Origin of the sequence: Paraflavitalea devenefica, from assembly GCF_011759375.1 — a bacterium.
Lineage (GTDB): Bacteria > Bacteroidota > Bacteroidia > Chitinophagales > Chitinophagaceae > Paraflavitalea > Paraflavitalea devenefica.
Genome location: NZ_JAARML010000001.1, coordinates 692,057 through 749,727, shown reverse-complemented (window position 1 = coordinate 749,727; position 57,671 = coordinate 692,057). Strand labels below are relative to the sequence as shown.

Genomic DNA, 57,671 nt, shown 5'->3' with positions numbered 1-57,671 from the left:
GCGTCGGCATTGCCTACCTCTACAACATCACCTATATAAGTGACACCATTAATAATCTCGTCCTTTGTCAACAGCTCATTCCGGATGCCTACCAGCATCCTGTTTTCCAGGTGCTCCAGCTTCTTCTTCAGTTCACTGTTCTCTGCCGAAAGACCCTCCACGGCTTTAACCACATCCTTGGGGTTCTTCAACGATTCACGGATACCGCGTACCAGCGTGAACTGCTCATTAATAAATGCTTCTGCAGCAGCGCCGCATACGGCTTCTATCCGGCGTACGCCGGCAGCCACGGCTGCTTCTGACTGTATCTTCAAAATACCCAGCTCACCGGTGGCGCCCACGTGGGTGCCGCCGCACAGCTCTACAGAATAATGCGGGTCAATCGTAACCACCCGCACGATATCAGCATACTTCTCGCCAAACAGGGCCATCGCGCCCGACTGCATCGCTTCTTCCTTTGGCATCTCCCTGATCACCACGGGGATATTCTCCCGGATCTTTTCATTCACCAGCGCTTCTACCTGAGCGATCTCTTCTTCTGTGATCTTGGCAAAATGCGAAATATCAAAACGCAGGTATTCATCATTCACCAGCGATCCTTTCTGTGCTACATGGGTGCCCAGCACCTTGCGCAGGGCAGCATGCAGCAGGTGGGTGGCCGAATGGTGCACCATGATCTTACGGCGGCGCTCAACATCTACCTTGGCATCAACGGGGGTGGTAATATTTACCGGGAGCTTATCGGCAAAATGAACGATCAGGTCGTTCTCTTTCTTCGTATCAGTGACCAGCACTACTTCGCCGTCAAAATAAAGCTGACCGGTATCGCCTACCTGTCCGCCGCTTTCGGCGTAAAAGGGTGTCGTGTCCAGCACCAGTTGGAAGGATTCTTTGCCCTTGGCTTTGATCTTACGGTACTTCACCACCTTGGTCTGTATTTCCAACTGGTCATAACCTACAAACTTTTGCCCCTTGCTCTCATACAGGTTTACCCAGTCTTCTGTATCCAGTGTGGTGGCGGCCCGGCTGCGTTGCTTTTGCTGCTGCATCTCCTTTTCAAAGCCGGCCTCATCTACCGACAATTGCTGCTCACCGGCGATCAACCTGGTCAGGTCTACCGGGAAACCGTACGTATCGTACAGCTCGAAAGCGGCAGCGCCGTCAATCGTTTTATGTTGCGCCTGGGCTATCAGCTCATCTATCTTCTTCAGTCCTTTATCCAGGGTGCGCAGGAAAGCTTCTTCTTCTTCCTTCACCACCTTGCTCACAAAATCCACCTGTTGCTGCAGTTCAGGGAATACCGTTTTGAACTGTTCTGCCAGTACCGGCACCAGTTGGTACAACAAAGGCTGCTTATAATCCAGGTAACTATAATAATAACGCACGGCCCGGCGCAATATCCGGCGGATCACATAGCCCGCGCCTGTATTGGAAGGCAACTGCCCGTCAGCGATCGTAAAACTGATCGCCCTGATATGGTCGGCAATCACCCGGAAGGCAATGGCTTCCTTGCTGTCGGTGGCGTCATAAGTTTTATTAACCAGCCTACCGGTGGCGGCAATCGTGCCGGTAAAAATATCGGTATCGTAATTCGATTGTTTGCCATGCAGTACCCGCACCAGCCGTTCAAAGCCCATACCGGTATCCACGTGTTTGGCCGGTAAAGCTTCCAGGCTGCCATCTTTCAGGCGGTTGAACTGGATAAACACATTATTCCAGATCTCGATCACCTGCGGGTGGTCATTATTCACCAGCGCTTTACCGTCCTGCTTGTTACGTTCGGCATCCGTGCGGCAGTCCACATGGATCTCGGTACACGGACCGCAGGGGCCCGTATCGCCCATCTCCCAGAAATTATCTTTCTTATTGCCCAGCAGGATCCGGTCTTCCCCGATCCATTGTTTCCATTCATGAATCGCTTCCTCATCTTTGGGCAGTTGCTCTTTGGCGTCGCCTTCAAATACCGTCACATACAGCCTGTCTTTCGGCAGCTTGTACACCTCGGTCAGCAATTCCCAGCTCCAGGCAATCGCTTCTTTCTTGAAATAGCCGGCAGCAGGGTTGGCGGGATCGCCAAAGCTCCAGTTGCCCAGCATCTCAAACATTGTATGGTGATACGTATCTACGCCCACCTCTTCCAGGTCATTGTGCTTGCCGCTTACCCGTAAACACTTCTGGGTATCGGCTACCCGGGGATGGGGCGCCTTCTTATTACCAAGAAAATAATCCTTGAACTGGTTCATCCCCGCATTCGTGAACAGCAGGGTAGGGTCATTCTTTACTACAATGGGGGCGGAGGGAACAATACTATGGCCTTTCGAACGGAAAAACTCCAGGAAATGCTGCCTGATTTCTGCACTGGTCATCGTTGTCATATTATTCGGAACAATCTTTGTTATGTCGGTACCGGAAATTTGAAAGAGTAAATTAAAGACAGAGGGTAAAGAGCGAAGAAGTAGGTACTTGCTACTCGCCATTTACCACTTGCCCCTTATAGCTAATCAGAACCCGAAACACTAAACCCGGAACCCGGAACGTTAATGCATCACTGACGTAATCAACAAAAAATCAACATTTTCGTGTACGTTTGTAACCTTAGGGCTGATTAACGTGGTGCAAAGGTAATTCAATTAGGACTGTTTTAATGATGGAAACCAACCCCCTGGTTCGTGTACTGCCCTGGTTTGTGTCCTCACGAACCGGCAATGTCCCCACGAACCAGCACAGTGGTACGCTCCCATGAAAAAGATCAAATACTTCTATAACACCAACACCCTCCGCTACGAAAAGCTGGAGACACCGCTACGGGTAAAACTCTTGCGGGTATTGGGTTTCATATCAGCCGCCATCGTTACGGCAATCATCATCGTATCCATAGCTTACCGGTACTTTCCTTCCGCCACTGAAAAAAGGCTCATGCAGGACAACATGGAGCTCCAGCAGCAGTTTGAAGTGCTCGAAGAGCGTACCAAAAAACTGTCCCAGCAGGTTACTGATCTGGAAAAAAGGGACAATGAGGTCTACCGCACCATCTTTGAAGCCGATCCCATCCCGGATAGCGTACGGGCCAAAGAAATAGCCCAACAGAAAGAAACACAATTGGTTATGAAGATGGCCAACTTCCAGTTGGAAAGCTCCATTGTGGAAACCATCAACAACCTTTCCAATCGCATCTATTCCCAGGAAAGGTCCTACAACGAAATAGCCGAATTCATAAAAAACAAGGAAGAGCTGCTGGCCTGTACCCCGGCCATCCAGCCCGTCAGCAATACCGACCTCAAACGCATCGCTTCCGGTTTTGGTTACCGCATTGACCCGGTATACAAAACCGTCAAACTGCACAATGGCCTTGATTTCTCCGCCCCCCAGGGAACGCCCATCTATGCTACCGCCAATGGGGTCATCCGTACGGCGGCCAACCTTGGTACAGGCTATGGTAATCACGTAGTTATCAACCATGGCTATGGCTATGAGACCCTCTATGGCCACATGTTCCGCCTCAAAGTAAAGTCGGGCCAGAAAGTAAAAAGGGGGGAGATCATTGGCTGGGTGGGTAATACCGGTAAATCCACCGGCCCGCACTGTCATTACGAAGTACACAAAAATGGCCGGCACCTCGATCCGGTTTACTTCTTCTACAACGACCTGACGCCGGAGCAATATGACCGCCTCCTCAAACTGGCCGCCTCCAGCAACCAAAGCTTTGATTAAACTTCCCATTCCCCACTGGCTCTTTTGTCATTTTGCATGACTCTTTGTCTTACAACACGCTATGACATAATTATGACCTATCTCCCGGCAAACCTTTTAGGAACTTTAACGTTGTACCTGTAATTTTGCACACCATCATGCTACAACCGCCTGATATATTATCTTTTGCATATAAGCAACCCATGATGCAGGGACAACTGGACCTCTTGTTCGAAAAAGAGCAACAGATCCCTGGATCCGTACAGTATGTGATCAGCCGTTACCGCAAACATTCCCAGTGGGCGGTAGATGATGCAGGTATGATGGTATACCATTACAAGAAAAATGATCCGGTAAAGAACTATGTGGAGCTGCGGTTCTGTGTATCAGGTAACGTCTATTGCCACCAGAAAGATACCGAGTGCGACCAATGTAAATTGGGCGCTTCCCGCAACTGCAGTGACCGGGTGGATAGCGTAGATGTGCTCAGCTTCCGTTTTACACCGGTACACCTGTCCCAGTTTGTGAAGCAGAAGCGGCAGGATGACGACTATGTGGTTACCGACAACATCCTCCAGTTCACGCATCCTTCTTCTTTCTCCAAAATATTACCGCTTTGTGGCCGCACACGTATGGTATTGGAAGCCCTGCTTAACCATACCTATACCGGCAGCCTCGAAAACATCTACATCAACGCCCAGGTACAAATGCTCTTGTTGTATAGCCTGGAGTGTATGTTGGGGGATGATAAGAGCGATAAGGCCATTGAGACCTTTCAATGTAAATTCCTGGCCAATGATGCCGACCGCGAAAAGATCGTCCGCGCCAGGGAAATACTGCTCCAGCACATTGGCGAGCCCATCACCATCAAGGAGCTTAGCCGTAAAGTGGCCATCAATGAATGTTACCTCAAAAAAGGTTTTAAGGAGCTTTTCGGCACTACCGTATTCGACTTCTACCAAAGTCAGCGTATGGAACATGCCCGTTACCTGCTCTATGAAAAGGGGCTCAGCGTAACGGAAGTGTCCATGATGCTTGGGTACTCTTCCATCTCCCACTTCTCCACCGCCTTCAAAAAACACACCGGCCTCAAGCCTTGTGAACTACTCTTACATTAATGCCAGAGCTTGTCCCGTCTGCAGGACTGAGCTTGTCGAAGCCTCTTTGTTAACGTCGCTTTTCGGAGCTTGCAGCTCCGAAGCCCTATTCCGTTGCCTTTGACAACCATTCCATTAAAGTGGCTACAAATTAATCCACAAGTTCAAATCGCGGTAGCACTACCAAACCGGAATTTTCAGAGAAATCTTGAAAATTCCGGTTTTTGTTTTCCGTGTAGCCCCCTGCGATACAATGCGTTAAGCGTAAAAATTCATTCTCTTGTGTGGTTAGATAAATGTGTTTTTCAACATCGTAATAAATCCCGTCAGGGAAAAGTGTTTTATGCATCCATCTTTTACGCTCTAAATCGTGCGAAGCCCATTGAATACTGAGGTTTTGAAGCTTTTCCAATGCCGAAGTAATGAGCGAATTTAGGTTAGATAACTTAGGCGTTAGGATGTTCATTTCTTTGGTGATATTCTTTACTTGTTCGGTAATGTGGCCTAACGTCAATTCAAAGGTTTCTTTGTCGATCTTACCCATCCCATGACGAATTTGCAGTTGTTTGCGCTTCTGCTCCAAACCTGCAAGCTGCGATTTTAAAACACTATCCTGTTTCGATTGACCATTATTATAATGATCGAATATCTGTGTCAGTTGCCATTTAACTATAGGTTCCAAACCGTCCGGCAAGCGGTATCTATTCAGGAAATCCATAAACAACTCATTCGCGCCTTTCCGTTGGGCTTTCTGATGCACAATGGAATTGTATACGAGCTAAAGCCGTTGGTTTGCCCCATGATAGAGAAAGACTTTATTTCGTTGATAAAATTCTGAAGCAAAATGGCCTATACAATATTATCGAAGAAGATAATGGATACACTCTTGAGTTTTGGTTTAATGATGATCCTGAACGTTTTTATAAGATTTTAAAAGGACGTGATGGCGGCAAGTTTAAGTTTATGGCAGGTCATGAGCCCAGTATCATGTATCTTGAAGAAGGCGATGTTCTCCTGTTTAAATTTGAGGAAGAAGGTAAAGTATGGTTTACGTGTCCAAAAATACTTATCGGCGTCAACACAATGGACGCAGAAGACGCTGTTGGTTTTACCCAATATGCCAGTTTATCACAGATGGCGCAGGAAGGGTTAATAACAAATACGCTTATTACAGGTGACACAGGTCAGGCACCTGCAGAAGCGCCACCACCGAAAGTATCGCCATTATCTAAAGAAGTGCCGACATTACCGGAATTAGAGGAAATGGATATTGAATACGGCTCATTTACTTCGGTAAGGGATTTATTTGATCTGCTTAGGCATCTCATACAGTCCTTAGGCCTGAGCCGCACCTTAAGTAATATTGCGCATATTACCCGGTATAGGAGCAAGCAGAATGAAGCCGGTATCAGGATGCTCAAAGTCACAAGAGGCTGTTATCCGCCGTCCAATAACGGAATGGATACTGATCCGGCATTTATAAAGCTGTGCGGGCGTTGGCTGGAAAAAGCAGGATTTGAACGCGGCCAGTTCGTACAGGTTATCACGATAAAAGGCATGATGCTTATTGTGCCAGTGCACCCCCCTGTATTTGATCAAGATTTGGGCGAAATAACGAACGACTATACATCAGATGAAATATAAGTGTTGCTGATCGTTACAGCGATTAATGCCTTGCTATTCCACGTCCCTATACTGTATTAATTTAAATAGTGTTCCCGAATTGCCTTATACATGTTGGTTGATGATCGTTTTATTTTCTGTATGAATACGAAAAAGAGGGACTGTGCCTTCTTTGGTTCCATCGCCAAGAAAACCGGTATGCGCGGCTTCAAATTCAACTCGCTATCCTTTGAATGTAGTATAAACCTGAACTCGGTTATAATGTAAGTTTACCATATAATAAATATAACATTTATTGTTTATGTAAACTTTCAAAGTAAATTTCTACACCATTTGATAGTAACTTGTGGTTGAGATTCCCATGACATTCCAGATCATAATCGATTATCACAGGAAACCGATCCGGTTATCGGTGGAGCGACCGGCTCACCGCTCAATTACTCAACCCATCCAACACATTCGATCCGCAGGAATACATTCAACAGATCAATGACCTGCAGGCATTTTTAACCGATACGCCAGGAAGCGGTAATGCGCAAGGCAAGATTCGCGCCATTCCACGCATCGATACCGCCCCTGCTTTATGGATGCTTACCAGCAGTGGCGAAAGTGCTTACCTGGCAGCACATGCCGGTATGGCTTTAAGTTATGCGCAGTTTATTAACCCGGTAGGCGGTGCGGAGGCTATCGCTACTTACCGCCAGCGGTTTAAGCCATCTCCTCAATTGACAAAGCCGGCAGCCAATGTAGGGGTATTTGTATTTTGTTCAACCAGCGAAAAAAAGTAGTTGAAACACAGACCGTGATGGATTATCGGTTCCTGAGTTTTGAAAAAGGGAAGTTTGATGAAATGCCTACGTACGAAATAGCCAGCCAATATAACTATTCGCCAGACGAATGGAGAAGGGTATTGTTCAACCGGCAACGGACCATTATCGGTACGCCGGATGTAGTAAAAGAAAAAATGCTGGCACTGGCTGCAGCGTTAGATGTTGAGGAAGTGGCGGCTGCAACATTTGCCGAAACGCGTGAAGACCGTTTCAAGAGTTATGAATTGCTGGCAGCGCTATTTTTATTAACCGCAGAGGCGCCGGGGCGCAGAGAAATTGTTGAATGATCGGCGACAATTTCTCTGCACGCTCTCTGCGCCTCCCTGCCTCTGCGGTTATATATTACTTCTGCACTACCATTTTCTCTACACGTATCGTTTTGCCTTTGGCATCGGTGACCTTCAATATGTACAGTCCATTCGACAAATCATCCAATGATACGCGGGTAGCCAGATTGGTCGCTACCTGTCTTTTCACGACACGTCCATTCAGGTCGATCAGCTCTATCCGGCGGCCCTGCTCTGGCACATAGTTGTACACAACGATAAACTGGCTGGCCGGGTTGGGATAGATGTCAATGCTCTTATCGCGTACATCCTCTTCCACCCCGTTTTGCGTCAGCAATTGATTGATGCTCCTCAAACCACTTGCAGGTTGATAAGTAAATTCCAGGATACTTCCGGGATTGGCAGGCGTACTGGTTACATTACCGGTAGGCCCCGATGTAGAGCCACTTGAATCGCAAGCTACATAGATCTTCATTCCATCCGGAGAAACCACTACATCTCTGAACCTTCCTCTGCCACGGAAGTAATGGATCGTATCGGATATGATGCTCATGCCATCATTGCTTAACTTAAACCGGCTAACTGTGCCTTTCTTTAACTGCGCTACCAGCAGCGAATTTTGCCAGCCGGGTATGGCTGTGCTGCCATAAAACTCCGTACCGGAAGGTGCGGTAGAAGGCCAGGTTGAACTGTTCGTGGCATCGTCTGGTGGATTGCTGACAGGGAATAAAGAACGGATCGGCTCTCTTGCATTCAATGCGGTACAGTTGTTTTGTTCGCTCGAAATAGCAAAACCGCCAATGGTCCTTCCATTATAATTACCATCGCAGAAGCCTGCTACCTGCGGCCATCCATAGTTGCGGCTTGCTTCAATAATATTTAATTCATCGTCGCTGTACGGACCATGTTCGCTGCTGTATAAGATATTTGTTCCGTTTACATTGCCCCATACAAGTCCTTGTGGGTTACGATGTCCACGGGTATATACCGCTGTTCTTTGTCCGCTGGAATTGGTGAAAGGGTTATCGGCCGGTATCCATGAACTATTGACCAGCTCGGTATTTAACCGCAATACTTTTCCTTCCAGTATATCCAGGTTTTGTGCATTATTGGCACGGCTGGCGTTGTCAAACTGGCCGGCGCCCATATCGCCAATGGTAAAGTATAATTTAAGATCGGGCCCAATAGCCAGCCTGCATGAATTATGATCGTTACTGCCCGGTATATCCTGTAATATGGTTACCGCTTGTCCCAATGTCTTGGCAACGGAATCATATGTATACCGTGCAATTCTTATTCTTCGTACAGTGCTGCTTACTACCTGGTAGGTATAGGAAATATAGGCATAAGGCTTACCCTGTCTGAATTGCGGATGTAAAGCCAGTCCCATCAACCCATCCTGTCCGCCACTGCGTTGCATGGTGGATCCGAGTGACAGTACCACTGTCTTAACACCGGTGGCAGGAACAACATAGCTGACTGTACCACCAAACCGTTCTGTGTACCATATGTTGTTGTCTGGCCCATACACCAGGTCGTGCGGCATGCGCTGATTGCCGATCACCGTACGTTGTGTAAATGTTTCTGAGCCTGGAGTAGGTTGCAGGGTGGTTACCGATACGGCTGTGCTGGCTGCACTGGCATTGCCTGCGGCATCTTGCGCTACTACAGTAAATGAATAAGTAGTACTGGCTGCAAGGCCTGTTACAGCATAGGAAGTACCGCTTACCAGAGATGTGTTGATCTTAGTGCCATTGCGATATACATCATAACCGGCCACACCAATATTGTCTGTTGCCGCATTCCAGGTTATGGTAACGCCTGATGCCGTAATGTTAATGGCTGCCACATTGGTTGGTGCGGCAGGCGCCTGCGTATCTGTAATGTTGGCTACCAGTTGGGCGCCCGGTATTACTTCGTTCGGTGTAGTAGTAGACTGACCCGGTTTGGCCCAGCCTACGGCCATATTGTCGCCCTGCGAACCTTCTTTCACCAGCGCTTCCACATAGTACAACTGACCGGCTGTTAATGTGATGGCGGCAGACTTTTGTGTAGTGAATTTATTCCACTCTCTTGAGTTGGTCCATGAAGTATGGTAGGCGATCCGTTGTTTGCTGCCCGAACTGCTATTGGTGCTTAACCACAGTTCTGCATTGTCATCGGCCGCAATCCAGAAAGTATAGCTACCGGTAGCGGGCGGACAAATATAACCAAACACCTTCATGCCATAATTATCATTGCTGTTGGTTGGTATCTCGAAGCTGGTATAGGTGCCTGAGGTACTGGGTGTATTGGGATAATTGGCATTGGATGTTAAATTGGAAATAGATGTGCCGCTGATATTATTCCATTTCTGAAAACGGATACTGCCCGTGCCGGTGCAAGCTGTAGAAGCCGGTGTGGTTAGTGAAATGGTGTTGCTGTTGCCAGAAAGATTGCCTGCTACATCTTTTGCCTGAACATAAAAGGTATACGCGGTTGAGCCGGTAAGTCCTGTTACATTATAGGTAGTAGCGGCAACAGTAGCTGGATTGATCCTGACGCCATTTTGATATACATCATAACCGGCTACACCTATGTTATCGGTGGATGCCGTCCAGTTCAAGGTTACCGTAGTGGCCAACAGGTTAGCGCTTGTCAATCCTGCAGGAGCCGTAGGCGCCTGTGTATCGAGCGTATTAACCGTTACGGTACTGCTATTGGCCGATACATTACCCGCGGCATCCAGTGCTCTTACATAATAAGTATAGGTGGTTCCCTGTGTAAGGCCTGTTACATCGTAGCTGGTAGTGTTTATTAATACTGCGTTGATCTTGCTTCCATTCTGGTATACATCATAGCCTGCTACGCCTATGTTATCCGTAGACGCCGTCCAGCTAAGCGTGAAAGACGTGTCAGTTACAGCCGAGGTGCCTACGTTGACTGGTACAGATGGTGCTTGTGTATCGGGTGTAGTAATACCTACCGTATTACTATTGTCCGATGCATTGCCTGCCGCATCAACGGCTCTTACGAAAAAGGCATAGTTGTTCAATGCTGTCAGACCGGTCACAGTATAGGTGGTAGTGGTAACAAGCGCCGTGTTGATCTTTACACTGTCCTGGTAAATATCATAACCGGCTACACCCACATTATCTGTTGCTGTATCCCAGCTAAGTGTTACCGAACTTTGTGTTACAGCAGATGCTGCCAGGTTGGCCGGTGTTGTTGGCGCTTCTGTATCCGGTCGTCCTGCTGTGGTTACAGTCAGAGAGCCGCTGTCGCTGGTATTGCCTGCTGCATCAATGGCCTGCACATAAAATGTATACGTTGTGCTGGTTGTTAACCCACTGATATCATAAAAAGTGGCGGTAACCGGCGTGCTATTGATCTTAACAATGCCCTGGTATACATCATACCCGGTAACCCCTACGTTATCAGTAGCTGCCGTCCAACTGAGGGTTAAGGATGTTTGGGTCAGGTTGGTGGCTGTAAGATCAGCAGGTGCTGTAGGAGCCTGTGTATCGGGCGTTGTGACGGCGAGCACTGCGCTGTTAGCCGATGTATTGCCTGCTGCATCTTTGGCCTGTATATAAAACTGGTAAGCAGTGGCGGCGGTTAACCCGGTAACAGCATAGGTTGTAGCGGTTACCAATGATCCGTTGAGCTTGATACCATTCCTGTATACATCATAACCGGTTACGCCTACATTGTCGGTAGAAGCTGTCCAGTTCAACGTTAGGGACGATTGTGTAAGGTTGGATGCCGACAGGTCGGCTGGCGCTGTAGGAGCCTGTGTATCGCCGGAAACGAGCACCAGGTCGCCAAAATAGCGCGGGTATTGCCAGTTGTTGCCATCGCCGGACCACATCAGCTGACTTTCGCGTGCGCCGCCATTGTCATCATCATTACAGGCCGCATCAAAGCCGATCGTAAAACCCGGCGTCGGGTTGGTGACGCCCATACTGCTCCAGGGAACGCGCATTTCAATGGTATATCCATTGGCTGTATTGGCCCACGCATGCAATACATTGGTGGTTTGGTTAACCCTTTCCCAGAGTGTAGTGCTGTTCCATTCTTTTATGAACTGCCGGTCATTGGCGCCATAGGATGTGCCACCGTTATTATCGCCATCCAGATAAAGTTCTATGGCATCATCATCCCAGGGGTTGGTTGACTCATTGTACTTGTTTGCATCGATCACAGAAAATGCTACATACAGGTACAGGCTGTCCCACAACACGCCAAAATTAACCGTGTTATTGGGCGTACCAATAATGGTCTTGGTTACATTGTTCGTCACCTCCCAATTGCTTTCATTGACATTGCCATCAATGGTAATGGCGGCGGTCCTTTTTTTTGCGTTAATGACGGGGGTTTGTGCAAAGAGGGTGTGTGTTACTGCCATGAAGAGGCAGGCCAGCAAGAGTAGCTTTGGCATCATTTAAAGGGTGTTAGGGTGATAAAAGGTTTAACTGATAAAGTCTAACTAAAGATAGTGTTATTGGTTAAACATCAAAGTTTCCCGGATAATAAATCTGTGGAAGAAATATGCGGTATAAAGTAAGATGTAGCGATAACGGCCATTGTGGTGTATACAACGAAGAAATGAATAATATAAAATTAACAAGGAGGTCAGTAAAGAGTAGCAGTTTGTACGCGTGTGATAAGGGTAACTAATTAGGTGGTCAATTCATCCGGAGAAATTTTTGCCCTACAGGGTTATCGGGCGGGGCTGTTTTAATTATTGATACAAGGAACGGCCATCAGGAGCAACGCGCGCCTGATGGCCGAATGGACTATTGAAAAGCGTATTAACCGGTTAATAAATAAAATACACTTCGCTATCCGGCTGCTGGGGCCCGCCGGCAATTTCCAGCGATGAAACCGTTTTGTCCAGTTGTTTCCCCTGTATGGTAAACTGGGTTAACTGTATGCTTTCTGCCACAGGGGTTCCATTTCCGGTATATTTAATGATCTTTTTGGGTAACCTGTCCATGGTACTTAAAACGGGCCAGTTGTAAATATCATACAGTGGCAACAGGGATGTAAGATTAATGAATGACCAGGGATTAAAATAGCAGGGTTCAGCGTATGCCGCTATTTCATAAATGATCCGGTTGTTATTGTGATCCGTAGCTGTTACTTTACTTAACAATCCCTGCGCATCGTATTCGTATACCGAGGTCCATTGTAATTTCGGTCCGGCCTCATTGGTCAGAAACAGTTTCAGCTCCGCTACTTTTCCGTTGGTTTTGTAACTATATTCAAATGTGTGATAACTATTGGTGTGGGCGCTTTTCATGATCATGCTGGCAATTTGATTGGATGCATTGTAATAGAATTCGCTGGTGCGGGCAGACCGGGTACTTTTAATCCGGATCAGTTTGTTGCCACCATAGCCAAAACGAACAGTATCGGGCCCTGTTGGTGAAGAATAAACGATTTCCCGTTGCGTGCTGTCGGGATTATAATAAAAATCAGCAAGGCTATTAAAGGTCTGGTAATTCATTTTTTGTAACAAAGGCAGCTGTTCATTGACGACCGTGCAGAACGGTATATGATCAAGGCCCGTAACGGAACCATTGTCCTTGAATCCAACCGCCCGTTATTTCGGGCAAAAGGGCTTAAACATCGCCTGCCCAACTGGAAGCAGATTGAGGGCCAAAACCTCAGTTCCCATATCCTTGAACTGATCACTAAAGCAATCCAAAGTCATGTTGAAAAGGACAATCTATAACCCATTTTTTCGTCCCAAATTCCATGTCAATAAGTCACTCCGGCAGGCTCGCAAAAGCCTGTAAATCATACCATATTTGGTTAGATAATTGTCCGGTTAGGACTGCCGATTGCCGACTCACGACTGTCGCTCCACCTTTTCCCCTTCGCGCAACTGCCTTTTCCCAATACGGTAACCGCGGTTTGCGGGCCTGCTATACTTTTGACGCATAGTAAAAAATCCATCATCATGTGTCAATATCAAACCTTGTTCTATGACGATAAAGTAGGTTACGTCATCCGCTGCCTTCATTGTGAAAACTTCCAGATAGGGTATGGCAATGTGCTCATCAACCTCTATACGGCCGACTTTTGCGACTTCGTACAATGGATCAAAGACTGCCATATAGATAAATATGGCGCTACCGATCCGGGCATCAAATCCATCATCATTCCTACGCCCTGCGAGGGGTTAAAACTATTCCTCAGCCAGCGTGAATTGCAGGAACTGCATGACATGCTCGATACCGCCGACTCCGAATGGCGCTCCCAGCAAATGCTACGTCTTTTTACCAATAAACCAGTATAAATATCCCTTAACAGGCTGTCACTCCCGCAGCCTGTTTTTTACCGCCCTGCAAGGTCATTGCTTCAGAGGCCGGCTGCTTACTGTCCCATCGGGACAGCCGCTTTGTAGAAAAACACCGCCCCAATGCTGTTTGCCCCATAGGGGCAATCCTCTCCCGCCTTCCTACAGCCACCAAATCTCTTTTCCTCCAAATCCCGTACATTAATAAAGTTCAATAAAGGCAACATTAATATTGTGCATCTGTAAAAGCCTGGTTAGTAGTTAGTTTCGATTTAATATTATTATATTTGCTAAAGAGTTTGAGACCGGCCATCAAACCTTGAACGCTTTTACCTGTATTAATATGAATGCGTTTACCATTAAAGACCTGGAAAACCTGTCAGGCATCAAAGCCCATACCATACGGATTTGGGAACAGCGCTATTCTTTTCTCAAACCGCAGCGCACGCAAACCAACATCAGGTACTATAACAAGGATGAGCTCAAGGCCATCCTCGACATTGCACTCCTCAACAAATATGGATACAAGATCTCGATCATTGATAAAATGAATGCCGCCGAAGTGCAGCAGAAAATTGGCTCCCTCTCTCATATCGAAGCGCAACAGGAACGGCTTATCAATGACATGCTGCAATGCATGGTCGACCTCAACATGGCTAAATTCGAGGCCCTACTCAATGAATCCATCCAGTTACGGGGCATTGACAAAACCATCACCTTCCTCATATTTCCTTTCCTCGATAAGATCGGCATCCTCTGGCTTGCCAATCACATCAATCCGGCACAGGAACACCTCGTCTCCAATGTCATCAGGCAAAAACTCATCGTTGGCATTGAGAATACAACGTCACACATAATAGTTCATAAAACAGTCCTGCTCTTTCTGCCCGAAGGAGAGCACCATGAATTGGGATTGCTCTACGTATACTACCTCTTAAAGAGCCGGGGTGCACAGGTCATCTACCTTGGTGCAAATGTACCTGTACGTGATCTTGAATTCATCACTCATCTCAAACTGCCTGATTACCTCTACACGCACCTTACCTGCATGACAGGCAATAGTAACCTGGATAAATTCTTTCAGCAGTTACACCACAAAATGCCCCAGGTCCCCCTGGTTATTTCCGGGTATACAAAATTCAAAAAAATGCCTCCCGGCATCCTCCTCAAAAGGTCGCTCACAGAGGTCCTGGACTACGTCGCTACATTATAACCGCACTTCCCGTATCCGGTAAGACCAGTATAACTGATTGTATTACTACATGTTAAGATTTTAACATATCTTAATCAACCTGGGTTGCTCCAGAATTAAACAAATGTTTAAATTTGGGGTGGATTTATTCTAAACGATAAAAATTAGAAGCCATGTCGACGATAGAATTTAATCAAATGCTGGTGAACAATGCGGAGTTTTTAAAACCCTTTGCTATCACGCTCACACGGGATACAGAAGCTGCGAAAGATCTGTTCCAGGAAACTTTATTCAGGGCCTTAGCCAATAAGGATAAATACAATGTTGGTACCAACATCAAAGCGTGGTTGTATACCATCATGCGGAATATCTTTATCAATAACTACAGGAGAAAAGCTAAGCAAAATACCATCTTTGATAGTACGCCCAACGATTTCCTGCTCAATCATAACCAGGCCGTAACAGCCAACGAAGCAGAGAGTAATCTGAGGTTAAAGGATATTCAGCATGCTATTCACAACCTGCCCGAAATATTCAGGAACCCTTTCCTGTTATACTTCGATGGGTTCAAATACCATGAGATCGCTGAAATGCTCGATGAGCCCCTCGGTACCATCAAAAGCCGCATACACTTTGCGCGGAAACTCTTGAAAACGCAAATGCATCGGTTCTAACAGCATACTGTAAAACACTTTTAAACAAAAGGGTGGGTTGTCCCGTACTTCAGTCGGGATGGCTCACCCTTCTTGCTTAAATTACAGCGTGGGAAAAAAAGTCATCGTCATTGGAAGCGGCTTTGCCGGCATGGCTGCTGCATCATTCATGGCCAAAGCAGGATGGCAGGTCACCGTATTGGAAAAACAGGCCACGCCCGGTGGCCGGGCCGGACAATTAATACAGGATGGCTTCACCTTCGATAAAGGTCCCAGTTGGTACTGGATGCCCGACATCTTTGAACGTTACTTCGCCGCCTTTGGAAAGCTGGTGCAGCAATACTACACCCTTCACCGGCTCGATCCTTCTTACCGCATCTGGTGGGAACAGGGATTTACCGACGTACCGGCTGGTCTGGATGCTTTCAAAAGCATGCTCGATCAGTGGGAACCCGGCGCTGCCATCCGCCTCGATAAATTTCTGCAGGAAGCCGCTTTCAAATACAGAACAGGCATGCACAAACTGGTCTTCAAACCAGGCCAGTCGCTGACAGAGTTCCTCGATAGGGATGTCATAAAAGGCATCTTCCGGCTCGACATCTTTACGTCGGTGCAAAAGCACATCCATAAATACTTCAAACATCCACGCATCCGGCAAATGCTGGAATTCCCGGTCCTCTTCCTCGGCGCTTTGCCCGAAAATACCCCCGCCCTGTACAGCCTTATGAACTATGCCGACATCGTAGGCGGCACCTGGTATCCCGAAGGAGGAATATACAGCGTCGTATCAGCCATGCACCAGCTCGCTACCAGCCTCGGTGTGCAATTCCATTTCAATCAAAACGTAATACGCATAGAGGTGGAAGCGTCCAGCGCAAAAAGGGTCATCACAGCAAACAATAGTTGGGAAGCCGATGTGGTCATTGGCGGGGCCGACTATCATTTCATAGAAAACAGCTTACTGCCGCCCACCCATCGTTCCTACACTGAAAAATATTGGGCGCAAAGACGCCTGGCGCCTTCCTGCCTCTTATACTATGTAGGGCTCAACAGGCGGCTCCACAACATACGCCACCACATGCTTTTCTTTGATGTGCCTTTCCATCAGCATGCACAGGAAATATACACTACCCGCCAATGGCCGCAGGACCCGCTCTTCTATGTATGCGCACCATCAGTGACCGACAGCACCGTAGCGCCGCCCGGCGGGGAGAACCTCTTCTTTCTCATACCCGTGGCGGCGGGATTGACCGGCGATGACGAAGCCCGCCGTGATCATTACTTCGATCGTATCCTGCAGCGCTTTGAGCGCCACATTGGCCAGCCGGTCAGAAATTCAATCGTCCTCAGGCAATCTTTTGCCAACACCAACTTCGTAAATGAATACAACTCCTTCAAGGGGAATGCCTACGGATTAGCCAATACCTTGCGGCAAACCGCCATGGGAAAACCATCATGCCGGAGTAAAAAAGTCAACAATCTTTTCTATACAGGACAGCTTACGGTGCCGGGGCCTGGTGTACCACCAGGCCTCATCAGTGGAGAAGTCGTAGCCAATGAAATATTGAAACATTTTTCGCGCAGATGAAAATAACCGGCCAAAGATTGTAAATTTAAAATACAATGCGTTTATTTCATAAGGTTAGTCAGCGTTGCAGTCGTATCACAGCGGAGGAATACAGTACATCCTTCTATTCCGCTATCCGCCTGCTGCATGCCAGTCTTCGTCCTCCCATCTGCAACATCTATGGGTTTGTCCGGTTTGCCGATGAAATAGTGGACACCCTGCATGCGTATGACAAAGCGTCCCTGCTGGCCCGGTTCAGGGAAGATACCTGGGAGGCCATTCGCCTCGGCATCAGCCTGAATCCCATCCTCCACAGCTTTCAGCTTACCGTTCATCAATACAACATTAGCCATCACCTCATAGAAGCCTTCTTTCAAAGCATGGAGGCCGATCTGGCGCAGCAATCCCACAACAGGGAAAGCTACGACAACTACATCTATGGCAGTGCCGAAGTAGTAGGCCTCATGTGCCTCTGTGTATTTTGTGAGGGCGATCAGCAACGCTATAACCAACTGCAGCCGCATGCCCGCGCGCTCGGGGCCGCTTTCCAGAAAGTCAACTTCCTGCGCGACCTCAAAGCCGATCATACCCTCCTCAGGCGCGTATATTTTCCCGGCGTAGACCCAGGCAACTTCACGGCCTCCATGAAACAGGCCATAGAAGAAGAAATTGCCCGCGACTTCCGGCAGGCTTATGAAGGTATACTACAATTACCCTTCAAAGCCCGGTTTGGGGTCTATGTAGCCTATAAATACTACGGCTCCTTATTCAGGAAAATAAAAAAAACAAAACCCGCAGCCATCATGGAGCAACGCATCAGGATACCCAATTACCGGAAGGCGCTCATATTGGTACGGGCAGGGGTAAAAAATCGGCTAAATTTAATATAGCATGGCCGGCAGGTAGTAGCTTTGGGCTTGGTAAAAGATACGTCTATGGAAATAGTCAATCAGGTAATACTGGTAAATGAGCAGGATGAACAGATAGGTACGATGGAGAAAATAGAAGCGCACCGTAAAGCTGTTTTGCACAGGGCATTCAGTGTCTTCATCTTCAACAGCAAAGGGGAAATGTTATTGCAGCAGCGCGCATTCAGTAAATACCATAGCGGTGGGTTATGGACCAATGCCTGCTGTGGCCATCCCACACCGGGCGAAGCAACGGCTGATGCCGCCAGGCGAAGACTGGGGGAAGAAATGGGATTCATGACAGACCTGCATGAACTCTTCGACTTCACCTACCGGCACGCTTTCGACAATGGCCTTACCGAATATGAATACGACCATGTTTTTGTGGGCAGTTGGGACAATGACGTATTACCGGCCAGCGAAGAAGTAAACGATTACTGCTACATCAGTCTCGAAGAAATAGCGGAATCAATGGCTTCCAATCCGCAGCAATACACCGTATGGTTTCGCATCATCTACCCGCGGATAGAAGCCTGGGCCCGTAAAACAGCATAGCTCTGTGAGGCTTGCAGCCTCGCAGCACTATTAGGTGGCTTGTAGCTACCAAACCCAAACAATGTAAATGCACTGGTTATTATACATAGGCATCTTAACAGCAACCTTCCTCGCCATGGAAGGCATCACCTGGCTTACCCATAAATTTGTCATGCATGGCTTCTTATGGTACCTGCACCGGGACCACCACCAGCCACAACCCGGCTTCTTTGAAAAAAATGATGCCTTCTTCATCATCTTTGCCATCCCCAGCTTTCTGTGCATTCTTATTGGCTCCCTACGCAACCTGTACTGGTTACAGGCCATTGGTTTTGGCGTCATGGCTTATGGTGCTGCTTACTTCATCGTGCATGATGTCATCATTCACCAGCGCTTCAAATGGTTCAGCCGTTCCAACAACACCTACATCCGCGCTATCCGATGGGCGCATAAAATGCACCACCGCCACCTCAACAAACAAGATGGCGAATCTTTCGGCATGCTCTACGTGCATAAAAAATACTGGGACAAAGTAAGGCGCGACAAAAAACTCATGACCGATAAAAAAGCCAATTATGTCTAGCCACTCGCCACTTACCACTCGCCTTAATCTTGTTCGTTGTGAATACTCTATTTGAATACCTTACATGAATCGCTTCCATTACATAATTGCCGGCGCCGGTTGTGCAGGATTAAGCCTGCTTGTTCGAATGCTGCAATCCGGACAGTTCACCGGCAAAAAAATACTACTCATAGACAAAGCGCCTAAAACCGCGAATGACCGTACCTGGTGCTTCTGGGAAAAACAGCCCGGTTTCTTTGAATCCATCGTTCATAAAAGCTGGCAACATCTGTGGTTCTACGGCACGGAATATACCGGCTTGCACAACATTCACCCCTATACCTACAAAATGATCAGGGGATTTGATTTTTATCAATACTGCTTTCAAATAATCCGGAAATACCCGGATGTGACCATTGAATATGCCAACGTAAAACGCATAGACAACAAAGGTGATCATGCGGTGCTCGAAACAGATCACCAATACTATGAGGCAGATCATATCTTCAGCAGCATTCTCTTTGATAAACCTTCCCTCAGCAAGCGGGAATATTACCTGCTGCAGCATTTTAAAGGCTGGGTCATTACAACGCCCCAACCCGTTTTCAATCCTGCCGAAGCTACCCTCATGGATTTCAGGGTAAGCCAGGAACAAGGAACAGCCTTTGTATATGTCATGCCATTCACTGCCAACAGCGCCCTGGTGGAATACACCGTATTCTCCGCCCAGGTATTAGCCCCGGAGGAATACGATAAGGCGCTGAAAGCATACATCACTAACCTGCTCAAAATAACGGACTACAACATCGTGGAAGAAGAGTCCGGCGCCATCCCTATGACAAACCATCGTTTCATTGCTGACAATGGTGCAGTCACCTTCCTGGGAACTGCAGGCGGACAAACAAAAGCTTCCAGCGGTTACACCTTTCAATTCATTCAAAAACAAACAGCGCAACTGGTCAATGCCATGGCCAATAAGAAAAAACACTTAGCAACTCAACATTTCATGGACAAAAGATTTCAATGGTATGATGGCATCCTGCTCAACATTCTCTCGCAGCATAAACTACCCGGTGCCTTCATCTTCACAGAGCTCTTTAAAAAAAACAAAGCCACAGCAATACTGCAGTTCCTGGACAATGAAACCTCGCTGCTGCAGGAAATAAGCATAATTACGGTACTACCGAAACGCGTATTTGTACGCGCTGCATTTCAACAACTCCTCTAACAGAAATAGCAAGGGGCCTGAAAAACAGTTCATAAAACGTTTTGCTGACATACCCGGATACGATCAAATATTTTGATAGAATCCACGTCTGATGTATATTTGATAACAAGTAATTCCCCCCGATTTGTTTGCCATGTCCATTTTGGCAGAATAATTGTACGAATCACACCTGCGTCAAGAAAGTCCTATTCATTAATCAAGTAGTGCATTTCTTATGAGAAACCTGATATTGTGTGTGGCTGCTTTGCTATGCAGCAAAATAACCCTTTTGGCCCAGGTCAGCTATACAGCCGACAATACCGTACTTCCTTACGACGGATACTTCTATTATGGTACCAATGGTGGCTATTATTATACATGGGATGACAAAAGCCTCGCTGACATTGCAGCCGGCAACCCATTCAAAAATGTCAAAGGTTTAGAAAGCAAGACCTTCAGGCCCCCACTCCCGGCCTGGTTTGTAGACTATTACTCTTACAATGTTCGCATCAACGAATTCCAGCATTACAATACCATCGGTGCGCGCGATCATACCGTCATACTCAATTCCCCTGCTGACAGTGAAATCGATACTACCTATTACGACAGGGACCTGAGCCCCGTAGCCTCCAATGAGTGCGGCATCCACTCCTACATGTTCAGGAACATGTACACGCCCATCTGGGATGGAGGTCTTAACGGAACGCCTTATAATGATACCAACTATTGCGCGCGTTACATCTATGAAGTCGTATCAAGGTATAAAACCTGGACCAAATTCTGGGAAATAGTCAACGAGCCCGATTTCGATGGTACCCAGCAGGCCTGGAAACCACGGGGCACAGCAGGCAACTGGTGGGAAAACATTCCCTTTCCCTGCAGCTTGTCCAATCTGCGGGCGCCGGTATTTCATTACATACGCTGGTTGCGCATAGCTTACGATGTCATCAAAACGCTGGACCCCACCGCTTATGTGGCGCCCGGTGGTTTGGGATATGCCAGCTTTGTAGACATATTATGCCGCTATACCGATAACCCGGTGGACGGAAGTGTTACACCGGAATATCCGCTGAAAGGATCTGCTTACTTCGATGTACTCAGCTTTCACAGCTACCCGCAATATGCACTGGCCTCCTGGAGCAATGCCATCAACGGCTGGTTCTTCGAACGTCATTCCGATAAGGCCGTGCAAAAATTCATCGACCAGAAAAAAGAATTCGACAGCGTACTAAAAATATATGGGTACGACGGCATACAGAAGCCTAAAAAACTATACATCTGTACAGAGACCAACATACCCTCCAAAGCATTCACCACCTTCATTGGCTCCGACCAGGCGCAAACCAACTACATCATGAAAGTGCTGGTGCAAAGCCAGAAAAACGGCGTGCTGCAAACCTATCCTTTTGTATTGGGCGATGATAAGCCGTTAGCCGATGCCGTAGATGGATTTCAGCTAATGGGACTCTATGAAAGTCTTACCAACCAGGGGCCTTTCAACGGAGGTACCGGTTATAACCATAAATTTAAAAACTCCGGCATTGGCTATAAAACCCTTGCCAACCTCTTACTATATACACGGTACGATTCGGCGAGGACCGCTGCCATGAACATCCCGGCTACGCAGGAAGGGGCTGCGTTCAGGGATACCCTCGGCGGCTACATTTATGCGCTGTGGACCAAGACCACCCAAGACATGAATGAAAATGCCACTGGCACCTATTCATTCCCGGCTGCTATGAATGTGGCGCCGCAATTGAAAAAGAGGCTGTGGAACTATAGCTCAACAGGGTCAACCGCCCTCATTAATTCAACCAACATTGCGCTCAATGGTACACCCATCCTGTTGTCTGAGAGCTTTGAAATATTGCCTGATGATGATAAGCCGGGACCGGCGCCTGTAGAATCAGAATTTGCGGTGAACATCTATCCCAACCCCGCTTCGTCGGCAGCAACCTTGTCCTTTACCTTGAAAAGCAGTGCCCGGGTGAGGGTGGCTATCTACAATACCGGGGGAAGGTTAATCACCACAGCCATTGCTGATCGTTCCTTCGCGGGCGGCTCGCACGTAGTACCCCTGCCCATACAGCAACTGACCAGTGGTGTTTACTACTGCCGCTTCACCACCGAAAAATCAGAAGTAATGAAAAAAATCATCATCGTACGATAAACACATGGTGGGTCGCCCCTTAAGGCGGCTCACCATGTGTACCCCCCACTCGCCATTTACTACTCACCACTCGCCTCTTTTTAAGTAGCTTTGGCCCACAAGTCATTCCTATGCCGGGCACCATACTCCTTATAGACGATGAAGAAAAACTGCGTGGTTTACTCAAACGGATCATCACCCTTGAAGGCTTCACCATCCACGAAGCCGGCGACCTCAAAGCAGGCGCCAGACTGCTCGACAAAGGACCCATAGACATCGTACTCTGCGATGTAAAACTACCCGATGGGAGCGGCGTCGATTTTGTAAAAGAAGTAAAAACAAAACATCCGGCCACAGAGATCATCTTGCTGACCGCTTACGGCAACATCCCCGATGGCATCCAGGCTATAAAAAATGGCGCCTTCGACTACATCACCAAGGGCGACGACAATGACAAGATCATTCCCCTGCTCATGCGGGCCATGGAAAAAGTAACCCTGCAAAAACGTGTGGAGCAACTGGAACAGCAGGTAGGGAAAAAATACAGCTTTGATAACATCCTGGGTACTGCTCCCCTCATCAAAGAGGCCATTGAGCTGGCGCGTAAAGTAGCGCCGTCCGATGCTACCGTCTTACTGCTGGGAGAGACAGGTACCGGTAAAGAAGTCTTTGCCCAGGCCATTCATGCCGGCAGCAAGCGGAATGGGAAACCATTCATTGCTTTAAACTGCAGTGCCTTCAGCAAGGAGCTGCTGGAAAGCGAACTCTTTGGTTACAGGGCAGGCGCTTTTACCAGTGCTGTCAAAGACAAAAGGGGACTGATGGAAGAAGCCAACAATGGTACCCTCTTCCTCGATGAAATAGGCGAGATGCACATAGACCTGCAAAGCAAACTATTGCGGGTGCTGGAAACAAGTGAGTTCATCAAGCTGGGAGATACAAAACCTGTCCGCGTTAATGTGCGCATCATTGCCGCGACCAACCGGCAACTGCAGCAGGATGTAGCCGACGGTAAATTCCGGGAAGACCTCTTCTACCGGCTCAACGTATTCACCATTCCTTTACCGGCTTTGCGGGACCGGAAAAGAGACATTCCCGTACTGGCGGAATACTACCTGCGTGTATTTGCGCAGAAATCCAATCAGCGAATCGACAGCATGAGCCCGGAATTCCTGGAGCAATTACAGCGTCATAACTGGAAAGGCAACATCCGGGAACTAAAAAATACCATGGAGCGGGCGGTTATACTGGCCGACGGGCCGCAATTAACAGTGGAGAACCTGCCGGTAGAGTTACAGCACAACACAAATGCAATGACCAACGGAGAAGCTGATCATTCATTGTCTGCCTTCTCATTGGCCAGCATGGAAAAACTGCACATCCAGCGGGTACTCAACCATACCAAAGGAAACAAAACAGAAACGGCCAGGCTCCTCAACATCGGCCTTACCACCTTATACAGGAAGATTGAAGAGTACGGTCTTGGTCGCGACTCATAATTATAGAATCGTGTTCATCAATGCTCGAAGCTCGTAGCTCACAGCTCGAAGCTTTACTGCAGCGCCTCTCTCGCCTTATCCATATCCAGCTCTTTCTCCCACCTCGACACAAACAGCGTCGCCACTGCATTCCCGATAATATTCGTCAGTGCCCGCGCTTCACTCATAAACCGGTCAATACCTAAGATCAAAGCCAGGCCAGCCACTGGGATATTGCCGGCTGCCGGCAAAGTCGCTGCCAGTGTAATAAAGCCGCTGCCGGTTACACCGGCCGCACCTTTCGATGTCACCATCAATATCACCAGCAGGGTAAGCTGTTGCGACAGGTCCATGGGCGTATTCGTAGCCTGTGCGATAAAAATAGCCGCCATCGTAAGATAAATAGAAGTGCCGTCGAGGTTAAAAGAATAACCGGTAGGCACCACCAGTCCTACTACCGACCTGGAACACCCTGCTTTCTCCAGCTTTTCGATCAGGCTGGGCAGGGCCGATTCACTGGAGGAAGTACCCAGTACGATCAGCAGCTCCTCCTTTAAATAATTCAGCAGCTTGAAAATATTCAGCCGCATAAAATACAGGATGCCGCCGAGGACTACTACAATAAAAATAATACAGGTAAGATAGAAGGTGCCCATCAGCTTGGCCAGCGACTGCAGACTGCCAGCGCCATACTTGCCGATCGTAAATGACATAGCGCCCAAAGCTCCCAATGGGGCTACCTTCATAATAAGATGGATAATGCCGAATAGGATATCAGAGAACCCTTTAATAAAAGTCATCACGGGTTGAACCTTGGGCCCCAGCTTCAGCGCAGCCGTTCCAAACAGTACAGAGAAAAGCAGGATCTGTAGCAGATCGCCTTTGGCAAAAGCTTCAACAATCGTGTGGGGGATAATATTCAGCAGGAACTCAACGGTCGTTTGTGGTTTCTGGGTGACGGCTATATCTTTCAGGGCGCTGGGGTCAAGCTTCGTTACATCTACATTCATCCCTTCTCCGGGTCGCAGGATATTAATGGCGGCCAGCCCGATCAGCAGGGCAATAGTTGTAAGCACCTCAAAATAAATAAGTGCCTTCACCCCCACGGTGCCTGCCTTCTTCATATCGTCCATGCCTCCCATGCCGCTCACAATCGTACAGAAGATCACCGGTCCGATCAGCATCTTCACCAGCCGGATGAAACCATCGCCTAACGGCTTCAGTTGCACGGCAAAAGAAGGATAAAAATGCCCCAGTAAGATACCGGCTACGATCGCTACAATCACCTGGAAATAAAGACTCTGATAGAACTTCTTACGACGCTTTGGAATCATGCGATCAAGATAGGGAAACATTTCCATTTTGGAAGCCCCACCCTTCCAAAATGAAAGGGTCCTCACCAGCCTTGCTCTACGCTCCCAATAACATAAAACAGCTCCAAACCCTTTGGCAGCAACGCATTAAAGCCATCCCGCCAATACAACTACTGGCGCCGGTACACCCTTTGCCAATCCATAAGCAAAAAACAATATGAAAACACATAAAAAAGCATTTGGCGACCGGTTGAAGATGCACATCATTATTCCGGCAGTATATGTAGCCGTGCTGGTAGCCTTACTCATTTCATCCATTATTAATTAATAAACCATGCTCACCATCATCTTATTCATCGCCGGGATCATCAGCTTCGCACTCTTCTTCAAATGTGTCGACTTCTTTGAAAAAGTGTGACCGCAACCCGAAGGGCTAACAGCTAATACCTGGTACCTAATTCCCGAACCAAGTAAACACAAATAACATGATGAACTTCCTTTTCGCCGTATCCATCCTGGTATTCATCTACCTCGTATACGTGCTCCTGAAACCAGAAAAATTTTAATCCTAAACACATTGGACAAATGAATACAGAATTAACCGGTGTAATCGTAACCTTCCTGCTAACCGTATTGTTGGCATTCCCCCTGGGACGGTATATCGCCAAAGTTTTCCGTGGCGACAGAACGGTTACCGACTTTATGCACCCCATTGAGCGGTTCATCTTCCGCTTCAGTGGTATTGACCCTGCCAAAAAAATGAACTGGAAAGACTTCCTGAAAGCCATGCTTACCATCAACATGTTGTGGTTTGTATACGCTTTCTTCCTGCTCCTCTTCCAGGATAAACTGCCGCTGAATCCCGATGGTAATCCGGGTCAGACGCCTGACCTCGCTTTTAACACCGCCATCAGCTTCCTGGTCAACTGCGATCTGCAACACTATTCCGGTGAATCGGGGCTTACCTATCTCACACAGTTGTTTGTAATAAACTTCCTGATGTTCGTGAGTGCCGCCACCGGTATTGCCGCGCTGGTAGGAGTGCTGAACGGGTTGAAGGAGAAAACGACCAACAACCTCGGTAACTTCTGGAGCATCTTTACAAAAACCATTACCCGCATACTATTACCCCTGTGTTTGATAGTGGGGGTAATACTGGCTTTCAACGGAACGCCCGCCAGCTTTGATGGTAAAGATACCATCACTACCCTGCAAGGTGATTCTGTTCAGGTGTCCCGTGGACCCGCAGCCGGTATGATCGCTATTAAGCACATCGGTACCAACGGTGGTGGCTGGTTTGGCGCCAACTCAGCCCACCCCCTGGAAAATCCCAACTACTTCACCAATATGGTGGAGCTCATTGCGCAAATGATCATTCCCATTGCGATGATCTTCGCCCTCGGCTTTTACCTCAACCGTAAAAAGTTTGCCTATGTAATCTTTGGGGTGATGACAGTGGGCATGCTTTGTTTACTCATACCCACTATTCACTGGGAGGTAAACGGAAGTCCGGCCATTGCACACCTCGGTGTGGCGCAGCCCACCGGGGCCATGGAAGGGAAGGAAGTACGGTTTGGTCCTGCGGCTTCCGGTTACTGGAGTATTGTCACTACCATCATCTCCACCGGTTCGGTGAACTCCATGCACGACAGTTCCATGCCATTATCCGGTATGATGGAATTGCTGGGCATGATGATCAATGCCTTCTATGGCGGTTGCGGGGTTGGTATCCTCAACTACCTTATCTACATCATCATAGCCGTGTTCATTGCGGGATTAATGGTGGGCCGTACGCCGGAGTTCATGGGCCATAAAGTGGAAGCCCGTGAAGTCAAGATCGCTGCCATCGTAACCTTGTTCTCTGCCTTTCTGCTGAAAGCGGGTGTTGCATTGGCTGCCTACTTCGTAGCCCATCACCCCGAAATGGACTGGGCCGTCAAGCCCGGCAACTGGTTGAACAATCCCGGTTACCACGGTTTCTCTGAAATGTTATATGAGTTCACCTCTTCCAATGCCAACAATGGCAGTGGCTTTGAAGGCCTGGGCGATAACAACATCTTCTGGAACGTATCTACGGGTATTGTACTCATCCTGTCAAGGTTCATTCCCATCATAGGGCCGGTAGCCATCATCGGATTATTGGCCAATAAGAAGTTTATCCCCGAATCACCCGGCACCCTGCGAACAGACTCCGTAACCTTTGGTATGATGACATTTGCCGTTATCATAATCATTAATGCCTTATCCTTTTTCCCGGCCCTGGCGCTGGGCCCTATTGCTGAATACTTCAGCATGTGAAACGATCGAGGGTGAGTAGATAGCACTCATCCTCACGTTTCATAGCTGACAAACTTAAGAATGTAAACAATGAAAAATAATAACACAGCTTTATTCCCCCGCCGCATGGTACTGACCGCCCTCAAGCAGTCATTCGTAAAGCTCAACCCCCGTATCATGTTCCGCAATCCCGTTATGTTTACGGTAGAACTGGGCACCTTTGTCATGCTGGGTGTTTGTATCTGGATTGCCGCGGGTGAAACAGGACAGGGCAGCCTGACCTACAACGCACTCATCACAGCCATCCTGTTAATAACCGTACTATTCGCCAACTTTGCAGAAGCCATTGCCGAAGCCCGTGGTAAAGCACAGGCCGACAGCCTGCGCAAAACGAGGGAAGACACGCCTGCCAAGAAAATATTTGTGGTCGGCGAAATATATACCAACGAAATAAAAATAATTCCCTCTTCACAACTGCGTAAAGGCGACAAATTTGTGTGCGAAGCAGGCGACATCATTCCCATGGATGGGGAGATCGTAGAAGGGCTGGCTACCATTGATGAGTCTGCCATCACCGGTGAGTCGGCTCCTGTGATCAGGGAATCCGGTGGTGATAAATCCTCTGTTACGGGCGGCACAAAAGTGCTGTCCGACAGGATTGTGGTGCAGGTAACTACTGAACCCGGTGAAAGCTTTCTGGATAAAATGATTGCCCTCGTAGAAGGGGCCTCCCGTCAAAAGACCCCCAATGAAATAGCCCTCACTATTTTATTGGCCAGCTTTACCCTCATCTTCATCATTGTGTGTGTAACGCTCAAACCTTTTGCCGACTATGCCAATACTTCTATCACCATCGCGGCTTTCATTTCCCTCTTTGTATGCCTGATCCCTACTACTATTGGAGGTTTGCTTTCCGCCATCGGTATTGCCGGTATGGACAGGGCCCTGCGTGCCAATGTCATCACCAAAAGTGGTAAGGCCGTAGAAACAGCCGGCGACCTGGATACCCTGTTACTGGATAAAACAGGCACCATTACCATTGGTAACCGCAAAGCCACCAACTTCTGGCCCTCAGGCAATACGCGTGAAAATGATTTTATAGAAGCTTGTGTACTGGCTTCTCTTGCCGATGAAACACCGGAAGGTAAATCCATCATAGAACTGGCTGCCGGCAAAGGTGTTAAACATTCACCATCAGCCAATGGCCTGAAATTTATTCCCTTCACCGCCGAAACAAGGAGCAGCGGTGTTGACCTCTCCGATGGAACAAAGATCCGCAAAGGCGCTTCTGATGCCATTAAAACACGCATCAAAAAAGCTGGTAACGGATTCCCGGTGGAAACAGAAGAAAAAGTGCAGGAGATCGCTAAGAACGGTGGTACGCCACTGGTAGTAAGCCGTGATGAAGCCGTGCTGGGGGTGATCGAATTGCAGGACATCATCAAGCCCGGTATCCAGGAACGTTTTGAACGCCTGCGCAAAATGGGTGTTAAAACCGTGATGGTTACGGGCGATAACCCGCTTACTGCAAAGTATATTGCCCAAAAAGCAGGCGTGGATGATTTCATTGCCGAGGCAAAGCCCGAGGATAAAATGAACTACATCAAGAAAGAACAACAGGGCGGCAAACTGGTGGCCATGATGGGCGATGGCACCAATGATGCACCGGCACTGGCCCAGGCCGATGTAGGTGTGGCCATGAACAGTGGCACCCAGGCAGCCAAAGAAGCAGGTAACATGGTAGACCTTGACAATGACCCTACCAAGCTCATTGAGATCGTGGAGATTGGTAAACAATTGCTGATGACAAGAGGTACCCTTACTACCTTTTCCATTGCCAATGACGTAGCCAAATACTTCGCCATTGTACCGGCCTTGTTTATCACGTCTATTCCCGCTTTACAGGCGCTTAACATCATGCACCTCAAAAGCCCGGAAAGCGCGATACTCTCGGCCATTATATTCAATGCTCTTATTATCCCGATCCTGATACCGTTGGCATTGCGTGGCGTGGCCTACAAGCCCATCGGCGCCAGTGCTTTGTTAAGAAGGAACCTGTTCATGTATGGTTTGGGTGGTATTGTAGTTCCCTTTATAGGTATAAAACTCATTGATCTGCTCCTGGGCCTCTTCATGTAGCAGCGACTCAAATCTCTACGCATGCAAGTAGCCCTAAAAGCAATAATCAATAATTAATAATAAATAATCATGAAAAAGTACATTCTGCCTTCCCTGAAGCTCACCATAATAATGATCGTATTACTGGCATTGGTCTACCCCATCCTCATAGCTGCCATTGGTAAAATGGCGCCCGGGGCAGGCAAAGGAGAAACAGTTACAGTAAATGGCAAAGTGGTAGGCTATGCCCTCGTAGGCCAAAAATTTACAGAAGATAAATATTTCCAGGGCCGTCCTTCTGCGGTAGACTACAATGCGGCCGGCTCTGCCGGTTCCAATAAAGGCCCTTCTAATCCTGATTATTTGAAAACAGTACAGGAAAGGATTGACAGCTTCCTGGTACACAATCCCGGTGTAAAGAAAGAAGACATCCCTGCCGAACTGGTAACCGCTTCCGGCAGTGGCCTCGATCCCGATCTTTCACCGGCTGCAGCTAAAATACAGGTAAAGCGAATTGCTGCCATCCGTAAGCTGGAGGAAAGTAAGCTCATCGGATTAATTGATCAGCAAACCGAGGGCCCTTTCCTCGGCCTCTTTGGCCCCGCCAAAGTAAATGTGCTCAAACTCAACATAGCATTGGACAAATTGCAATAGAAAAGAATACTTATAAAAACCAAAAGATGAAAAAGTTTTTAACTGGTACTGCCTTAATGATGAGCCTAAACGCCTTAGCGCAGGAAAGCAAGCCCTCACCACTTACCTTTAGTGGTTATACAGAACTCTATTACTCTTATGATTTCAATAAACCCGCAGATAACAACAAAGCCGGATTCCTGTACAGCCATAACCGTCACAATGAGTTCAACCTTAACCTCGGTTTCCTGAAAGCTGCTTACAATACCGAAAATGTAAGGGCCAACCTGGCCGTAGGGGCCGGTACTTACATGAATGCCAACTATGCGGCTGAACCCGGCGTATTGAAAAACATCTATGAAGCCAATGCAGGCGTAAAACTGTCAAAGAAGAAAAACCTTTGGCTCGATGCCGGTATTTTTGGCTCTCATATAGGCTTTGAAAGCGCCATTTCAAAAGATTGCTGGACATTGACCAGGAGTATCCTGGCAGAAAACACGCCTTATTATGAAGCCGGCGCCAAATTGACCTATACCAGTGATAACAACAAATGGATCATCAGTGGCATGGCCCTCAACGGCTGGCAACGTATTAAAAGGGTAGACGGAAACTCCCTCATGAGCTTTGGCACACAAATCCAGTTCAAATCAAATAGTACTACCACGCTTAATTATAGCACTTTCATCGGGACCGATAAACCTGATAGCGCCCGCCTCATGCGTTATTTCCATAACCTGTATGCCATCTTTAACCTGAGTGATAAACTGGGTGTTACAGCCGGCTTTGATATCGGTACAGAACAAAAAGCAAAAGGCAGCAGCGACATGAATACCTGGTATTCACCGGTATTGATCCTCAAATACGGTATCAATGACAAATGGGCCATTGCCGCCAGGGGCGAATATTATGAAGATAAGAACGGGGTGATCATTGCTACCGGCACCCCCAATGGCTTTAAAACCACCGGCTTTTCCCTGAACCTGGACTATGCACCTGCCTCCAATGTACTGGTATGCCTCGAAGGCAGGAGCCTGAACAGCAAAGACGAAATATTTATCAAAGAAGATAATACAAAGAAAAATGACCTCTTTATTACCACTTCTGTAGCTATCAGCTTTTAAGAAGGATGATCTGGAACTTACAGGAAAAAGTTAACTTACTAATAGCTAATTCAACATCATGCCCGATCGCGAACAAAACGTAGAACATTTTATAGAGCTCATCCGCCAGTCGAGGCGGGGCAAGTTCAAGATCTACATTGGTATGAGCGCCGGTGTGGGAAAAACCTATCGTATGTTGCAGGAGGCCCACACCTTGCTGCGCAATGGCGTGGATGTTAAAATAGGGTACATTGAAACCCACAACCGCAAAGAAACCCAGGCCCTCATCGAAGGCCTGCCCGTAATACCCCGTCGTAAACTATTCTATAAGGGAAAGGAGTTGGATGAGCTGGATGTACAGGCTATCCTGAACCTGCATCCCGAAGTGGTGATCGTAGACGAACTGGCCCATACCAACATTGAAGGCAGCAAAAATGAAAAACGCTGGCAGGATGTAATGGATATTCTTGATGCCGGTATCAATGTCATCAGTGCGGTTAACATACAACACATTGAAAGCCTCAATGAAGAAGTAAAGGATATTACCGGCATAGAAGTGACCGAGCGGGTACCGGACAATGTATTGAAACAGGCCGATGAAGTAGTGAACATTGACCTTACTGCCGATGAATTGGTCACCAGGCTGCGGGAAGGGAAGATCTATACGCCGGAAAAAGTGGAGACTGCCCTGCGCAACTTCTTTCAGTCTGAAAAAATACTGCAGCTCCGGGAGCTGGCGCTCAAGGAAGTGGCCAGCCAGGTAGAACGTAAAATAGAAACAGAGCTGCCCCGCAATGCTTATGCCCGCCAGGAGCGCTTCCTGGCCTGCATCAGCAGCAACCATGAAATAGCCAGGAAAGTAATACGAAAGACCGCCCGGCTATCCAGCTATTACAATTCCAAATGGTACCTGTTATATGTACAAACTCCGCGGGAAGATGGCGATAAAATTGGCCTGGCTGCACAGCGACACCTCATCAATAACTTTAAACTGGCTACGGAGCTCGGCGGGGAGGTCATTAAAATTAAACACAGTAATATTGCCAAAGGGATCATAGAAGTGGCCGAACAGCGGAAAGTAACCACCATCTGCATTGGTAAGCCACACCTCAACCTGTTCAGTGTCATCCTGAGCACGGCGGTATTCAACCAGTTATTGAACAAACTGTCTGCTGCAGATATTGACATTGTAATCCTTTCATAATCTACGTTATGGGCGTTCGTTTAAAAACAAAACTATCACTTGGCCTGGGATTCCTCTTCCTGGTGATCCTCACCTTCGGTATCCTGAGCCTCTATTACATCAACCGCCTCAGCAGTGATGCCAACAGGATACTCAAAAACAACTACGAGTCCCTCGTTTATTCCAATAACATGCTCGGGGCCCTCGAAGACCTTCCGGACGATTCCTCGGCTATTACGGTGTTCAGGGCCAACCTGCGCAACCAGGAGGCCAACATAACAGAACCCGGCGAGAGAGAAGTGACTGAATCCCTGCAAAAGAACTTCCAGGAACTGCTGGCCAATCCGGAGGACTCATCCAACTATGTACAGGTGCGTGAATCCATCCGCATGATTAATGACCTGAACCAGGAAGCCATCCTTAAAAAAAATGCTATTGCCGGCGCAACAGCCGAAAGTGCGAAACTTTGGCTCACCATCATATTTACCACCCTCATTCTGATAGTGCTCACCTTCATCTATAATTTTCCGGGCGTTATTGCCGAGCCTGTGGCCAAGCTGGCGGATGGCATCCGGGAAATTGCCAACAAAAACTATGGCAAGCGTATTTACCTCAAACAGGAAGATGAATTTGGCGAACTGGCCCAGGCATTCAACAGCATGGCAGGCAAGCTGGATGAGTATGAGAACAGCAACCTGGCAAAACTCACCTTTGAAAAGAAGCGTATCGAAACCATCATCAACCAGATGCGGGATGGTATCATTGGTCTTGATGAAAAAGGACACCTCCTTTTCCTGAACGCAGTGGCGGAAAAACTGCTGGGACTGAAAGAAGCAGACATCCTGGGCAAATATGCGCCCGATCTGGCTTTGAAAAATGACCTTATGCGCACGCTCCTCCAGGAAGAGGGAACCAAAAAGGAACTGAAAATATATGCCGATAACAAAGAGAGCTACTTCAATAAAGACGTATTGCATGTGGTCAACAATGGCCAGGTAGCTGGTAAAGTGATCGTTCTACGCAACATCACCTTGTTCCATGAGCTCAATGAGGCCAAGACCAACTTCATCGCTACTGTATCGCATGAGCTCAAAACACCGCTTTCCTCCATCAAAATGAGCGCGCAACTGCTCACCGACAACAGGGTGGGGCAACTCAATACAGAACAACAGGAGCTTACCAAAAGCATCAGTGAAGATGCCGACAGGTTGCTGAACATCACCAGTGAGCTGCTCAACATGTCGCAGGTGGAAACCGGTAACATTCAGTTGAAGCTGCAACCGGCCCGGCCGGCAGCCATCATAGAACAGGCGGTGCAAGCTGTACAATTCCAGGCCCAGCAGAAAAACATCACCCTGCGCACCAACCTGCCGGAAGACCTCCCTGCCGTACAGGCCGACAAGGAAAAGACCTCCTGGGTCATCATCAACTTCCTCACCAATGCCATCAGGTATTCACCCGATACTTCCTTTATTGACATTGCCGCTTACCACAAAGACAACAAAGTATTCTTCACCGTCACGGATTATGGCAGGGGCATTGACGAAAAATACCTGCCCCGCATTTTTGACCGTTACTTCAAAGTGCCCGGTACGCACGAACGCAATGGCACAGGCCTCGGTCTGGCTATCTCTAAAGAATTTATCGAAGCACAGGGCGGCGCCATCTGGGTAAAAAGCCGCATCGGCGAAGGCAGCCTCTTCGGCTTTCATCTTTCACAGGCAAAATGATATATTTGTCTCAGTGCTGCATACAGTAGTTAGTACTTTTGCTGGCGCAAGTATGCAGCCCGGCACGGCGCGCAAGCGTACTTGTGCCAGACCTAACAACTAATCTCATGATCTTTAAAAGAATCCCTCCTCCTGCCGATCTCCAAAAGATCATAGACTGCTACTGGATCATTGAAAATGACGATCCCACCCCGCATCTGCAAAAGATCATTCCCGACGGTTTCTGCGAGATCATCTTTCATTACAAAGACCCTTACCGCATCTGCCTGACGGATATATGGGAACAACAGTCCATGCGCCTCGTAGCCGGGCAGATCAGTCGTTACTTCTTCCTGGAAAATACCGGTGCTGCAGGCATTATAGGCATCAAAGTACAACCTGCAACCCTTACCCACCTCTTCAACCTGGACATGCACCTGCTTACCGACAAAGTCCTTGACCTCCGGGAGGCGCTGGGCAACAGGCTGGATGCCCTGGAGCAGAACCTGCACAGTACCCATGATCATGACGAGGTCATCACCTTCCTCAATCAACACTTCCGGACAATACTGGTCAATGCCCGTTATGAGGAATCGCCTGCCGACAAAGCCGTCCGCCTCATCTTTGCACAAAAGGGAATGATCTCCGTGGCCGATATCACGGACAGCATCGGCGTCAGTGAGCGGCAACTGGAACGCCTGTTTAAAAAATACATTGGCCTATCGCCAAAATTCTTCACGCGCATCATCCGTTTCAGCACCATCTTTCAGCTTATTCAGCAGGAAGACCCGGGCTGGGCAGGTCTTGCGTATGAATCCGGCTTTTACGACCAGTCGCATTTCATCCGCAACTTCAAAGCCTTTACCGGCGAAGAACCCTCCCGCTACGGCTTTGATGAAAAGAACATGGCCAACTTCTTCCTGAAAAAGAAACCTTAACCCTTGTAATTTAACCGCTGGCCTTCAGCCTGTATTCTGCTCGCAGCTCGTAGCTCAGAGCTCGAAGCTTTCTTCCATGTCGGCTTTGTACAATCCCACGTCATCTTACCTCACTACATTCGCAATAAATTAAAGTATGGCCATGAAAAATACCCTTATTACCCTCTTATTAGCCGGATGTAGTTACGGCATGCAGGCACAGGATCTTGCCAAAGAAGCCACCGATAACTTTAATAAACTAAGCTGGCTGGCCGGTACCTGGAAGCGCACCAATGTAAAGGCAGGCCGCCAGGCGCATGAACGTTGGGAAAATGCCGGTGCGGGACAAATGAAAGGTGTGGGGGTTACGATGAAAGAGCAGGATACCTTGTTTGTTGAAAAGCTAAAGCTGGTCATAAAAGACAATGCAGTCTGGTATGTGGCCGATGTGCCGCACAACAAACAGGAAGTATACTTTAAGCTCACCGCCATCACGCCGGATGGATTCACCTGTGAAAACCCTGCGCATGACTTCCCGAAGAAAATAGTATACCAGCTCGAAGGCAACAAACTGAAAGCGACCATCTCCGGCGATGGTAAAGCGGTTGATTACCTGTTTGAGCGCCAATAGCACCTCTTCCCATCTCCGTTAGTTTTACTCTTATAATGGATATATTATCCGTATAGCGGATAATATATCCATATAACGGTTAGTAATCTGCTCCATTATCAAAATGAATGTTCCTACCTTTGATTTCAGCCTTTGAATTTGACCAACCTTCTTGAACTTCTTGTTGCCCTGTAAGCCCTTTTATTTTCATAATCGGCGGCATATACTTTCACCTGAGATCATAACTAATACAATACTATGCTATTGTATCAGGCTTCTAATCGTTCCAACGTAACCGATTAGCTTAACCTTTAAATATGTGCTTATGTCAAAAAGAAAATTTACCCTAAAAGAGAAAATCATTATTGCCTTAACCTTTTTTAGCTGCCTGATCATCATACTGGGCTTTACAGGCAAAAATGAAATAACAGCTACACACCCAACAATAGCTTTCTACGATGACCCCACAGATGATACAGATGGGGATGCTGTTCTTGATGGGACCGATGTAGATGATGATAATGATGGCCTTACCGACCTGTTGGAAAGCCCCACAGGACTTGATCCCCTGGGTGATGCCAATTCAAATACTGTACTCAATTACCAGGACAATACTATGACGGGATGGGTAGATGCCAATACTGATGGTATTGACGACCGTTATGATATGGACCGGGATGGCATTATCAACAGCTACGACTTGGATATGGATGGCGATGGTATTCCCGATGTAAGAGAGGCCGGTCTTACCGATATAGGTAATGATGCCCTTGTGGATGGCCCGATTGGCCCCGATGGCTGGAGCACCGTCGTAGCCGGTACGGTTGGTTTCGCGCCCGCGAATTCAGATGGGGATCCTATCCCCGATTTTCGGGACATTGATTCCGATAATGATGGCATTACCGACAATGTGGAAGGCCAGTTAACTAATCAGTACGTATTGCCCACAGGCACCGATACCGATGGTGATGGGATAGATAATGCTTATGATGCTGACGACAATGTATGGTATACCACCCAGGGAATCATGGCGGTGAACTTTCAGGGAGCAGTAGATCAGTTGGCAGATTATATTGATACAGATACAGATGATGATGGTAGTTTGGACATTGCTGAAGGGCATGACTACAACTTAAATGGAATTGCCGATGATGATATTGCACTTACAGGAACTGATACAGATGGTGATGGTCTTGATGATAAATTCGACCTGGATAACACAGGCCCCAATAGTAAGAACGAAGGCATGAATGGCTTAACGCCTCCCTTTGGTTTCGAGAACCCCCCGGCCGATCCGCCGGCCCCGCTGGGTGCACGCGGGCCTTTGCAGGAAACCATGGTTACTGACCAGGACCGAACCTGGAGAAACATCTTTGCAGGCATGTCGCTCTTGCCCGTAACGATTGTAAGATTCACCGCCGAAAAGGGGGAGGGTAACAGGATATCCCTCCACTGGCAGGTGGAAAATGAAACCGGTTTCAGGGAATATGTATTGGAAAGAAGTAGGGACGGCATCAACTTCACAGCCGTTGCCAACATACCCGGCAAGGGGGGGCTCCAGGCTTTCTATACCTATACAGATGACCTGGGGGGCGAAATGCCTGCCAAACTATACTACCGGCTTAAACAAGTGGACGCTAACAGCCGCTTTGTATACAGTCGTATCCTGCCTGTCACCCTCAAAAAGATAACAGGTATGACCATAAAAATAGCGCCTAACCCGGCTGGTGAAAACGTAACCCTGAACATCACATCAGATAGAAAACACCTGATTACTATTAACGTGATGGATAACCTGGGCCGGTTACTCATGGTGCAGCGGGTAAGCGTAGTGAAAGGCGATAACGTCATTCCGCTTTCAGGCGCTTATACGCTCCGGAATGGTTGCTATTCTGTTATCATTAATACCGGCGATGAAAAGCTAACGCAGCAACTCATCATACAGAAATAGTTTTTTTTAGGTCGGCGCATAGTAAGCAAATAAAGGGCTTCGCACAGGGAGCCCTTTAAAAAGTAAAAGCCTTTCCATTAACGGAAAGGCTTTTTGGTTTTCATATGTGAACCTTACTTTACAATGAGCTGTTGACTATAGCGTTCAGAGCGATCATTCACCACCACATGGTAAACACCAGGTGCAATACCTTCCAGTCCTATCACCTGTTTATCCGATACCTGTATGCTTTTTACAAGTATACCCCGCACATCATACAACTGAACAGTAGCCCTGGTTAATCCCGCCGGCAGGCTGATCCTGCATTGGCCCTGCGCAGGATTGGGATACACCCGCAGGCCTGCAACCTTCCCCTTCACCTCTACCGTTACCTGTTTGGAATATTCAAACCTGGTATTGTTGTCTACCTGCTTAACGCGGTAGGTTACACGGGCAGCAGTATTGGTTTTATCTGTAAAACTGTAATGATTACTGAGCAGGCTGCCTTTGGCTGCCAGGGTATCAAGTGAAACGAAACCAGTAGCCTCACCACGTTCCACTACAAAATAATGCGTATTCTGCTCTTCAGTAGTGCCCCATTCCAGCTTAATGCCTTCATTACTTTCTTTCGCAGTAAAATAAGCCCACTTTAAGGGTAAGGTGCTGGCGGTAGTAGCACTGCTGCTTAACTTATTCAGAATATTATAAACCGGCGCATCTGCACCATTATATTCAAAAATGGTGAAATGATAAGTCTTATTGGCATCAAGTCCGGTAACAGTTACTGAACTGCCGGTGTTTGAATACACCACAAACTCGCCCGGAGCGATCTGTACGCCATCTTTGAATTTGGGAGCAGCAACATACTTCGTCAGGTCGGCCGGAGTGACTGTAACATTACCGCCTTCCTTCATAACCACCAGCCGGCCTTTGCCGGGGCCATTCGTCCAGCTTATATCAATTGACTGACTGCCTGGCGTGGAAGCAACATCAGTAACGCCTGCTGCTGGTGTGCTGGCTGATGCTGCCTGGTAGGTCAGGGGAGTCATCAGGTAGCTGGTATTGGTCCCCGTTCCATTATACTCATACACGGCGAAATGATAAGTTGTATTGGGTAAAAGATTCGTAACCGGCGCAGCGCCGCTACTGCTGTTATAAACAATATATTGTCCGTCGCCCAGGTCAGTACCCTTGCTGAATTCAGCATTCTGTGTATAGGTGCTGCCGTTGGCCGGTGTAAAACTCACTGCAGCCCCTTGCCGCATCACTACCATCCGTTTTTCGCCGTTGCCTTCATCCCAGGCAAAGGTCAACTTATTGCCGTCTACCATGCTTAACCTTGGGTTTTGTCCTGCACTGGTAGGAGGTGGTATGCCTGCTGCTGCTGTTGTGAAACTATGCGTACCGCCCGGGGCCTTGTATACAGGCGCTGATGAGCCGTTAAATTCAAATACGGCAATATGGTATTGGGTATTGGGAGCAAGATCGGTAACTATAAAAGTGCTGGTCCCTCCTGTTCTGTAAACAATATAATTGCCGGTGCCTATCTCGGTGCTGGGAGTGCCGAAATGGATATTCGTATTGGAATAATACGTCAGGTCCTGGGGTGTAACATTCACCGGTGCGTTTGCCCGCATAATAAATATCCTGCCTGCTCCTGTTCCTGCAGCATAATTAATAGTGGCCTGGTTGGCTTGTATATTATTGGCAGTTACCGTAGCCTGTGAAACAGGGGCAACCACGGTAGAGGAACTGCCAGCCAGGAAACTGCTGAGCAAATAATCCGGACCAGCACCTGTTACATTGTATTCAAAAATAGCCAAATGATATACAGTGCCGATCTCAAGATTCTTTAAAGTAAACGCCCTTTCTTCTCCATCATGCACCACAAACTGGCCATCACCGGTGATAGGGCCTTCGCCAAAATCGTTATCAGGTGTATAGGTAGTACCATCTTGGGGAAATGCTGTTACTGCTGCTCCTTTACGGGCCACTACCAGTCGCCGGGTGCCATTACCACCGGTCCAGCTAATCCGGAAGGCGTTGCCTTCATGTGAACTGGGGCTAAAGCCGGTAGCCTTGGCGGTAGGCTCATTGGGAATAGTAACCTCGGCTGTTGCGCCAGGCCTTGCATACATAGGGGCATTATTACCGCTGAACTCAAATACAGCCGCATGATAAGTAACGCCGGGCGTAAGACCGGTAACAGTCAGCCCGGTTCCGGTCATTCCGTCTGACATAACATAATTGCCCGGTGTGATCTGGTATCCGGAACGGAAAGTAGCAGAGGCGTTTGAGTACCTGACGAGGTCAACAGGCGAAGCATCAACAGGGCTGCCTTCCTTCATTACCACCAGCCTTCTGCCACCACCCACACCAACATCGAACTTGATCATAGCAGAACTGCCGGTTATATTCTCAAAATGTGCATTCTTTGCCTGCGCGGTGGGAGTTGTAGCTGTACTGCCTCCTTTTTGCGAATAACTGCTGGTAAGATAATAAGGATAACCACTGCTGGTTACATCATAATCATATACCCGGAAATGATAGATCGTGCCTGGCTCAAGATGCGTAACCGTTCTGTCGTCACGAAGCGTATTGATCACAAACTGACTATCGGCAATGGCTTCTCCCTTGCCAAATTCGGTATTGGGTGTGTACGTACGGCCATTGACAGGTACAGCGGTTACCGCCTGCCCTTTGCGCACAATGATCAGTTGATGCATGCCATTACCTGGTCCAAAGTTTAACTGTAAACTATTGCCTTCAACACTGTAAAAAGTAATATTACCCGAAGCCTGCGTAGGTCCTGCATTGGTCAGTTGCTCCTTGGAAGTGCCTGGTGTCAGGTATACCGGATAGGAAGAACCATTAGCTTCAAAAATGGAGAAATAATAAGTGGTATTGGGCTCAAGTCCATATACAGTCGCCTCTGCGCCCGTTCCATCATACACTACATAATTATCGTTGTTGATCACATCCCCGGTGCCGAATGTGGTGATATGCCTGTATGCTTTGAAGTCCTGCGGCACGGCATTCACCGGGGCGCCCTTGCGCGCTATGATTGTTCGCTTGTCTCCATCCCCTTTCTGCCATTTCAGGGTTACCTTATTGCCGGCCACTACACTAAAAGTAATGCCCTGTGCTGGTTGGGTAGGCACCGCCTTCGTAACGATACTGTCATTCAAAGGAATGGTCAGGTATTCTGTACCAGTGCCGGTACCATTATAGTCAAACACACTTACATAATACCTGGTATTCGGTTTAAGGTTGGTAACTGTAACACTTACCCTGGAAGAGGAGGTGCTGTTGTTTTTGAGTACTACATACCCTTCGGCATTCGTAAATTCTGTATTGGGTGTTTCAAAAACCGCATTGGCAGTATAATCCACCTGGTTCACAGGCGATGCGGAGATATTCACCGCTTCCCTTACTACAACAATCCGGGAATTGCCATTTCCTTTATCGAAGGCAAAAGTGAATCTGTTGCCTTCCACGGACGTAAAACCACCATTGGTAGCTGGCAGGGTAGGCCCCGTAGCAAAAACCCCGAGGTAGCCCGCCAGTAACAGCATAATACTGAGCGTAAACTTTCTTTTCATAAATAGTTTAATTGAATGATTACAGACTGATAAATGTTTTCAGGGAGTGATACTGGAGGGGGGAACCAGCGCAAAGATGTAAACGAAAACACAGCCGGTTAAAGGGTTATTGCATGAATTGCAGGAACATCTGCCTGAATTGTGCAGGAATTGATAAAGCAGGTAAATAAAAAACCTGGCATGAATTGCCAGGTTCCGGGTATCTATTGTATAGAATGCAGGATCAACTGCAGGCTGGTTATTTTACTTCAAACTCAAAGGAATAGCTGCCCGCATGTCCATTACTGTCAATGCCTTGTAATATCGCTACATACTTCCCTTTCAGGTCCGAGGTGAAGAAACGGACCATCGCCTTGCCAGTGCTGTCTGTTTGTATGTCCGGCGACCAGTACAGCAAATTCCTGAAGTCGGGTAAGCGGCTGGCCACCTGTTCCGGTGTTTCATACACCGGCGCGTAAAATTCGCGTTGCAGTTGCAGACCGTCATAGTCCAGTATAACAGCCTTGGTGTCGAGCTGCAGCTCATCCAGGTCGCCATGATAAGTAGTGAAACTGATAATGCCATCATACGTGAAGTCACCGGAAACATACCGGTCGGTAACTACCTGCAACTGGCGCAGCTTTAAAGGATCATACGTCATTATCTTCTGGATACTTACCGGAACGCCGTCCAGCAATACCAGCGGGCTCGTCTTATAATGCCGCTCCGTTTCCCAGTTGAAAATATACAGTTGGAACTGTCCGTCGCTTTTTCTTACGGCAACATCCGGAACATATTCCCGCAAGATCTCTTCCGTAGTGGTAAACCGTACATAATCATCCATCAGGTACTTCTTATAACCATTTCCGAAAAAGGGCATCGTGTCTATCTGTGGTACAGTAAACTGGCTCAGCCGCTCACTGAAGTAGGCGTTTTGAACCTGCATATTAATGCTCCCTTCTGTAAGGGTTTGTTGAAGCCCGGGCGAGAGGGAGAGCGGGAAAGACGCATGGACTGTATACTTTTCTGAAAAAGGGCTTTGCACATCCATGGTATAATTGCTGTCTGTCAATGCTTCTGCCTGCAGGATGATCTCACCGGGGCCGTAATAATTCCGTACATCAAACCGCATAGCGCCATTATCACCACTGAGCATAGGATAGAATTGCAGTTTAGTGCCCGCTACCGATAAATAGGTTTTTGCGGCTGCAATAGGAGCGCCGGTACCGGAATGGGTGATCTTCCCGGTAATAAAATGCCCGTCAAACTCAGGAATATATTCAAAAGAAGCTGTCTTATTATTCAATACCTCCTTCCAGTCAAACCTCCTCCAGCCATGCACCAGCATCAGGTTGTCCAGCGCGGCCATCACTGCCGGGCTTTGTGCCGAAAAATAATATTCCGGCGATTCAATAGTTCCTTTCAGATCAGAGCTGAGCCACAGGTAGCTGAGGATACTACCGGGATCCTGTTGTGACATTGCGTCTACCCGGTACACAGATAAAGACAGGTCGGCGGGTACCCCTTTGCCGGCAGCAACGGCCGTGTTCAGTGAAAAGCTTACGGGCTTCCGGCTATCATATTGGGGTGCAACGCCCGACGCGCCAATGGAAAGGACCTGCTGCAGGGGCTTAAAATACAGGCGCTCACATACCGGCTGCCTGGTGTTGTTAAAAACAGTGAATTGGGAAATGCCCTCGCCCAGTTTATTTCTGTCAACCGTGAAATGTGCTACACCATTTACGATGGATTGCCTGGCGGCTACTTTGATCACCTGCCGGCTATGGGCAAACAAAAAGACCTCTTCTGCTCCTGCAGGCATATTGGAGCGCACACTGATCTGCAACTGTCCATTGGCTTCCTCCTGTAATTGCATTACATATCCCTGCTCATGAATAACCGGTAATGCACGGATAATTGTGCTGCCGTTATCAGCGGTGATCGTTGCTGTATAGCTGTCGCCTGCCACCGGGGTAAACAGGAAATGACCAATGCCAAATTGCTCCGGCTTGAATTGCAATACCACCTCATTGCGCTGGTTGCTGAGTGTACCGGTAAAACCAATCCCTTTGCCATATTGATCAGTAACCTGGAAAGCCACCTTACTGTTAATGCCTTTTACCAGATTGCCTCCTTCCGGGAAAAATTTGGCTGCAATGCGGTTACCGGTATCGGCCGTGGACGGGGGCAGAGGTTTCAGGGAGTTGACAATAGTGACAGGTTGTTCAAAAAAATAATCAGGCCCAAAATTTTTCATCCAGTTCGTATAGGCCCTTAACGTATACTGCCCCGTATTAATAGAAGACGGGATATAAAAAGAACCATTGCCATGACCCGTTTTCAATGCTACCTTAGCCTGCATCACCGGTTTATTGTCCTTATCCAGCAGCTCTGCATAAGCCACCTTGCTCAGGTCAAATGGCCTATGGAAACTGCCGTCAACATAATATACTTTGAACCATAATAGCTCACCGGCCAGGTAAAAGCGTTTATCTGTATGGACGTATACTTTTTCAGTCAAAGCCGTTTTCCGGTACTCGTCAAACCGGGTATGGATGGCCTGCGTAAAATCCTGGGCGGCTGTATCCATGCTGCCCAACAGCAGGCAGGCCATCAGTAATAGCCATCCTTGTTTTGTTATCATGCGTGATGTCGGAAGCATCATTATATTTTAAATTATACTCGTGTATACATTCATTAAGGCCAGAACGAAGGACGCACATTCGTACCGGTAAGCGTACAATCTACGCAGGTAGGTCCGGAACCCCTGTATGAAAGAATGTCTCCGAATGGCGTCATTTCCTCTACAGAGGTAGGCATCAGGTAACTGTAGGCAAGAATGCTGTCCAGGACATTCGGCACTATGAGTTCTGTGCAGCCGGTGCGGTATCCCCAGTTGTTCATTTCGCTGGCCCGGATAAAGATCCTCTTTTCCTGCTGGTCAGCTACATCTACAAAGCCGATCACGATCTCATTAGGGTTGTTCTTAGCATGTATATTGCCCACCAGCTCCGAAGGCTGTGCGTCGAACAAGGTGCCTGTTTGCTCCGTATTCTTCTTCATTCTTTGCAGGAAATCATACCCTTCCCTGCTTACAGCATATTGTTTTACTTTAATACTATATAGTACACTTAATTTCACGGATCCCCGTGGAATAAAATGAAGGGGAAGGTCAATACTGTCCCTGCTCAGCTTGGCCGATGAGCCAATGATCAGGTTGGTAGAGCTACCATGTTTCCAGCAGTAATACTTGCTCAGATCATGATTCTGGTTAGGAAACCTGTATTTGATGCCGGTAATCTCTCCGGGCCTGCCATACGCATATTCAAGCTGGGTGGTGAAAGCAGAATGGAACTCCCAGGTCTCTTCCCATTCCCAGCGGTAATACAGCGTCTTATTTAATGGGTCGTGGGTATTAATATACAACTGCAGATCGCCTGGCTGCTCCCAGCGGATACTGTCAATAGGCGGAGTTGGGATAACCCTGGAATAATCAGATACATACTCTTTGCCATCTGAGGTCTTAATATAAAGGCGGTACTTCACATTCCTGCTAAGGGATAACTGGGGATGGCTGTACAATCCCTGCGCTACCTCGGCCAGCGGATAACTGCTGTTGTCTTCCCCTTCTACCCGCACCAGGGCATTCCGCTCATTATTCATCCGCGCGCTGTCGGCCAGGTTTACCGTGCGCGACAGCCTGATATTGGTAGACCCTGTTCCACTATTAATAATGCCGTCCACGACCAGGTAGCCATTGACAGGCGCGGTGACAGGCGGATCAAATTGCTCCTTGCAACTCATCACCAGTAACACCACCACACAACTATAAAAAAGCTTTTTCATGCCCGTAATATTTAGAAACGAATATTGTAATTAACAAAAGGAATAATGCTTCCGAAAATGGAGAGCTTATAGCCATTCACACTTCCGTTCTCGGAAACGAAATACACAGAATAGGGATTCTTCCTGCCGGTTAAATTATACAATCCGAATGTCCATGAATTATGGGTCTTCTGTTTTACCTTATGATTGCCTTCCACGATCATGGCAAAATCAGTACGGAAATAATCAGGGATACGGTAAGCATTCCTGTCCGAATACAGTGCCCGCCAGGAACCGCCATAATAATAACGGCCAATCGGTAAAGTCACCGGGCGGCCGGTACTGTACGTGGCATTCAGGGAAATGCTGAAGCGGTGGGTGAACCGGTAATTGCTCACCATCGTTACATCATGTGGTTTATCGTAATTGGCCGGATAATATTCTCCGCGGTTAATAATCTCTCCGGAAGTGGGGTCATCCATCTGTAACTGTATGCGGGAGTAGGTATAACTGATCCAGCCATTCAGCTTACCATTCTGTTTCTTCACCATCAGTTCAAGTCCGTAGGCTCTTCCTTTGGTGCCTATCACATCTGTTTCAATGTGGTGGTTCATCACCAGGGATGCGCCGCTCTTATAATCCAGGTAGTCCTTAATACGTTTATAATACACCTCAACAGACGTCTCAATAGAGTTGGATTTAAAATTCTTGTACAGGCCAAAAGAAACCTGGTCGCCATGCTGCGGTTTAATATTGGGGTCGCTCAGCTTCCAGATATCAGTGGGCGAAATGGCGGTGGTATTGGACAGCATATGAATATACTGGCGCAGTGAATTATACCCCGCTTTTACAGAAAAACTGGGTGTAATACTATACCGTGCAGAAAGACGCCATTCAGGTCCGTGATACGTTTGTATCACATCTCCTTTTTTATAACTGTTAACTGCTACTACATTGTCGGGGTTCTTGGGAAGTCCGGAGGCGTACCTGTTAATTTCACCTGGTCCCAGGTAGTGGTACAGGGAATAACGTGCCCCGGCCTGTACGGAAAGCTCGGGTGTGATATTCCATTTCTCCGATAAATAGATCGCACTTTCCTGTGCCTGCTCCGCTGCCACTTTATTGGGAACGATCAGCGATTCCTTGCCTACAGGTTCGTAATTGCCCGGATGAAGCTTATACCGGATCGTGCTTACACCAAAATCAACCGTATGCTGGGGACTTTGGTACCAGGTAAAGTCAGCTTTAACAGTGAACTGATTAATATCAAATCCCAGTTTATAAGCATTCACCTTATTCTTCTCACTGGATATATGATAGGCATACCGGTCATATCCTGCGGTGAACACGCCGGTCACTTTATTCGAGAAAATATGCTTCCACTTAATGGATAGGTTATTATTGTTGTACCCGTACGTGGTATCGCTGTTCAGGTTAAAACGGTCCTTGCTGGTATAGCCGGTTATATACAGGTTATTGTTCTTGTTGAATTGATGACTGATATGCAGGTTCACATCATAAAAAGAGGCCTTGCTGTTCTCGTATTCATCGGGCAGCAGTTTCAGCAGCCAGCGTGCATAAGTGGTGCGTGCCCCCAGGATGAACGATGTTTTTTCCTGCTGGATAGGCCCTTCTATATTAATACGGCTGGTTAATAGCCCGATACCGGCAGTGCCGGTAAACTCTTTTTTATTACCCTCCCGGCTGGAAATATCCAGTACGGAAGATAAACGTCCGCCGTATTTGGCAGGAATGCTGCTCTTGTATAACTCCACATCCTTCACAATGTCCGGATTGAAAGCAGAGAAGAAGCCAAAGAAATGCGATGGATTATAAATCGTGGCATCATTAAAAAGTATCAGGTTCTGATCAGCGGCCCCACCCCGTACATTAAATCCTGTGCTGGCCTCGCCTACCGATTTTACGCCGGGCAGGGTAAGTACTGCCTTGATAATATCTGCTTCCCCAAAAGCCGTGGGTATCTGTTTAATAGCCCTGATTGTCAACCGTTCTGTTCCCATCTGCACATTGCGGATATTGGCCAGCTTCTGTGCCGAAACGATCACCTCTTTCAGCGAGGTCACACGCTCTTCCATATCAATGTCCAGTTTTCCACCGGTGTACAACAGTATCTGACGTTTCGTATCCTTCATGCCAATGCCCTGTATATTCAGTACATACCTTCCTTTAGGCATCGTAATGGAATAATAACCGTATTGATCAGTGGCGGCGCCGATGGAAGCGCCTTGCACAGCTACAGCAGCGCCCACGACTGGTTCCCCGGTCTTCATATTGCGTACATAGCCGGCTACTGTAACATTGCCCGGTGGCGGATTGCTGGTTTTGGCGCCTATCTCAAACAACTTATTTTCAATAGAAGCATCAGCGCGTACCTTCTTCTTGTCGCCATAATCCGGTATGCCTGCCTGTTCCCTGCGCACCGTATCTTTTATTGTCCTGGCAAAAAAGCCGTCCGGCAGGGCGGTTTTGATGGCTACGCCTTTAGTGAGTAATACATATTGCCTGTCGGCGAGGATCGTAAAACTAAAACCGGTATTGGAAAAAGTTTGCTCAAGTACCTGTTGAAGCGGCTGGTTGGTGGCTGCTACACTGATGCGGATACTGTCAAACTGAACGGGGTCATAAAAGAAATGGTAGCCTGTTTGTTGTTCCAGCTCCTGGACAATCACATCAATAGTCGTGTCCTTGAAGGCAACACTCACCCGTTTGGGATCAGCCTGCCGGGCTATTGCCTGGCCACAACAACACATCAATGCAAAAACCAGCAGGACAAGGAAAGGTGGTCGTCTCATATCAGTTTTTTAAGGAGTCGTAATGGGTAGCCGCTTGCAGAATGGTAGTCTCTTTATCTTTTCTGAACTTCAGTTTTTGATTCCTCAGGTATTGTTTTACCTCGCGGGCACGGTCTTTCAACAGGGAGAAGAGGGCCTTCTTTGTTCTTATAATATGGTAATTGCCGTCTTTATAAATATAGTAGTGATATTGTTCAACAAACTTTCTTTCCAGTTGCTCCCTGACTGTCTCTTCAATAAACTTGCTTCGGCGGGCCAGCACAGCAGAGGGGCCGGTATACAATTGATCATAAAAACCTGTTTCCAGGGGTGAACGGCCCAGGCTGTCCTGTTCGAAGCGAACAAAGTGGTGGTTCATGAGCGAAAAGGATGTTACCTTTTCGCTGAACAGGGCCAGGCGGTAAAAGCCATTGAAGTGCAGGATGATCACACGGTCTTTCACCATATCATACATCATCTTTACCGTATCATAGGCGATGCCATCATACACAATACTTCCCCGTTGCCAGGTGTTTTCCAGGAAATAAGGAATGCCCTCGATCTTCGGAGAATAACCTATGTATTCAATGCCATTATAGAGGCGCGATTGTTTGTCAATATAGTGATGGTAGGAGGCCACTGCATTGTGCAGGGCGGTGGCGGTGAAACTACTATCGGCAGTAGTATCCTGCGCGAAGGCTGCATAACCCCGGATAAGGAGGAAAATGGAAAGCAGTCGTTTGGCCATTAGTTTTAATATGATGATTGTTAGGTGGTTGAGGCCAATTTACATTATTTCCGTTGAGTCCTGACCGTTTTTTCGATAAGGGATCAATTTCAGGGATTAATTATTTTTAATGTATTTTTAGAGAACCCAACCCCCCGCAATGAAGTACAATACGTTAACTACACAGCGTATTCTTTCCATCGATGTATTGAGAGGTATCACCATCCTCGTTATGATCTTTGTTAATGACGTGGCAGGTGTATCCGGCATTCCCGCCTGGATGAAACACGTGCCTGCTGATGCAGATGCCATGACATTTGTAGACGTTGTGTTCCCGGCCTTCCTTTTTATAGTAGGCATGTCATTGCCATTTGCCCTCAACAATCGCCTCGCCAAAGGCGATTCCTTCTGGAAGCTACAGGCGCATATCTTGTGGCGAACGATTGGCCTGCTGGTGCTGGGTATTTTTATGGTTAATGCGGAAGGCGGTTACAATGAGGCGGCCATGGGCATGTCTATCCATCTATGGTCGCTGTTGTTTTATGCATGCGCCATCCTTGTTTGGAATGTGTATTATTTTAAACAAAGGACCTGGGGCTACCTGCTGCAGGCCATCGGGGCCGGCGGGTTATTATGGCTTGGGTTTATCTACAAAGGCGGAGAGGATGGTTCGAAAGGGCTTACGCCACAGTGGTGGGGCATTCTCGGGCTCATTGGCTGGGCTTACTTACTTAGTTGCATCATTTACCAGTTGGTACGTGGCAGTATCAGGGGATTGCTGTTCATGATCCTGGTTTGTGTGCTGTGGTACATCGCGGGGAAACAACCGGCTGCTGAACACAATGCTTTCCTGCAATGGATGGCCGGCCAGTCAGGGCACGCTTCCCATACCAGCATCGTGCTGAGCGGTATCGTATTGTCATTACTATTTTTCGAAAGGAAGAAGATAGAGACCAATACCCAGCGCTTCATGCAGGCCATTATACTGGTGGTGGTTACCGCCATTGCTGCCTGGCTGCTCAGGCCTTACTACGCTATCTCAAAAATACATGCCACCCCTTCCTGGTGTTTATATTGTGTGGCCATCTGTTCTGCCCTGTTCAGCTTTTTATATTGGCTCATTGATGTAAAGAAATACAGTAGCTGGACAGCCTTCTTTAAACCGGCTGCCTCCAATCCCCTGCTGGTTTATATACTGCCCTTCATTATATACCATGTGCAGGTATGGCTTGGTATATACTTCATGCCGGAAACTTTCCACCAGGGTTGGCTGGGAGTTGCCTGGTCGGCCTGCTATGCAATCATCATCATGGGCATAGCCATCGTGCTCAATAAACTAAAGATCAGGTTGCATCTCTAATTCACGCCGCCCTTGCGTGTTGCTTTAGTTGGTGTAGGCCATGCGCCGGGTTCACCCGTTCTGGGGTTCACCGGTAAAACGCTTTTCTCCCGCGAAGTTTTAACAGGATCCTCACTGGCCATATAAGCCAGGATAGCCGTCAGTATCGCATTGCTGCGCACATCATCAAATACGATCTTATCATACGTGTCGCGGTTGGTATGCCAGGTATAAGTGCCGTATGACCAACTGGTAGAACTTAAGGAGAAGGCAGGAGCGCCTGCGGCTACAAAGGAAGCAAAGTCCGATCCCCCACTACCTGGTGAGCCGGGAAACCTTGTTTCAATGGGTGTGCGGATATCAGCCGGTACCTTGGCCAGCCACCTGCCCAGGTACTCATAAGCATGCAGAAAGCCCTGGCCCGCTAAATTCACCACCCGGCCTGTGCCATTGTCCTGGTTAAACACTACCTGGATATTCTTTACGATCTCCGGGTGATCTTCCACAAAAGCCCTTGACCCATTGAGCCCTTGTTCTTCACTGCCCCAATGACCTACGAGGATCGTTCTTTTGGGATGGGGGTATACCTTCTTCAATAGGCGCATGGCCTCCATCATTGTTAAAGTGCCGGTGCCGTTATCGGTGGCGCCGGTGCCGCCATCCCAGGAATCAAAATGCGCAGACAGGATCACGTATTCATCCGGTTTCTCGGTCCCTTTGATCTCGGCAATAGTATTAAAGGTGGGGACCATGCCCAGCTCTTTGGAGTCGGCGCGTACACTGATCTTTGGCTTCGAGCCGTCTTCTACCAGCCTGTACAAAAGACCATAATCTTCCAGGGCAATATCAATCGTAGGGACCTTGGTGGTATAAGCGCCGAAGATCTTGTTCACACCAAAGCCGTTCGACCAGTTGCTCATCACCACACCCACTGCGCCTGCTTTTTCAAGTGCCGGTGGGAGTGTGCGGGCAGTATAACCTGTTTTGCTGATCCGGTTACGCCAGGCGTCTGTTTGCGCGGTACGTTCCTTTTTCATCTTCTCTACAGATTCCTTGGTGCCAAATTCATCCCAGTTATAATCGGGTCTGCCGGTGGGTTGGGCCATCGAGATCATGACGAACTTGCCTTTCACGGCCGGCAGCCATTGCTGAAAGGCAACAGAATCTGCCAGGTCGGGGATGATCACCAGCTCGGCCGTGATCGTTTTGCCTGCTGTAGAAGGGCTCCAGGCCAGTTGCATTCCTTCCAGCGATTTCACCCGGGGATATACCATATCTATATGGGTGATGCCTCTTTCCCAGCCGCGCCATTCGCCCCATTGTTCGCTCCTGGCGGTGATGCCCCAGCTTTGGTATTTGGCTATGGCCCAGTCATTGGCCTGCTTCATCTGGGGCGTGCCCACCAGCCGCGGACCTATTCCGTCCAGTAATTCATGCGCCAGCTTTTGCAGTCGGGAATTATTGGTTGCCTCATCCACAATGCTTTTAACGATCAGGGAGTCTGTCGTTTGGGAAAAGGTGGCGTTGCCTGCCAGTAATAAAGCAAGGGCAAGGATCGTGGTATGTCTTCTCATAATGAACGATTGGGTTGTACTTAATGCACCGAAAGTATTAAGGAATGCATTAAATACAACCCCGTTCATAATTAAAATTTCATAGGCGCCTGTTAATCCACGTCACTGTGGCCGGGGAGCTTCCTGTACAGGAAGGGTGGTTGCAGAGGCCGCCTGTTTGCTTTGCAGCAGCCGTAACCGTACGCCAAGTCTTATCCATACCGGGAAAGATCCACGTTGAACAGTAGGCCTAAAGGGAGTCCCTATCTGGAGCGTGCCTGTCCAGGCCTTTGACTCGTAAGCGAGGTGAATAACGCCGCCTGACTGCGTTGAATTCAGGTATGGCGCTTCGTCTTTATGTACGCCATATAAGAGAGAGCTTGAAAGTGTGTCCGGGTCTTCGGCAAGGATTAATGCTTTGCGCCACTTGGATAAATCTACACCGAGTCCTGCCCACCAATGTTTATCTACCCGGTAGGTGTACTGCAGCCCGAATTGAGCACCGAAAACTTTCACCAGTTTTTTCTCTCCGGTAAACATACTGCTATCGGGTAGGATAATGATACCCGTTTCAAAAGCCTTATCAGGTAAAAGGGCGCTGGCAAAAGGTTTAATTTCTCCGGTGAGCCGGTGCCGGCACCTGGTGATGCTGGCCCAGATGCCCGGTGAAATGGGCTGATAAAACCTGTCTTTCGCTTCCGGGTTTTTAAAATATACATCGGGCGGATAAATAGGTACAGGAACTTCCACCTGCAATCCCATCGCAAAAATATATTTAGGGGCAGGCTTGTTACCGGAGGAATCATTAGACAATGATCCCTGCGGTAACCATAGAGGCTTCAGCGCCCTTGCGGGCTGTATAGCTATCAAAGCCTCATACCGGATGCCTGCCACTGGTGAAGGGCGTAAAGAGCTGGTGGAATGAGTTGCCTTCACACCATTAGACTCTTTTTCCAACAACTGCGGTGTACCAGGCTGGAGGGTTGTTGGTCCTGCCAGTTTTTTATTGTGGCGTTGCACAGGCTGAGCGATATTGTCGGTTATAGCGGAAAGTAAGGTTGTTGCTTTCTTTGATACCCCGGAATGGACAGGCGTATCATCATCAGGAGGAACAGGCGTAGCGTTATGTAACAACTGATGGTGAGTATCTGCCTGGTTAGCTGGTGCAGCCTGTTCATGCACGGGTAAGTTGCTTGCTGTTGCAGCAGGCGTTGAACGCTTGTTGGACTGATCCTGGTTTTGCGGCAATGATTCCCGCATAGCATACTGCCATATTCCATATCCTCCGCCCAACAGCAATAACAACAGCAGCGCACAGCCAACAGGAGGAAGCCAGAGCAGCATTCTTCTCTTCTTCTTTTGGGGCAACTGGTTATTCAGCTTTGCCTGCATAGCTTCCCAGGCATCATCAGCAGGAATTAACGGCACCGGGCTGTTTTCTTCAGTAAAGAAATTATTATGGAATTGTTGATCATTCACTGCTAAACATCTTTAAAATGAAAAATGCTTTTTAAGTATTGGCTGCATGATCTTCCGGCTTTCGCTCAAATGCCACTTCACTGTCCCAATACTGATCTGTAACTTTTCGGCAATCAGGGGTATCGTATAACTTTCCAGGTAAAACAAACCAAACACCAGTCGTGTGGCGGGCGGTAAATGGTCCAGGTAACGGTAAATGTCTTTCCATTCCAGGTGCTGCAGGATATTGCCCGTTATATATTCCGTTTCGTATTCATCTACAGCTACATCAACGACAGGGATTTTAATGGCCACTTTTAACTTATCCAATGCCGTATTGCGGACAATGGTATATACCCAATTGAAAATGGCGCCTTTTTCGCTTTTATAATCGGGTAAATGCAGGAAAACCTTGATCATTCCGTCATTAACGGCTTCCAATGCGGCATGGTCATCCCGGAAGAACTTTTTACACAGGCAAAACATAGAAGGATAAAAATGCCGGTAAAACTTCTCTTGCGCCAGGCGGTCATTGCTGACACATAGTTGTATGATCTCATTCAGGTTCTGCAACGCATGCTGTTTTAAAGGTAGCCATCATGTGCATGTTAATAATGTCCGAGTGAATAGGGGTGGATATATACCTCCGTATCGTCGGGCCAGGTAAATTCATATTTTAATTGGTAGTCCGACACTGTAAGGGTTCCGTGATATATTTTGTTGCCAAATGTTATCTCAATAGGCCATGAACCATCTCTATAGTAGGTGTTGGTAAGCAATACGCCTGTGGCCCTCATATTCCCGGGTTCACAGACGCCGGTTTTCCATATTCCGTTAAAGGAGGCTTTGATCGTATTGCCGAAGCCGGTATTACGAGCAACAATATAGGAATTAAGGCAGTTGTACGCAGCATTGGTCCTTAAAACAAAAGCTAAAGTAGAATCCGGCATGAAAAAAGGTATCAGGGAAAGCTTATCACCGGTAATTGATTGCGTTGAATTTTGCGGCAAATTATCAGGTACGGAGAAATAATCTCCTTTTACCTGTACCGCTTTGGAGAAAGATGCATAAGGGGTACCATTTTGCCACAGAGTTACCATAATGGAATCCAGGCCTGCCCGGGCATACAGTACGCGGATCTTTGAAGTATCCTGTATGGCGTCGAGGTCGAGGTGGTCGGGCACATACCACTCATAAGAAGTGCCGGGGCGGGGGTTTACAACTTTGGCCGTAACAAGCTCACCGGCAGCCACTACCGTTGCTGAGACGACGAGGTCGGTGGGTTCTTCTAAGGGGGCTTTCTGGCAGGATAATAGTCCGGTAAGTACACTGGCCCCTATCAATTGGATAAAAATTTTCATGCTAACGTCTTTATCCAAATGAACGGTGCAAAAAAGGAGAAAGGTTGGGTAGAAGCTAATATATTCTCAAATAAGCACAACAATTCTCCCCGGCAATACGGCTATCACCAGGGAAATTATCGGTTAAGCAGTTTAAGATAGAAGGAGGGTGTTTACCAGACCTGGAATATCTCCCGGGAACCGGTGAGGTACATTTCCGTATACCCGGACATCTTCTCCGTCATTTTCTTCATGGCCTCAGGGTCTTTTTGGTATTTCTCCCAGCTCTTCTCGTATCCGGTGAGGTTTTCATATTTGGTAACAACGATCACCCGGTTGAACTGACCGGTTGCATCCGTCATAATATTCACCAGCTCCTCATTGCCGGTCATCACTTCCTTAAACAATTTGGCCAGTTTGGAGGCATTGCCGGGTTTGCAAACGAAAATGTCATGTACAATAATCATAAACTATACTTTTTGATGAATAAATGATTGGTCAGGCGGCTGAGTGAAGGGGCAATACAAAGGTGGGAACTATCTTTTTCTCAGAGGAGGTGTAAATGCGACAGTTTGAGGGATGTTTTTGGCCAATTACCGGGAGGCTAAGTACCACAAGGTAGCCATGAGCACGCCGGTATACAACCAGATCCCCAGCTTTGCCCGTAACAATCTGAGCGCTCCTTTCACATGGCTTCTGACCGATTGCTCGCTCAGGTCCAGGCGCTCAGCGATTTCATGGTGTGTCATATAAGACTTGCGGCTTAGCTCAAAAACCTGCCGCATTTTGGGTGGCAGAAGACGGACCTGTTTTTCTATGATAGCGGCAAGCTGGTGTTCCCGTACCAGGTGGTCCGTGATGGCCTCTGTAGTGGTGGATTCCTGGAAGGTTAAAAGAAATTTATTTTCTACACACTTGTGCGCGAGTATATTAAGTACCCGGTTCCTGACAGCAGCATAGAGATAGGCCGTAAAGTTTATACCGGAAGGCAGGTCTTCCCTTTGAGTCCAAAGTCGTAAAAAAAGGTCCTGTACAAGGTCTTTTGCTTCATCCTTATCTTTCAAACGATGGAAAGCGTGCAGGTAAAGCACACTGAAATAACGGTTATACAACGCTGCAAAAGCATGCTCATCACTGCTTTTGATCAAAGCAGCCAACTCCGTATCCTGCATGCAATCGTAGCCTGCCATTGTTGAAAGCTTAAACGTTTTAGCGCTTAAAACTACAGCTATTTTTATCAACTGCCATCCCGCACACTCCTGAAAGTATTTGCCCTCCTGAAAAAATTATTATTGTTTACCCCCCTGCCCCATATGTTCCCTGTTATTAATACCAAAGCACCATCCTGCATGCAAACGACGGAAATCCGGGACTTGTTAGAAAAATATAAAGAAGGCACCATTACAAAAGAAGAACTGGTATTGCTGGAAAGCTGGTACCTGCAATGGGAACCGGAAGCGACAGAGATCGCCCCTGAAGAATTGGAAACATTAAAAGACGAAGTGTGGCACTCCATTAAACCCAGGCATCAGAAAGTGGTGCACAGGCCCCGGTGGAAGCCACTGGCTGCAGCCGCTTCGGTCTTATTGCTTATTTCATCGACGCTGTATATTATGCTCACCAGACAGGCCCCAATAGAGAGAGCAAAGGAGCCTTCAGAGCTGGCAGGTATTCCCCCCGACTATAAACCTGGCGCTCATAGGGCCGTATTAACGCTCTCTGATAACCGGCAAGTGGTTTTAAAAGACTCAAAAAACGGGATGATCGGCGAAGATGCAGGCATGACCATTTACAACAATGTCGATGGAGAGCTGAGTTACAATCGTTCAGCTAACCAAAGTGGCATGTCAGCAGGAAAGGATTTTTACAACACGTTGTCAACGCCTCGTGCAGGACATTTCCAGGTCACACTGGCAGACGGGACGAAAGTCTGGCTGAACGCAGCCTCTTCAATAACCTATCCGTTGCCCTTCAGCAAAGAGGAAAGAAAGGTCAGCGTTATAGGGGAAGTATATTTTGAAGTAGCTCACCGGGAAAACCATCCTTTTAAGGTGATCTCGGGCAGGCAGGAGATCACCGTACTTGGCACCCATTTCAATATCAGATCGTATGATGATGAGCCAGGTATTAGTACCACATTGCTTGTAGGCAGCGTCAGGATCACCAATACAGCAAATGGTTCTTCGGGCTTACTAAGGCCGGGACAACAGGCAAGCCTGTCACGCACCACCGAAAAAATTGATATCCGGGCGGTAAATGCGGAAGATGCCATCTCGTGGAAGAATGGTTATTTTCTGTTTGATAACCAGGACCTGACAACCATCATGAAAAATATCAGCAGGTGGTACGATGTAGATGTTGAGTTTACCGGGGCTTTAGGTAAAGAGCGATTCGGTGGGACCTTCTCCCGGTCATCCAACCTGAGCCAGTTACTGCAAAACATGGAAAAGATCGGGAATGTGCACTTTCAATTGTCAGGACCCAAAATTATTGTCTCCAAAAAAGTGAACCAATAGCTGGGTCTAAAACGGATAAGCAACCCCATTTCTAAACACTTATAAAAAAGGAGCCATATCGAAAAACAGCACTAAGACAATTTGAGCAGACTACAAAAACCAGGGACGTCGGAAGCGTCCCTGATTATCAGCCTGAGGCTGAGTCAGGTAGTTACTTAACGATTGATCACATTAAATTAAAACCTAACAATCAAATGTATAAAAAAATTACTGAACTACTGTTCAGACGGCATCTTTTTGCCCATACCAATCTATGCCTGAAAATGAAGCTGACTGCCATTTTATTGTTTGCCACCTTTGTACAAATTAAGGCTGAAACCTTCGGCCAAACAGTTTCTATAGAAACTAAAAATGCAAAGTTTACAGAAGTCATCGCCCGGCTTAGGAAGCAGACGAACTTCGATTTTCTTTACAACAACGAGACGATCAAAAACTTAAAGCCCATTAATATCAAGGTAAAAAATGTACACATTACCAGGGTACTTGATATCTGCTTTGAAGGACAACCGATCGGCTATTCTATTTCCAACAAGACAGTACTGATCTTTGCCCGGTCGGCTATACGGCCAGACAGCATTAAAAGGGACGAGCGTATGCCTGTGATATCCGGGACTGTACGCGATGAATTGAATAAAGAACCATTGACCGGCGCCTCGGTAACCCTCGAAGGCACTTCCATTGGCACGA

Annotated in this window: 44 protein-coding genes (2 of these 44 running past the window's edge); 28 read left to right on the top strand and 16 right to left on the bottom strand. The window is 47.7% G+C overall.

Going from position 1 to position 57,671, the window contains the following annotated elements; translation table 11 throughout:
- On the bottom strand, positions 1-2,366 hold the 5' portion of the coding sequence (gene alaS / locus HB364_RS02900; RefSeq protein WP_167286392.1) for an alanine--tRNA ligase. 271 nt of this gene lie to the left of the window's left edge; the window shows 2,366 of its 2,637 coding nt (coding positions 1-2,366); the start codon lies at positions 2,364-2,366; its stop codon lies beyond the left edge, outside the window.
- 373 nt (positions 2,367-2,739) lie between these two features.
- Here alaS and HB364_RS02895 point away from each other — a divergent pair, with 373 nt between their 5' ends.
- Both HB364_RS02895 and HB364_RS02890 read left to right on the top strand, forming a co-directional pair.
- On the top strand, positions 2,740-3,711 hold the full coding sequence (locus HB364_RS02895; RefSeq protein WP_167286391.1) for a M23 family metallopeptidase: 972 nt from the start codon (positions 2,740-2,742) through the stop codon (positions 3,709-3,711).
- Positions 3,712-3,848: 137 nt separating this feature from the next.
- Complete coding sequence (locus tag HB364_RS02890; RefSeq protein ID WP_167286390.1) at positions 3,849-4,808, top strand: helix-turn-helix domain-containing protein; 960 nt, start codon at positions 3,849-3,851, stop codon at positions 4,806-4,808.
- 130 nt (positions 4,809-4,938) lie between these two features.
- On the opposite strand, the gene HB364_RS02885 is transcribed toward HB364_RS02890, so the two are convergent.
- A complete protein-coding gene (locus HB364_RS02885; RefSeq protein ID WP_167286389.1) occupies positions 4,939-5,547 on the bottom strand; it encodes a hypothetical protein in 609 nt (202 codons plus the stop codon).
- 32 nt (positions 5,548-5,579) lie between these two features.
- Between HB364_RS02885 and HB364_RS02880 the strand changes: the two genes are divergently transcribed.
- From HB364_RS02880 to HB364_RS02870, 3 genes are all read left to right on the top strand, one after another.
- The gene (locus HB364_RS02880) at positions 5,580-6,431 is read left to right on the top strand and encodes a type I toxin-antitoxin system SymE family toxin (protein ID WP_167286388.1); all 852 of its coding nucleotides are present in this window, start codon (positions 5,580-5,582) and stop codon (positions 6,429-6,431) included.
- Positions 6,432-6,997: 566 nt separating this feature from the next.
- Positions 6,998-7,198: a hypothetical protein gene (locus tag HB364_RS02875; RefSeq protein WP_167286387.1), complete on the top strand. Its 201-nt coding sequence runs from the start codon at positions 6,998-7,000 to the stop codon at positions 7,196-7,198.
- A 17-nt stretch (positions 7,199-7,215) separates the two neighbouring features.
- Positions 7,216-7,527: an LLM class oxidoreductase gene (locus HB364_RS02870; RefSeq protein ID WP_167286386.1), complete on the top strand. Its 312-nt coding sequence runs from the start codon at positions 7,216-7,218 to the stop codon at positions 7,525-7,527.
- 55 nt (positions 7,528-7,582) lie between these two features.
- Here HB364_RS02870 and HB364_RS02865 read toward each other — a convergent pair whose 3' ends face one another.
- Together HB364_RS02865 and HB364_RS02860 are read right to left on the bottom strand one after the other, a co-directional pair.
- Entirely contained in the window at positions 7,583-11,947 is a 4,365-nt protein-coding gene (locus HB364_RS02865) for a fibronectin type III domain-containing protein (protein WP_167286385.1), read from the bottom strand.
- 381 nt (positions 11,948-12,328) lie between these two features.
- Positions 12,329-13,018 (bottom strand): hypothetical protein, encoded by a 690-nt coding sequence (locus tag HB364_RS02860; protein ID WP_167286384.1) that lies wholly within the window; start codon positions 13,016-13,018, stop codon positions 12,329-12,331.
- Between the two features lie 456 nt (positions 13,019-13,474).
- Between HB364_RS02860 and HB364_RS02855 the strand changes: the two genes are divergently transcribed.
- The 10 genes from HB364_RS02855 to HB364_RS02810 all read left to right on the top strand — a co-directional run bounded on the left by HB364_RS02855 (position 13,475) and on the right by HB364_RS02810 (position 24,084).
- On the top strand, positions 13,475-13,813 hold the full coding sequence (locus HB364_RS02855) for a DUF6686 family protein (RefSeq protein ID WP_167286383.1): 339 nt from the start codon (positions 13,475-13,477) through the stop codon (positions 13,811-13,813).
- Between the two features lie 343 nt (positions 13,814-14,156).
- On the top strand, positions 14,157-15,026 hold the full coding sequence (locus tag HB364_RS02850; RefSeq protein WP_167286382.1) for a MerR family transcriptional regulator: 870 nt from the start codon (positions 14,157-14,159) through the stop codon (positions 15,024-15,026).
- Positions 15,027-15,178: 152 nt separating this feature from the next.
- Entirely contained in the window at positions 15,179-15,679 is a 501-nt protein-coding gene (locus HB364_RS02845; RefSeq protein ID WP_167286381.1) for an RNA polymerase sigma factor, read from the top strand.
- An 88-nt stretch (positions 15,680-15,767) separates the two neighbouring features.
- Positions 15,768-17,246: a phytoene desaturase family protein gene (locus HB364_RS02840; protein WP_167286380.1), complete on the top strand. Its 1,479-nt coding sequence runs from the start codon at positions 15,768-15,770 to the stop codon at positions 17,244-17,246.
- 35 nt (positions 17,247-17,281) lie between these two features.
- Complete coding sequence (locus tag HB364_RS02835) at positions 17,282-18,115, top strand: phytoene/squalene synthase family protein (protein WP_167286379.1); 834 nt, start codon at positions 17,282-17,284, stop codon at positions 18,113-18,115.
- A gap of 45 nt (positions 18,116-18,160) precedes the next feature.
- The gene (idi, locus tag HB364_RS02830) at positions 18,161-18,688 is read left to right on the top strand and encodes an isopentenyl-diphosphate Delta-isomerase (protein WP_167286378.1); all 528 of its coding nucleotides are present in this window, start codon (positions 18,161-18,163) and stop codon (positions 18,686-18,688) included.
- Positions 18,689-18,755: 67 nt separating this feature from the next.
- Positions 18,756-19,250: a sterol desaturase family protein gene (locus HB364_RS02825; RefSeq protein ID WP_167286377.1), complete on the top strand. Its 495-nt coding sequence runs from the start codon at positions 18,756-18,758 to the stop codon at positions 19,248-19,250.
- Positions 19,251-19,314: 64 nt separating this feature from the next.
- Positions 19,315-20,457 carry a lycopene cyclase family protein gene (locus HB364_RS02820; protein WP_167286376.1) on the top strand — a complete coding sequence of 381 codons (1,143 nt, stop codon included), beginning with the start codon at positions 19,315-19,317 and terminating at the stop codon, positions 20,455-20,457.
- 214 nt (positions 20,458-20,671) lie between these two features.
- A complete protein-coding gene (locus HB364_RS02815) occupies positions 20,672-22,606 on the top strand; it encodes a T9SS type A sorting domain-containing protein (RefSeq protein WP_167286375.1) in 1,935 nt (644 codons plus the stop codon).
- Between the two features lie 110 nt (positions 22,607-22,716).
- Complete coding sequence (locus tag HB364_RS02810; RefSeq protein ID WP_167286374.1) at positions 22,717-24,084, top strand: sigma-54-dependent transcriptional regulator; 1,368 nt, start codon at positions 22,717-22,719, stop codon at positions 24,082-24,084.
- 53 nt (positions 24,085-24,137) lie between these two features.
- Here the strand turns inward: HB364_RS02810 and HB364_RS02805 are convergent, their stop codons facing one another.
- Positions 24,138-25,397: a dicarboxylate/amino acid:cation symporter gene (locus tag HB364_RS02805; RefSeq protein WP_167286373.1), complete on the bottom strand. Its 1,260-nt coding sequence runs from the start codon at positions 25,395-25,397 to the stop codon at positions 24,138-24,140.
- Positions 25,398-25,861: 464 nt separating this feature from the next.
- Between HB364_RS02805 and kdpF the strand changes: the two genes are divergently transcribed.
- The 10 genes from kdpF to HB364_RS02755 all read left to right on the top strand — a co-directional run bounded on the left by kdpF (position 25,862) and on the right by HB364_RS02755 (position 37,874).
- Positions 25,862-25,942, top strand: coding sequence for a K(+)-transporting ATPase subunit F (gene kdpF, locus HB364_RS33615; protein ID WP_167287717.1), 81 nt, complete (start codon positions 25,862-25,864; stop codon positions 25,940-25,942).
- A 19-nt stretch (positions 25,943-25,961) separates the two neighbouring features.
- Complete coding sequence (gene kdpA / locus HB364_RS02795) at positions 25,962-27,674, top strand: potassium-transporting ATPase subunit KdpA (RefSeq protein WP_167286372.1); 1,713 nt, start codon at positions 25,962-25,964, stop codon at positions 27,672-27,674.
- Between the two features lie 69 nt (positions 27,675-27,743).
- A complete protein-coding gene (kdpB, locus tag HB364_RS02790; RefSeq protein WP_167286371.1) occupies positions 27,744-29,792 on the top strand; it encodes a potassium-transporting ATPase subunit KdpB in 2,049 nt (682 codons plus the stop codon).
- Positions 29,793-29,861: 69 nt separating this feature from the next.
- On the top strand, positions 29,862-30,425 hold the full coding sequence (locus HB364_RS02785; protein WP_167286370.1) for a K(+)-transporting ATPase subunit C: 564 nt from the start codon (positions 29,862-29,864) through the stop codon (positions 30,423-30,425).
- A 26-nt stretch (positions 30,426-30,451) separates the two neighbouring features.
- Positions 30,452-31,525, top strand: coding sequence for a porin (locus tag HB364_RS02780; protein ID WP_167286369.1), 1,074 nt, complete (start codon positions 30,452-30,454; stop codon positions 31,523-31,525).
- 58 nt (positions 31,526-31,583) lie between these two features.
- A complete protein-coding gene (locus HB364_RS02775; protein WP_167286368.1) occupies positions 31,584-32,708 on the top strand; it encodes a sensor protein KdpD in 1,125 nt (374 codons plus the stop codon).
- Between the two features lie 8 nt (positions 32,709-32,716).
- Positions 32,717-34,417, top strand: a complete 1,701-nt coding sequence (locus HB364_RS02770; RefSeq protein WP_167286367.1) for a sensor histidine kinase — start codon at positions 32,717-32,719, stop codon at positions 34,415-34,417.
- Between the two features lie 107 nt (positions 34,418-34,524).
- Complete coding sequence (locus HB364_RS02765; RefSeq protein ID WP_167286366.1) at positions 34,525-35,334, top strand: helix-turn-helix transcriptional regulator; 810 nt, start codon at positions 34,525-34,527, stop codon at positions 35,332-35,334.
- A gap of 142 nt (positions 35,335-35,476) precedes the next feature.
- The gene (locus tag HB364_RS02760; protein ID WP_167286365.1) at positions 35,477-35,944 is read left to right on the top strand and encodes a DUF6265 family protein; all 468 of its coding nucleotides are present in this window, start codon (positions 35,477-35,479) and stop codon (positions 35,942-35,944) included.
- Positions 35,945-36,248: 304 nt separating this feature from the next.
- Positions 36,249-37,874, top strand: a complete 1,626-nt coding sequence (locus HB364_RS02755; RefSeq protein ID WP_167286364.1) for a T9SS type A sorting domain-containing protein — start codon at positions 36,249-36,251, stop codon at positions 37,872-37,874.
- Positions 37,875-37,987: 113 nt separating this feature from the next.
- Here the strand turns inward: HB364_RS02755 and HB364_RS02750 are convergent, their stop codons facing one another.
- The 5 genes from HB364_RS02750 to HB364_RS02730 all read right to left on the bottom strand — a co-directional run bounded on the left by HB364_RS02750 (position 37,988) and on the right by HB364_RS02730 (position 48,799).
- Positions 37,988-41,455 (bottom strand): T9SS type A sorting domain-containing protein, encoded by a 3,468-nt coding sequence (locus HB364_RS02750; RefSeq protein WP_167286363.1) that lies wholly within the window; start codon positions 41,453-41,455, stop codon positions 37,988-37,990.
- A 238-nt stretch (positions 41,456-41,693) separates the two neighbouring features.
- Positions 41,694-44,096, bottom strand: a complete 2,403-nt coding sequence (locus HB364_RS02745) for a hypothetical protein (RefSeq protein ID WP_167286362.1) — start codon at positions 44,094-44,096, stop codon at positions 41,694-41,696.
- Between the two features lie 35 nt (positions 44,097-44,131).
- Positions 44,132-45,280 (bottom strand): DUF4249 domain-containing protein, encoded by a 1,149-nt coding sequence (locus tag HB364_RS02740; RefSeq protein WP_167286361.1) that lies wholly within the window; start codon positions 45,278-45,280, stop codon positions 44,132-44,134.
- A gap of 11 nt (positions 45,281-45,291) precedes the next feature.
- Positions 45,292-48,072 (bottom strand): TonB-dependent receptor, encoded by a 2,781-nt coding sequence (locus tag HB364_RS02735; protein WP_167286360.1) that lies wholly within the window; start codon positions 48,070-48,072, stop codon positions 45,292-45,294.
- A 1-nt stretch (position 48,073) separates the two neighbouring features.
- Positions 48,074-48,799 carry a hypothetical protein gene (locus HB364_RS02730; protein WP_167286359.1) on the bottom strand — a complete coding sequence of 242 codons (726 nt, stop codon included), beginning with the start codon at positions 48,797-48,799 and terminating at the stop codon, positions 48,074-48,076.
- Positions 48,800-48,938: 139 nt separating this feature from the next.
- Between HB364_RS02730 and HB364_RS02725 the strand changes: the two genes are divergently transcribed.
- Positions 48,939-50,138, top strand: a complete 1,200-nt coding sequence (locus tag HB364_RS02725; protein ID WP_167286358.1) for a DUF5009 domain-containing protein — start codon at positions 48,939-48,941, stop codon at positions 50,136-50,138.
- Here the strand turns inward: HB364_RS02725 and HB364_RS02720 are convergent.
- The 6 genes from HB364_RS02720 to HB364_RS02695 form a co-directional block, all read right to left on the bottom strand.
- Positions 50,135-51,691: a M20/M25/M40 family metallo-hydrolase gene (locus HB364_RS02720; RefSeq protein ID WP_167286357.1), complete on the bottom strand. Its 1,557-nt coding sequence runs from the start codon at positions 51,689-51,691 to the stop codon at positions 50,135-50,137. The genes HB364_RS02725 and HB364_RS02720 overlap by 4 nt on opposite strands.
- A 102-nt stretch (positions 51,692-51,793) precedes the next feature.
- Positions 51,794-53,149, bottom strand: coding sequence for a hypothetical protein (locus tag HB364_RS02715; RefSeq protein WP_167286356.1), 1,356 nt, complete (start codon positions 53,147-53,149; stop codon positions 51,794-51,796).
- Positions 53,150-53,161: 12 nt separating this feature from the next.
- Positions 53,162-53,701 (bottom strand): RNA polymerase sigma factor, encoded by a 540-nt coding sequence (locus HB364_RS02710; protein ID WP_246228291.1) that lies wholly within the window; start codon positions 53,699-53,701, stop codon positions 53,162-53,164.
- Positions 53,702-53,736: 35 nt separating this feature from the next.
- Complete coding sequence (locus HB364_RS02705) at positions 53,737-54,489, bottom strand: hypothetical protein (RefSeq protein ID WP_167286355.1); 753 nt, start codon at positions 54,487-54,489, stop codon at positions 53,737-53,739.
- Positions 54,490-54,641: 152 nt separating this feature from the next.
- Positions 54,642-54,935 carry an NIPSNAP family protein gene (locus tag HB364_RS02700; protein WP_167286354.1) on the bottom strand — a complete coding sequence of 98 codons (294 nt, stop codon included), beginning with the start codon at positions 54,933-54,935 and terminating at the stop codon, positions 54,642-54,644.
- 126 nt (positions 54,936-55,061) lie between these two features.
- On the bottom strand, positions 55,062-55,658 hold the full coding sequence (locus HB364_RS02695) for an RNA polymerase sigma-70 factor (RefSeq protein WP_167286353.1): 597 nt from the start codon (positions 55,656-55,658) through the stop codon (positions 55,062-55,064).
- 159 nt (positions 55,659-55,817) lie between these two features.
- On the opposite strand from HB364_RS02695, the gene HB364_RS02690 reads away from it, so the two are divergent.
- Positions 55,818-56,984, top strand: a complete 1,167-nt coding sequence (locus HB364_RS02690; protein WP_167286352.1) for a FecR family protein — start codon at positions 55,818-55,820, stop codon at positions 56,982-56,984.
- A gap of 194 nt (positions 56,985-57,178) precedes the next feature.
- Positions 57,179-57,671 carry the 5' portion of a TonB-dependent receptor gene (locus HB364_RS02685; protein WP_167286351.1) on the top strand. Its footprint extends 2,957 nt past the window's final position, so only the first 493 of its 3,450 coding nucleotides appear in the window; the start codon lies at positions 57,179-57,181; the stop codon falls past the right edge of the window.

Coding starts and splice junctions, on each gene's coding strand:
- HB364_RS02865 (WP_167286385.1), bottom strand. CDS start 11,947: ATGCCAAAGCTACTCTTGCTGGCCTGCCTCTTCATGGCAGTAACACAC.
- HB364_RS02810 (WP_167286374.1), top strand. CDS start 22,717: ATGCCGGGCACCATACTCCTTATAGACGATGAAGAAAAACTGCGTGGT.
- HB364_RS02740 (WP_167286361.1), bottom strand. CDS start 45,280: ATGAAAAAGCTTTTTTATAGTTGTGTGGTGGTGTTACTGGTGATGAGT.
- HB364_RS02745 (WP_167286362.1), bottom strand. CDS start 44,096: ATGCTTCCGACATCACGCATGATAACAAAACAAGGATGGCTATTACTG.
- idi (WP_167286378.1), top strand. CDS start 18,161: ATGGAAATAGTCAATCAGGTAATACTGGTAAATGAGCAGGATGAACAG.
- HB364_RS02700 (WP_167286354.1), bottom strand. CDS start 54,935: ATGATTATTGTACATGACATTTTCGTTTGCAAACCCGGCAATGCCTCC.
- HB364_RS02860 (WP_167286384.1), bottom strand. CDS start 13,018: ATGAATTACCAGACCTTTAATAGCCTTGCTGATTTTTATTATAATCCC.
- HB364_RS02760 (WP_167286365.1), top strand. CDS start 35,477: ATGAAAAATACCCTTATTACCCTCTTATTAGCCGGATGTAGTTACGGC.
- HB364_RS02750 (WP_167286363.1), bottom strand. CDS start 41,455: ATGAAAAGAAAGTTTACGCTCAGTATTATGCTGTTACTGGCGGGCTAC.
- HB364_RS02845 (WP_167286381.1), top strand. CDS start 15,179: ATGTCGACGATAGAATTTAATCAAATGCTGGTGAACAATGCGGAGTTT.
- HB364_RS02720 (WP_167286357.1), bottom strand. CDS start 51,691: ATGAGAAGACATACCACGATCCTTGCCCTTGCTTTATTACTGGCAGGC.
- HB364_RS02690 (WP_167286352.1), top strand. CDS start 55,818: ATGCAAACGACGGAAATCCGGGACTTGTTAGAAAAATATAAAGAAGGC.
- HB364_RS02755 (WP_167286364.1), top strand. CDS start 36,249: ATGTCAAAAAGAAAATTTACCCTAAAAGAGAAAATCATTATTGCCTTA.
- HB364_RS02875 (WP_167286387.1), top strand. CDS start 6,998: ATGCTTACCAGCAGTGGCGAAAGTGCTTACCTGGCAGCACATGCCGGT.
- HB364_RS02870 (WP_167286386.1), top strand. CDS start 7,216: ATGGATTATCGGTTCCTGAGTTTTGAAAAAGGGAAGTTTGATGAAATG.
- HB364_RS02890 (WP_167286390.1), top strand. CDS start 3,849: ATGCTACAACCGCCTGATATATTATCTTTTGCATATAAGCAACCCATG.
- HB364_RS02835 (WP_167286379.1), top strand. CDS start 17,282: ATGCGTTTATTTCATAAGGTTAGTCAGCGTTGCAGTCGTATCACAGCG.
- HB364_RS02815 (WP_167286375.1), top strand. CDS start 20,672: ATGAGAAACCTGATATTGTGTGTGGCTGCTTTGCTATGCAGCAAAATA.
- kdpB (WP_167286371.1), top strand. CDS start 27,744: ATGAAAAATAATAACACAGCTTTATTCCCCCGCCGCATGGTACTGACC.
- HB364_RS02850 (WP_167286382.1), top strand. CDS start 14,157: ATGAATGCGTTTACCATTAAAGACCTGGAAAACCTGTCAGGCATCAAA.
- HB364_RS02775 (WP_167286368.1), top strand. CDS start 31,584: ATGCCCGATCGCGAACAAAACGTAGAACATTTTATAGAGCTCATCCGC.
- HB364_RS02765 (WP_167286366.1), top strand. CDS start 34,525: ATGATCTTTAAAAGAATCCCTCCTCCTGCCGATCTCCAAAAGATCATA.
- HB364_RS02785 (WP_167286370.1), top strand. CDS start 29,862: ATGAAAAAGTACATTCTGCCTTCCCTGAAGCTCACCATAATAATGATC.
- HB364_RS02805 (WP_167286373.1), bottom strand. CDS start 25,397: ATGATTCCAAAGCGTCGTAAGAAGTTCTATCAGAGTCTTTATTTCCAG.
- kdpF (WP_167287717.1), top strand. CDS start 25,862: ATGATGAACTTCCTTTTCGCCGTATCCATCCTGGTATTCATCTACCTC.
- HB364_RS02770 (WP_167286367.1), top strand. CDS start 32,717: ATGGGCGTTCGTTTAAAAACAAAACTATCACTTGGCCTGGGATTCCTC.
- HB364_RS02705 (WP_167286355.1), bottom strand. CDS start 54,489: ATGAAAATTTTTATCCAATTGATAGGGGCCAGTGTACTTACCGGACTA.
- kdpA (WP_167286372.1), top strand. CDS start 25,962: ATGAATACAGAATTAACCGGTGTAATCGTAACCTTCCTGCTAACCGTA.
- HB364_RS02730 (WP_167286359.1), bottom strand. CDS start 48,799: ATGGCCAAACGACTGCTTTCCATTTTCCTCCTTATCCGGGGTTATGCA.
- HB364_RS02780 (WP_167286369.1), top strand. CDS start 30,452: ATGAAAAAGTTTTTAACTGGTACTGCCTTAATGATGAGCCTAAACGCC.
- HB364_RS02820 (WP_167286376.1), top strand. CDS start 19,315: ATGAATCGCTTCCATTACATAATTGCCGGCGCCGGTTGTGCAGGATTA.
- HB364_RS02895 (WP_167286391.1), top strand. CDS start 2,740: ATGAAAAAGATCAAATACTTCTATAACACCAACACCCTCCGCTACGAA.
- HB364_RS02735 (WP_167286360.1), bottom strand. CDS start 48,072: ATGAGACGACCACCTTTCCTTGTCCTGCTGGTTTTTGCATTGATGTGT.
- HB364_RS02695 (WP_167286353.1), bottom strand. CDS start 55,658: ATGGCAGGCTACGATTGCATGCAGGATACGGAGTTGGCTGCTTTGATC.
- HB364_RS02825 (WP_167286377.1), top strand. CDS start 18,756: ATGCACTGGTTATTATACATAGGCATCTTAACAGCAACCTTCCTCGCC.
- HB364_RS02725 (WP_167286358.1), top strand. CDS start 48,939: ATGAAGTACAATACGTTAACTACACAGCGTATTCTTTCCATCGATGTA.
- HB364_RS02855 (WP_167286383.1), top strand. CDS start 13,475: ATGTGTCAATATCAAACCTTGTTCTATGACGATAAAGTAGGTTACGTC.